Annotated in this window: 51 protein-coding genes (1 of these 51 running past the window's edge); 15 read left to right on the top strand and 36 right to left on the bottom strand. The window is 45.0% G+C overall.

The genetic code is table 11. The features are described from left to right. Positions 1 to 298 precede the first annotated feature (298 nt). Positions 299 to 697, top strand: coding sequence for a DUF3718 domain-containing protein (locus tag AC27EZ_RS13055; protein WP_487135729.1), 399 nt, complete (start codon positions 299 to 301; stop codon positions 695 to 697). 84 nt (positions 698 to 781) lie between these two features. On the opposite strand, the gene AC27EZ_RS13050 is transcribed toward AC27EZ_RS13055, so the two are convergent. From AC27EZ_RS13050 to AC27EZ_RS13035, 4 genes are all read right to left on the bottom strand, one after another. Continuing rightward, a complete protein-coding gene (locus AC27EZ_RS13050; protein WP_487135728.1) occupies positions 782 to 1,684 on the bottom strand; it encodes an alpha/beta fold hydrolase in 903 nt (300 codons plus the stop codon). An 86-nt stretch (positions 1,685 to 1,770) separates the two neighbouring features. Continuing rightward, positions 1,771 to 3,570, bottom strand: a complete 1,800-nt coding sequence (locus AC27EZ_RS13045) for an acyl-CoA dehydrogenase C-terminal domain-containing protein (RefSeq protein WP_487135727.1) — start codon at positions 3,568 to 3,570, stop codon at positions 1,771 to 1,773. A gap of 9 nt (positions 3,571 to 3,579) precedes the next feature. Beyond that, positions 3,580 to 4,761 carry an acetyl-CoA C-acyltransferase gene (locus AC27EZ_RS13040; RefSeq protein WP_487135726.1) on the bottom strand — a complete coding sequence of 394 codons (1,182 nt, stop codon included), beginning with the start codon at positions 4,759 to 4,761 and terminating at the stop codon, positions 3,580 to 3,582. Positions 4,762 to 4,784: 23 nt separating this feature from the next. Next, on the bottom strand, positions 4,785 to 6,905 hold the full coding sequence (locus AC27EZ_RS13035; RefSeq protein WP_487135725.1) for a 3-hydroxyacyl-CoA dehydrogenase NAD-binding domain-containing protein: 2,121 nt from the start codon (positions 6,903 to 6,905) through the stop codon (positions 4,785 to 4,787). Between the two features lie 244 nt (positions 6,906 to 7,149). On the opposite strand from AC27EZ_RS13035, the gene AC27EZ_RS13030 reads away from it, so the two are divergent. From AC27EZ_RS13030 to AC27EZ_RS13020, 3 genes are all read left to right on the top strand, one after another. After that, complete coding sequence (locus AC27EZ_RS13030) at positions 7,150 to 8,064, top strand: haloalkane dehalogenase (protein ID WP_487135724.1); 915 nt, start codon at positions 7,150 to 7,152, stop codon at positions 8,062 to 8,064. Positions 8,065 to 8,072: 8 nt separating this feature from the next. After that, complete coding sequence (locus AC27EZ_RS13025; protein ID WP_487135723.1) at positions 8,073 to 8,837, top strand: SDR family NAD(P)-dependent oxidoreductase; 765 nt, start codon at positions 8,073 to 8,075, stop codon at positions 8,835 to 8,837. A 179-nt stretch (positions 8,838 to 9,016) separates the two neighbouring features. Next, positions 9,017 to 9,289 carry a hypothetical protein gene (locus AC27EZ_RS13020; RefSeq protein ID WP_487135722.1) on the top strand — a complete coding sequence of 91 codons (273 nt, stop codon included), beginning with the start codon at positions 9,017 to 9,019 and terminating at the stop codon, positions 9,287 to 9,289. Positions 9,290 to 9,482: 193 nt separating this feature from the next. Here AC27EZ_RS13020 and AC27EZ_RS13015 read toward each other — a convergent pair whose 3' ends face one another. Genes AC27EZ_RS13015 through AC27EZ_RS13000 form a run of 4 tightly spaced genes read right to left on the bottom strand, consistent with a single transcriptional unit; the run spans position 9,483 to position 13,477 of the window. Next, positions 9,483 to 10,457 carry an NADPH:quinone oxidoreductase family protein gene (locus AC27EZ_RS13015; protein WP_487135721.1) on the bottom strand — a complete coding sequence of 325 codons (975 nt, stop codon included), beginning with the start codon at positions 10,455 to 10,457 and terminating at the stop codon, positions 9,483 to 9,485. Positions 10,458 to 10,508: 51 nt separating this feature from the next. After that, positions 10,509 to 11,567, bottom strand: coding sequence for a phosphotransferase family protein (locus AC27EZ_RS13010; protein ID WP_487135720.1), 1,059 nt, complete (start codon positions 11,565 to 11,567; stop codon positions 10,509 to 10,511). Positions 11,568 to 11,576: 9 nt separating this feature from the next. After that, complete coding sequence (locus tag AC27EZ_RS13005; protein ID WP_487135719.1) at positions 11,577 to 12,791, bottom strand: acyl-CoA dehydrogenase family protein; 1,215 nt, start codon at positions 12,789 to 12,791, stop codon at positions 11,577 to 11,579. 11 nt (positions 12,792 to 12,802) lie between these two features. Next, entirely contained in the window at positions 12,803 to 13,477 is a 675-nt protein-coding gene (locus tag AC27EZ_RS13000) for a histidine phosphatase family protein (RefSeq protein ID WP_487135718.1), read from the bottom strand. Positions 13,478 to 13,752: 275 nt separating this feature from the next. On the opposite strand from AC27EZ_RS13000, the gene AC27EZ_RS12995 reads away from it, so the two are divergent. Then, positions 13,753 to 16,287, top strand: a complete 2,535-nt coding sequence (locus tag AC27EZ_RS12995; protein ID WP_487135717.1) for a TonB-dependent receptor — start codon at positions 13,753 to 13,755, stop codon at positions 16,285 to 16,287. Positions 16,288 to 16,463: 176 nt separating this feature from the next. On the opposite strand, the gene AC27EZ_RS12990 is transcribed toward AC27EZ_RS12995, so the two are convergent. Beyond that, the gene (locus tag AC27EZ_RS12990; RefSeq protein ID WP_487135716.1) at positions 16,464 to 17,120 is read right to left on the bottom strand and encodes a DsbA family oxidoreductase; all 657 of its coding nucleotides are present in this window, start codon (positions 17,118 to 17,120) and stop codon (positions 16,464 to 16,466) included. Between the two features lie 83 nt (positions 17,121 to 17,203). Continuing rightward, entirely contained in the window at positions 17,204 to 17,992 is a 789-nt protein-coding gene (locus tag AC27EZ_RS12985) for an SGNH/GDSL hydrolase family protein (RefSeq protein ID WP_487135715.1), read from the bottom strand. Positions 17,993 to 18,131: 139 nt separating this feature from the next. Between AC27EZ_RS12985 and hemN the strand changes: the two genes are divergently transcribed. Beyond that, on the top strand, positions 18,132 to 19,496 hold the full coding sequence (gene hemN, locus AC27EZ_RS12980) for an oxygen-independent coproporphyrinogen III oxidase (RefSeq protein ID WP_487135714.1): 1,365 nt from the start codon (positions 18,132 to 18,134) through the stop codon (positions 19,494 to 19,496). Positions 19,497 to 19,545: 49 nt separating this feature from the next. Here the strand turns inward: hemN and AC27EZ_RS12975 are convergent, their stop codons facing one another. Genes AC27EZ_RS12975 through moaB form a run of 7 tightly spaced genes read right to left on the bottom strand, consistent with a single transcriptional unit; the run spans position 19,546 to position 23,893 of the window. Then, a complete protein-coding gene (locus AC27EZ_RS12975) occupies positions 19,546 to 20,631 on the bottom strand; it encodes an ATP-binding cassette domain-containing protein (RefSeq protein ID WP_487135713.1) in 1,086 nt (361 codons plus the stop codon). Then, a complete protein-coding gene (modB, locus tag AC27EZ_RS12970) occupies positions 20,628 to 21,302 on the bottom strand; it encodes a molybdate ABC transporter permease subunit (RefSeq protein ID WP_487135712.1) in 675 nt (224 codons plus the stop codon). Before modB ends, AC27EZ_RS12975 begins: the two co-directional genes overlap by 4 nt. After that, positions 21,299 to 22,105 (bottom strand): molybdate ABC transporter substrate-binding protein, encoded by an 807-nt coding sequence (gene modA, locus AC27EZ_RS12965; RefSeq protein ID WP_487135711.1) that lies wholly within the window; start codon positions 22,103 to 22,105, stop codon positions 21,299 to 21,301. Before modA ends, modB begins: the two co-directional genes overlap by 4 nt. 5 nt (positions 22,106 to 22,110) lie before the next feature. Then, entirely contained in the window at positions 22,111 to 22,605 is a 495-nt protein-coding gene (locus AC27EZ_RS12960) for a molybdenum cofactor biosynthesis protein MoaE (RefSeq protein ID WP_487135710.1), read from the bottom strand. 2 nt (positions 22,606 to 22,607) lie between these two features. Beyond that, positions 22,608 to 22,856 carry a MoaD/ThiS family protein gene (locus tag AC27EZ_RS12955; protein ID WP_487135709.1) on the bottom strand — a complete coding sequence of 83 codons (249 nt, stop codon included), beginning with the start codon at positions 22,854 to 22,856 and terminating at the stop codon, positions 22,608 to 22,610. 57 nt (positions 22,857 to 22,913) lie between these two features. Continuing rightward, on the bottom strand, positions 22,914 to 23,390 hold the full coding sequence (gene moaC / locus AC27EZ_RS12950) for a cyclic pyranopterin monophosphate synthase MoaC (protein ID WP_487135708.1): 477 nt from the start codon (positions 23,388 to 23,390) through the stop codon (positions 22,914 to 22,916). Then, positions 23,387 to 23,893: a molybdenum cofactor biosynthesis protein B gene (gene moaB / locus AC27EZ_RS12945; protein ID WP_487135707.1), complete on the bottom strand. Its 507-nt coding sequence runs from the start codon at positions 23,891 to 23,893 to the stop codon at positions 23,387 to 23,389. The genes moaC and moaB overlap by 4 nt, the downstream gene beginning before the upstream one ends. Before the next feature lie 123 nt (positions 23,894 to 24,016). Between moaB and AC27EZ_RS12940 the strand changes: the two genes are divergently transcribed. Both AC27EZ_RS12940 and AC27EZ_RS12935 read left to right on the top strand, forming a co-directional pair. Continuing rightward, entirely contained in the window at positions 24,017 to 24,766 is a 750-nt protein-coding gene (locus AC27EZ_RS12940) for a HesA/MoeB/ThiF family protein (RefSeq protein WP_487135706.1), read from the top strand. 24 nt (positions 24,767 to 24,790) lie between these two features. Next, positions 24,791 to 25,921: a M14 family metallopeptidase gene (locus AC27EZ_RS12935; protein WP_487135705.1), complete on the top strand. Its 1,131-nt coding sequence runs from the start codon at positions 24,791 to 24,793 to the stop codon at positions 25,919 to 25,921. A gap of 58 nt (positions 25,922 to 25,979) precedes the next feature. Here the strand turns inward: AC27EZ_RS12935 and AC27EZ_RS12930 are convergent, their stop codons facing one another. Further along, positions 25,980 to 28,418: a zinc-dependent metalloprotease gene (locus AC27EZ_RS12930; RefSeq protein WP_487135704.1), complete on the bottom strand. Its 2,439-nt coding sequence runs from the start codon at positions 28,416 to 28,418 to the stop codon at positions 25,980 to 25,982. A gap of 229 nt (positions 28,419 to 28,647) precedes the next feature. Between AC27EZ_RS12930 and AC27EZ_RS12925 the strand changes: the two genes are divergently transcribed. After that, positions 28,648 to 29,850: an aminotransferase class I/II-fold pyridoxal phosphate-dependent enzyme gene (locus AC27EZ_RS12925; protein WP_487135703.1), complete on the top strand. Its 1,203-nt coding sequence runs from the start codon at positions 28,648 to 28,650 to the stop codon at positions 29,848 to 29,850. Between the two features lie 150 nt (positions 29,851 to 30,000). Next, positions 30,001 to 31,176 carry a saccharopine dehydrogenase family protein gene (locus tag AC27EZ_RS12920; RefSeq protein WP_487135702.1) on the top strand — a complete coding sequence of 392 codons (1,176 nt, stop codon included), beginning with the start codon at positions 30,001 to 30,003 and terminating at the stop codon, positions 31,174 to 31,176. Positions 31,177 to 31,295: 119 nt separating this feature from the next. Here AC27EZ_RS12920 and AC27EZ_RS12915 read toward each other — a convergent pair whose 3' ends face one another. Beyond that, on the bottom strand, positions 31,296 to 32,036 hold the full coding sequence (locus AC27EZ_RS12915; protein ID WP_487135701.1) for a hypothetical protein: 741 nt from the start codon (positions 32,034 to 32,036) through the stop codon (positions 31,296 to 31,298). Positions 32,037 to 32,341: 305 nt separating this feature from the next. Continuing rightward, a complete protein-coding gene (locus AC27EZ_RS12910) occupies positions 32,342 to 32,506 on the bottom strand; it encodes a hypothetical protein (RefSeq protein WP_487135700.1) in 165 nt (54 codons plus the stop codon). A gap of 333 nt (positions 32,507 to 32,839) precedes the next feature. On the opposite strand from AC27EZ_RS12910, the gene AC27EZ_RS12905 reads away from it, so the two are divergent. The 3 genes from AC27EZ_RS12905 (at position 32,840) to AC27EZ_RS12895 (ending at position 36,113) form a co-directional block, all read left to right on the top strand. Continuing rightward, positions 32,840 to 34,663 (top strand): M2 family metallopeptidase, encoded by a 1,824-nt coding sequence (locus tag AC27EZ_RS12905; protein ID WP_487135699.1) that lies wholly within the window; start codon positions 32,840 to 32,842, stop codon positions 34,661 to 34,663. A 216-nt stretch (positions 34,664 to 34,879) separates the two neighbouring features. Beyond that, a complete protein-coding gene (locus AC27EZ_RS12900; protein ID WP_487135698.1) occupies positions 34,880 to 35,512 on the top strand; it encodes an SDR family oxidoreductase in 633 nt (210 codons plus the stop codon). Positions 35,513 to 35,786: 274 nt separating this feature from the next. Beyond that, the gene (locus AC27EZ_RS12895; protein ID WP_487135697.1) at positions 35,787 to 36,113 is read left to right on the top strand and encodes a hypothetical protein; all 327 of its coding nucleotides are present in this window, start codon (positions 35,787 to 35,789) and stop codon (positions 36,111 to 36,113) included. Positions 36,114 to 36,154: 41 nt separating this feature from the next. Here AC27EZ_RS12895 and AC27EZ_RS12890 read toward each other — a convergent pair whose 3' ends face one another. From AC27EZ_RS12890 to yceD, 14 genes are all read right to left on the bottom strand, one after another. Beyond that, positions 36,155 to 36,712 (bottom strand): pyridoxamine 5'-phosphate oxidase family protein, encoded by a 558-nt coding sequence (locus AC27EZ_RS12890; protein WP_487135696.1) that lies wholly within the window; start codon positions 36,710 to 36,712, stop codon positions 36,155 to 36,157. Positions 36,713 to 36,730: 18 nt separating this feature from the next. Next, positions 36,731 to 37,504, bottom strand: coding sequence for a TatD family hydrolase (locus AC27EZ_RS12885; protein ID WP_487135695.1), 774 nt, complete (start codon positions 37,502 to 37,504; stop codon positions 36,731 to 36,733). 38 nt (positions 37,505 to 37,542) lie between these two features. Beyond that, the gene (gene holB / locus AC27EZ_RS12880; RefSeq protein WP_487135694.1) at positions 37,543 to 38,424 is read right to left on the bottom strand and encodes a DNA polymerase III subunit delta'; all 882 of its coding nucleotides are present in this window, start codon (positions 38,422 to 38,424) and stop codon (positions 37,543 to 37,545) included. Further along, a complete protein-coding gene (gene tmk / locus AC27EZ_RS12875) occupies positions 38,424 to 39,041 on the bottom strand; it encodes a dTMP kinase (protein ID WP_487135693.1) in 618 nt (205 codons plus the stop codon). Before tmk ends, holB begins: the two co-directional genes overlap by 1 nt. A 29-nt stretch (positions 39,042 to 39,070) precedes the next feature. Next, complete coding sequence (gene mltG, locus AC27EZ_RS12870; protein WP_487135692.1) at positions 39,071 to 40,111, bottom strand: endolytic transglycosylase MltG; 1,041 nt, start codon at positions 40,109 to 40,111, stop codon at positions 39,071 to 39,073. A 4-nt stretch (positions 40,112 to 40,115) separates the two neighbouring features. Then, a complete protein-coding gene (pabC, locus tag AC27EZ_RS12865) occupies positions 40,116 to 40,979 on the bottom strand; it encodes an aminodeoxychorismate lyase (RefSeq protein WP_487135691.1) in 864 nt (287 codons plus the stop codon). 109 nt (positions 40,980 to 41,088) lie between these two features. After that, positions 41,089 to 42,327, bottom strand: a complete 1,239-nt coding sequence (gene fabF, locus AC27EZ_RS12860) for a beta-ketoacyl-ACP synthase II (protein ID WP_487135690.1) — start codon at positions 42,325 to 42,327, stop codon at positions 41,089 to 41,091. A 78-nt stretch (positions 42,328 to 42,405) separates the two neighbouring features. Continuing rightward, on the bottom strand, positions 42,406 to 42,645 hold the full coding sequence (gene acpP / locus AC27EZ_RS12855) for an acyl carrier protein (protein ID WP_334015192.1): 240 nt from the start codon (positions 42,643 to 42,645) through the stop codon (positions 42,406 to 42,408). 199 nt (positions 42,646 to 42,844) lie between these two features. Continuing rightward, positions 42,845 to 43,585, bottom strand: coding sequence for a 3-oxoacyl-ACP reductase FabG (gene fabG / locus AC27EZ_RS12850; protein WP_487135689.1), 741 nt, complete (start codon positions 43,583 to 43,585; stop codon positions 42,845 to 42,847). A gap of 13 nt (positions 43,586 to 43,598) precedes the next feature. After that, on the bottom strand, positions 43,599 to 44,525 hold the full coding sequence (gene fabD, locus AC27EZ_RS12845; protein WP_487135734.1) for an ACP S-malonyltransferase: 927 nt from the start codon (positions 44,523 to 44,525) through the stop codon (positions 43,599 to 43,601). A gap of 42 nt (positions 44,526 to 44,567) precedes the next feature. Beyond that, positions 44,568 to 45,533, bottom strand: coding sequence for a beta-ketoacyl-ACP synthase III (locus tag AC27EZ_RS12840; protein ID WP_421134409.1), 966 nt, complete (start codon positions 45,531 to 45,533; stop codon positions 44,568 to 44,570). Then, positions 45,530 to 46,555: a phosphate acyltransferase PlsX gene (plsX, locus tag AC27EZ_RS12835; protein ID WP_487135688.1), complete on the bottom strand. Its 1,026-nt coding sequence runs from the start codon at positions 46,553 to 46,555 to the stop codon at positions 45,530 to 45,532. Before plsX ends, AC27EZ_RS12840 begins: the two co-directional genes overlap by 4 nt. Before the next feature lie 15 nt (positions 46,556 to 46,570). After that, complete coding sequence (rpmF, locus tag AC27EZ_RS12830; RefSeq protein ID WP_032095795.1) at positions 46,571 to 46,741, bottom strand: 50S ribosomal protein L32; 171 nt, start codon at positions 46,739 to 46,741, stop codon at positions 46,571 to 46,573. Between the two features lie 3 nt (positions 46,742 to 46,744). Next, the gene (gene yceD / locus AC27EZ_RS12825; protein ID WP_487135687.1) at positions 46,745 to 47,278 is read right to left on the bottom strand and encodes a 23S rRNA accumulation protein YceD; all 534 of its coding nucleotides are present in this window, start codon (positions 47,276 to 47,278) and stop codon (positions 46,745 to 46,747) included. Between the two features lie 139 nt (positions 47,279 to 47,417). On the opposite strand from yceD, the gene AC27EZ_RS12820 reads away from it, so the two are divergent. Beyond that, positions 47,418 to 48,029 (top strand): Maf family protein, encoded by a 612-nt coding sequence (locus AC27EZ_RS12820; RefSeq protein WP_487135686.1) that lies wholly within the window; start codon positions 47,418 to 47,420, stop codon positions 48,027 to 48,029. 2 nt (positions 48,030 to 48,031) lie between these two features. Here the strand turns inward: AC27EZ_RS12820 and AC27EZ_RS12815 are convergent, their stop codons facing one another. Both AC27EZ_RS12815 and rluC read right to left on the bottom strand, forming a co-directional pair. Beyond that, positions 48,032 to 48,691: an HAD-IA family hydrolase gene (locus AC27EZ_RS12815; RefSeq protein WP_487135685.1), complete on the bottom strand. Its 660-nt coding sequence runs from the start codon at positions 48,689 to 48,691 to the stop codon at positions 48,032 to 48,034. Between the two features lie 38 nt (positions 48,692 to 48,729). Continuing rightward, complete coding sequence (rluC, locus tag AC27EZ_RS12810) at positions 48,730 to 49,674, bottom strand: 23S rRNA pseudouridine(955/2504/2580) synthase RluC (RefSeq protein ID WP_487135684.1); 945 nt, start codon at positions 49,672 to 49,674, stop codon at positions 48,730 to 48,732. Between the two features lie 689 nt (positions 49,675 to 50,363). On the opposite strand from rluC, the gene rne reads away from it, so the two are divergent. After that, on the top strand, positions 50,364 to 51,309 hold the 5' end (the start) of the coding sequence (gene rne, locus AC27EZ_RS12805; protein ID WP_487135683.1) for a ribonuclease E. 2,237 nt of this gene lie beyond the right edge of the window; only the first 946 of its 3,183 coding nucleotides appear in the window; its start codon is at positions 50,364 to 50,366; its stop codon lies beyond the right edge, outside the window.

Here is a 51,309-nt window from a genome sequence, read left to right as displayed (position 1 = left end):
ACTTCCATATTTACACTCTGGTTATTCAGCGTAATAACTGTGGGTGTCTATAGAAGTGTTGTGGGTGTCTATAGAAGTGTTCATTTTTATACTTTTGAGTGTCAATAGAAGTGGATGAAGATATCTCACAGTAGCGGAATGGATTTCACTTACATTATTTAAAACAATCACTTAACTTATCAGTGAAATAATAAAGTATTAATTATCATACTTAGTTATTACTCTATATGTTTGTCGTTTTACTTTTTCGTTGTTTAATCTGCGCGAACAAACAACCAACGATGAAGAGAGTTTAACCATGTTGAAGATCGTTAAAACATCACTTTTTATTACTGCGTCGTGCTTGGCATTTTCTAACACCACTCAAGCAGCCGACGTTAACGAAGCCCTTGCAAATATTTGTACAATTGTACAAGCTGACGATAAAGGCGAACTTAGAAAGAAAATGCGTAGTGTGCAATCAGACTATAATCTAAAGCTTCATGACTATTACGGCGGTATTAGTTGTAACGGTCTGAGCTTGATACGCACTGCCTTGTCAAACAACGCTGTAGAAGTCGGCACCTTGTTAGTAAAGAAAATGCCGAGCAAAGACCTTCAAACACCTGAAGCAGATGGTAAAACCCTTCAGGCATGGATAGCTGAACAAGGGCTCGAATCTAACCCTATCGCTGCTGAGTTAAACAGCAGGATTTAAGTGTCTTATTTCACACTCCATGTGATACCTTTTCAACATGGTTGCGGTTCATAACCGCGCTGGTGGCCCCTAACGGGGCCATTTTTATTTGGCTTCAACAAATGTTCTTATACATTTTGCCGCCCAGCTAGCTTGTTCACGGTGTACCCAGTGAGTAGCGGTATCATGATAGTGAATGCTCAAATCCTCTACATAATCAGATAAATCATCTAGTATATTTTCTTCAAACGCCACATCATTTCTTCCCCACAATACCATTGTCGGGATTTTAATGTGGATAGAAGGAACGCGAAGTGATGACAAAGCGCTTTCGCTCGCTTTTGCTTTCGGCGGTAACTGAGGCATCAGACGATAATAATTTAACATAGCCGAAAGATTACTCGTATTCTTCCAGCTGTTTAACAGCATTTCAGCATAATCACTATGGGTGTCAAACAACTCTCTACCAAGCATATCCTTTAAAAGGGCAAAGTTTGACGCTATCAAAACCTTTTCAGCATCGTCAGAAACAAGACGGTGAATATAGTCACTTTTAAATCGTTGCTGTTCACTATTGATCAAGGCCCGAGTAAACGTAGAGGGATGCGCCGCATTAATAATAATAAGGCGAGAAAAAAGCGAAGACTTAAAAGCGGCAAGTGGCCAAGCGATCGCCCCACCCCAATCGTGACCGATTAACGTCACTTTTCGCCCCATGCACACGCTATCAATAAATGACGCCATTCTTTCGATAAGCGCGTTTACCTTGTATTCGTCTATGGGTGTCAATGGTTCAGATTTATGGTATCCAGGCAAGTCGGGCGCAATAATATCATAACCTAGAGGCAGTTCGGATATTAGGGGTTCCCAAGCATGTGCATTTTCAGGGAATCCGTGAAGGAATACTATAACGGGGTTATTTTTGCCCTTCCCTTTGCGACGTAGGTAGTGGATGTCTCGTCCATCAATAGAAATTGTATTTGATGTAATAAGAGTGTGATTTTCCATTAGGGTGCCTATTAACTAGGTAGATAAATGTAAAAACTGAAGGCAAAAAAAAGCCGGGCATTAGCCCGGCTTCTATATTTTTGCTTTTACTCTACAGCGAACATACTTTCTGGCATAGACATTAAGTTGTCTGCACCTGATTGCATCGCCGATACTAACGAACGAGTACGCGTTAATAGTCGGTCGAAGTAGAAGCCCGAGGTCAAAATCTTACTCTTGTAATATTCAGTCTCAGTGCTACCTGCATCAATCTGCTCTTGTGCTTTTACCGCCATACGAAGCCAGAAATAAGCCACAGTAACATAACCTGAATACATCAAGTAATCGACAGACGCTGCACCTATCTCGTCTGGGTTAGAGGCTGCTGCTTTACCAATATCCATGGTTACTTGCTGCCACTCATCAAGATGAGAATTAAGTGCATTAGTCCACGCACTAAACTGAGCGTTATCGCGTAGTGAATTACAATAATCACGTACTTCTTTAACGAAGACGTTAAGCAACTCGCCGTTAGAGCCCATTACTTTTCGGCCTAATAAATCTACAGCTTGTATACCCGTTGTGCCTTCGTACATAGTACAAATACGTGTATCACGCGCTAACTGCTCCATGCCCCATTCTTTAATGAAACCATGACCACCGTAAACCTGCATACCGTAGCTCGTAGATTCTTGAGCAGTTTCAGTTAAGAACGCTTTAACAATTGGTGTAAGAAACGCTAATTTCGATTCCGCAACTTGCTTAGCTTGTTCATCATCACTGTACATAGTCACGTCAACCATTTGCATACAGTATGCGGCTAATGCTCTGTTGCCTTCAGAGAAGGCTTTTTGAGTAAGCAACATTCTACGCACGTCTGGATGAACGATGATTGGATCTGCCGGACCATCTGGATTCTTACGACCAGTAAGCGAACGGAATTGAACACGGTCTTTCGCGTAACGCAACGCACCTTGGAAAGACGCTTCTGACGCTGCCAAACCTTCAAGCCCTGTGCCGATACGTGCAGTATTCATGAAAGTGAACATGCAGTTTAAACCACGGTTTGGTGGCCCAATCAGATAGCCTTTAGCGCCGTCAAAGTTGATCACGCAAGTCGCACTCGCCTTGATACCCATCTTGTGTTCGATACTGCCACAAGCCACAGGGTTTCTATCAAGCTTTTCACCCGCTTCTGAAACGTTAAACTTAGGTACGACAAACAATGAAATACCTTTGGTGCCTTCTGGCGCATCAGGTAAACGTGCAAGTACAATATGCACGATGTTTTCTGACATATCGTGTTCACCCGCAGAGATGAAGATTTTTGTACCAGTTAGGCTATATGTGCCATCTTCTTGAGGCTCTGCGCGACATTTAAGCATACCTAGGTCTGAACCACAGTGTGATTCAGTTAAGCACATTGTTCCTGTCCACTCACCGCTGATAAGCTTAGGCAAGAACATATCTTGTTGTTGCTTGGTGCCATGTGCTTTTAATGTTTCCATACAACCTTGACTCAGGCCTGGATACATAGCCCAAGAGTGGTTTGCACCCGAAAACCATTCAGCGATGATAGACGCTAGTGAATACGGTAATGCTTGGCCACCGAATTCTTCTGGATGTGCCATACTTGGCCAACCGCCTTCAACATACGTTTGGTAAGCTTCTTTAAAACCTTTAGGCGTCGTTACTACGCCATCTTCCCACTTACAGCCTTCTTCATCACCCGATTGGTTGATGGGAGCCAGTGTATTTTCCGAAAATTTTGCCGCTTCAGCAAAAATCGCAGAAACCAGGTCTTCAGATGCTTCGTCAAAACCAAGTGCCTGATAATGCTTCTGATAATCTAATAGCTCATGTGTTACAAACATGGCGTCACGTTGTGGAGCTTTATAACCTTCCATACCAAATACCTATAGAACTTCGAATAAACCAGCAGCGCCCATGCCGCCGCCGATACACATGGTGCAAACTACAAATTTTGCACCGCGTCGTTTACCTTCGATGAGCGCATGGCCCACCATGCGAGCACCGCTCATGCCGTACGGATGACCAATAGAAATGGCTCCACCGTTTACGTTTAATAATTCGTCTGGGATACCTAATTTATCTCGGCAGTACAATACCTGAACCGCAAAAGCTTCATTTAGTTCCCACAGACCAATATCATCCATGGTTAACCCATGTTGTTTTAATAATTTTGGAATAGCAAAAACAGGGCCTATGCCCATTTCGTCAGGTTCACAACCTGCTACCGCAATACCGCGATAGATACCAAGAGGAGACGCATTACCTTTTGCAGCTGATGCTTCGTCCATAATAACAGTCGCACTTGCACCGTCTGATAATTGACTTGCATTACCCGCTGTAATACGTCCACCTTCTATTACTGGTTTAAGGGACTGTAAACCTTCAAGTGTCGTCTCAGGGCGATTACCCTCGTCTTTTGAAAGTGTAACTTCACGCTCAGACGTCTCACCTGTTTCTTTATTGAATAAGGTTTGCGTGGCCGTGATAGGTACAATTTCATCGTCAAACTTACCCGCCGCTTGCGCCGCTGCCGTGCGCATCTGGCTTTGATAACCATATTCATCTTGTACGTCACGATTGATATTGTAACGCTGACCGACTATTTCGGCGGTTTGCAACATCGGCATATAAATGTCTTTGTGCTTTGCAACCAGTTGAGGGTCGACAACGCGGTGCATATTCATATGTTTGTTTTGAACTAACGAGATAGAATCTAAACCGCCGGCAACCATAATATTGGTGTCGCCACTACGGATAGCGTTAGCCGCCGTAGCAATGGCGTACATACCAGAGCTACACTGTCTGTCTAGAGTCATTCCTGACACCGTAACAGGTAAACCTGCAGCAAGACCGGCTAGACGGCCGATGTTCATACTTCCACTGCCTTGTGTAAGTGCAGCGCCCATTATCACGTCATCAACACTTGAAGGGTCAATACCTGCACGTGCGACAGCGTTTTCAATAGCATGTCCGCCTAACGAAGGCGCGGGTAAATTGTTGAGTGCGCCTTTATAGGCACGACCAATTGGAGATCTCGCGGTACTTACAATTACTGCATCACGCATACAATTCTTTCCTTATGTTTGGCTTATTTTTTATAATTCTTGAAGCTGCCGCCTTCTTGCGCCAGCTTAACGAGTAGGTCACTTGGTTCTAGCCACATTTTACCGTAGTCGCCAAGCTGATCTCGATAAGCAGTTAATTTCTCGAGAATTGTGCTTAGACCGATTTCATCGGCATACTGCATCGGACCACCGCGGTACACAGGGAATCCGTATCCATAAACGTAAATTACGTCGATATCACTCGATTTTGCCGCGATACCTTCATCTAAAATGTGCGCCCCCTCGTTAATGAGGGTATACAACACACGCACCATTATTTCTTCATCGCTAATATCAGTGCGCTGAGGAACACCAAGACGCTCGGCCTCTTTTCGGGCAATGTCTAGCACTTCAGGATCTGGAATGGGAACGCGACTTCCTGCATCATAGTTATACGCACCACGGCCAGTTTTAAGACCATTTCGACCCATCTCAACAAGCCTATCCGCTACCGCACCATAAGCAGGGTCATGAGAGATAAACGCTTGGCGTGATTGGCGAACATAATAACCAATATCTAAACCGGCCATGTCACCCATTGTAAAGGGTCCCATAGGCATGCCGAAGTCAGTCAGAACTTTGTCTACTTGCTCTGGCGATGCGCCTTCTAGTAACAAGCGATTTGCTTCACGGCCGTAGGGCTCGATCATACGGTTACCTACGAAGCCAAAACATACGCCTACCAGCACAGCCACTTTCTTAATGCGCTTGGCCAGCTTCATACATGTTTTGATTACTTCAGCCGACGTCTTGTCTGCTTTCACTACTTCAAGTAAACGCATAACGTTGGCAGGTGAGAAGAAATGAAGACCTATAACATCTTCTGGGCGCGATGTTGATGTCGCAATTTCATCGATATCTAGCGTTGATGTATTTGACGCTAATATTGCGCCAGCCTTACAGACTCGGTCTAGTTCAGAAAACACCGCTTTCTTCACTTCCATTTTTTCAAAAACGGCTTCAATAACTAAGTCAACGTCAGATAAATCATCGTAGCTTGTTGTGCCCGACAATAACGCCATTCGGGTTTCAACTTGCTCTTGTGTCAGTTTGCCTTTCTTTGCAGAGTTCTCGTAGTTTTTACGTATTAACGCTAAACCTTTGTCTAGCGCTTCCTCTTTAAGCTCGAGCATAGTTACGGGAATACCAGCATTTGCAAAATTCATTGCAATGCCACCGCCCATTGTTCCTGCACCGATAATAGCCACCTTCTGTATTGTTCTCTCAGGGGTAGACTTATCAAAATCACTCACATGACCGGCTGCACGTTCAGCAAAAAAGAAGTGCTGCTGCGCTCGTGCTTGCGGTGTATTCATGCACTCCATGAATAAGCGGCCTTCATGCTTCAAGCCTTCGTCAAACGCTAACGTATAAGCACCATGAACCGCTTCAATACATTTAAGCGGTGCGAAAAAGCCTCGTGCTGCTTTCTTTGTTTGCGCCATGACTGCGTCGAATATAGCCTGAATTCCATCTGTCATTTCAAGCGCAATATCGCTAGTACGCTTAATAGCATTACTTGGCGATAGAGAAGCTAAATATTGCTTCGTATCGTCTAGAAGGTGTTCTGGTTTATCCGATATTTTATCGAATACTTTTGGTAATTTAAGGACAGAAGTTGGCTTTCCAGAAGCAATCATAGTGAGCGCTGTCTGTACGTCCGCTAGGCGAGGTAAACGCTGTGTTCCGCCAGCGCCTGGTAGAATACCCAAATTAACCTCAGGTAAGCCCACTTGGTTATCTGCAAAAGTAATACGGTGGTGACATGCCAATGCGACTTCTAAACCGCCGCCAAATGCAGGCCCAGGGAGAACCGCGATAACAGGCTTGGAGGCATTTTCAATTTTATCCAGCACTTCTGGAAGCATAGGAGAAAGGTCGCCGCCAGAAAACTCACTGATATCTGCTCCGCCGGAGAAAATGGGTAGCGAAGAGGTAACAACAATAGCCTTGACGCTGTCGTCACTTAATGCCTGTTCAACACCGTCAATAAGCCCAACTCTGAGCGCTTTTGACAACGCATTTACCGGCCCGCTTTGCATTACCAGCTTAGCAATGCCTTCTTCTACTGCATATGAAACCGCTTTATTTTCCATCTCAGTCATAACCGTATCCTGTTTATCACGTTAACGGGATGTTATTGCAGTAGGCACAATCATCCAAGTTTATTGGTGTTATAGACATTCATCAGAATATTTAATATTACCGCTCACCCCGCTTTGTGTCCTAAATTCGAGGCTACTCCACGGTTTTAGTGGCATGACTAAAGTTTGACACGTGAGAAATAGAGTGCTTTTGTTAACGAGCAATGAAAAAGTTAACAAATAATTCACAAAGGATGGTTGTGTTATGCAAGTGCTAAAAACACCAGAAAGTGCTTTTTCTTCTATTCAAGATTTCTCTTATGAACCACTTTATATACAGGTGACCGATACGATAGGCGGTGAACTGTCAATGGCCTATTATCAAGCGGGGCCTAAAGACGGTCATCCTATTGTGTTACTTCACGGCGAGCCAAGCTGGGCTTATTTATATCGAAAAATGATACCCTTACTAGCTGATGCGGGTTTTAACGTGTTAGCCCCTGACCTTATAGGGTTTGGTCGCTCAGATAAACCCAGTCTTCAATCAGACTATACCTACGCTCGGCATCTAATATGGGTCAAGGAATGGTTGCACGAGTGCGTACCGACACCTGCCACACTGTTCTGTCAAGACTGGGGCGGGCTAATAGGGCTTCGCTTAGTGGCTGAGTATCCAGAGAAGTTTTCGGGGGTAATGGCCTCTAATACTGGCCTACCGACAGGCGATCATGCGCCCAGCGAAGCGTTTACTACGTGGCGCAGGTTTTCCCAAGACATTCCGGTATTTCCTACGTCGAATATTATAGCGAGTGCAACCGTACAGGCAATGAGTGAGGCAGCACGCCACGCTTATGATGCACCCTACCCGAGTGAAGCATATAAATCTGGTGCTAGAGCCTTTCCTCTATTGGTTCCCACAAGCCCTGATAGCAGAGAATCGCAAGCCAACAGAGATGCGTGGGAAAGCCTTAAACAGTTTAACAAACCCTTTCTAACAGCATTTAGTGACAGCGACCCCGTTACAGCAGGAGGAGAAAAAATAATGCAAAAACTGATACCGGGCTGTAACGGTATGCCCCATGCCATCATCAAACAAGGCGGACATTTTGTTCAAGAAGACAAGGGTGAAGAACTCGCTGAACGCCTTATTCAATTCATTAATAACACTAACCAAGCATAAGAGGCATCATGGACTCATTATTAGATTTTACCAATCGTATTGTTTTAATTACTGGCGCGGGAAGCGGGTTTGGTCGGCTGCTGTCAAAGGGGCTCGCGGAGCGTGGCGCTAAATTGATATTAACGGATATTGACGAAACAGGATTGCAAACAATCACAGATGAACTGTTGCCCATCACCGATGTTGAGATGCTAGCAGGCGATATTTCAAGTGAGGCACTTAATAAAGAACTTGTTGATATTGCATTGGCTAAATTCGGGCGCCTCGATATTGCGGTAAATAATGCAGGAATTGCCCACACGCCCGCTCCGCTTCATCAGATGACAGAAGAAATAATCGATCAGCAGTTTGCAGTTAATGTTAAAGGCGTGATGTTTGGCATGAAGTATCAGGTACCTGCCATGCTCGGACAAAAGGAAGGACACATTTTAAATGTGAGCTCGTTAGCCGGTTTAGGTGGCGCACCTAAGGGCGGCGCTTATGCGGCAGCGAAACACGCAGTATCCGGAATAACCCGCACCGCCGCGGTGGAGTACGGTAGAAAAAATGTTCGTGTTAATGCCATATGTCCTTTCTACAGTCCTACTAATATCTTAAACGTTGATGGCTACAATACGCCTGAAGCACGTGAACAGCTGGGACTTGGTAGCCCGATGAAGCGACTGGGTGAACCGCAAGAAATCGTGAATGCGATGATGCTGATACTTTCACCGGGTAACAGTTATATGAACGGCCAAACAGTTGCTGTTGATGGTGGTGTGACAGCCTGGTAACAGGCTACAGTCCATGGCATGCATTAAAAACGTATGACTTTTAATACCTACGTATAGCACCGTGACTAGTACTGCTGCACTGATTTCGATGTAATAGCTATGAACAAACAAAAAGCCGGTGAACGGGGTGATTAATTAATTACCCCGCTCATTTTTTTACTGAACAGAGGGGTGCTAAGATGAAAAATACACGTTTAAGCGCGTCTGTTTTTGCAGCCGTGCTTGTAATTGTCAGCCCACTTGCATCGTCGAATTCAGAAAATCCAGACGTTGCCGCTGAGTCATTGTTCTCAAATACACCACATAACGTAGTTAAAAAAGCGCGAAGCGCTTCGTTAAATAGCAACAAGTTAGCTTCAATGATTTCATCTCGCGAATCAACGCAAGACCATCAAGCTACTCAGCAATTAATCCATCTCACGCTTCCAAGTGACAACAAATCTGCCCAGTAACTAGCCGCATCATCAGCTAGTCATTTACTTCTTGTCGTTATACTCGCATGATTGTGAGTGCTGCCATAATTCAAGCCTATAGCCCAATTTGGTTCATATTGTTTAAGAAGCATGGGTGCGCTACACAAATACTCTATCGCGATATAGATAAGAGCGGGTATCTATCACCCGCTCGCTAATGGACAATAATATCTTAAGGCACAATTACCATTTTGCCTTTAACTTCTCGGTTCATGACTTTGGCCATGGCTTTCGTCGCCTGTTCAAGGGGTAGTGCTTCATCAACCACTACTTTTACCTTGCCCTGCACGTACCACGTAAGTAACTCTTTCATGTTATCAGCGAACCCTTTGGGATCATGCTGAGTAAATGAGCCCCAGAATACACCAACAACTGAATAGCCTTTCACTAGTGATAGGTTTACTGGAAATTTGGGTATCTCCCCACCGGCAAAACCAACGACCAATAAGCGCCCTTCCCATGCCATACTGCGACTGCATGCGTGGAACGTATCTCCTCCAACGCATTCATACACTACGTCGGCACCCTTACCACCGGTCACTTCTTTTAACTTATCTTTTAGGTCGTGTTCTTTGTAATTAATAAGAATGTCAGCGCCATGTTCTTTGGCAAGTGCTAGCTTCTCTTCGGTTGAGCATACGGCAATAACTTTTGCCCCCATGATTTTCCCGATTTGTACCGCTGCTAGGCCCGTTCCGCCTGCCGCACCGGTAACCACTAAGGTTTCACCGGGTTGCAATTTTGCGCGCTGCTTTAACGCATGATGAGCGGTAGCGTGCGCCGTGACTAATGCCGCCCCTTCATTTACATGAATAGGATCAGGCAAAGGCATAACGTGTGTGGCGGGTATTAACGCTTTTTGTGCATAACCTCCGAGGTTAGACAGCGCAATAACTCGCTGACCGACTGAAACATGCTTAACTCCCTCGCCCACTTCATTTATAACACCTGCCACTTCGTTGCCGGGAATGAAGGGAAAATCTGGCTGCATTTGATACAGGCCTTGCACTAATAGTCCGTCGGGGAAGTTTACGCCCGCCGCCTGTACATCGACAATAACATGCCCCGGCTTTACCTGGGGATCCGCTATCTCTTTGCACTGTAAGTCTTCAATTGGCCCAAAGGCTTCACATACAATCGCTTTCATAACCTATCCTAATTGTTTTCGTTTACGCTATCTTGCCTAACTCAATGCGCGTTATGCGTCTTGATGTATCGTCTGGTTGGCTATTTGCGCCAACGGCTTCACCATGGCACCAAGCTGCATGGCTTTCTCGCTCGATGCGTTGCCGTCATGAGCGCGTTTGACCACACCTTGCACAATGGCTGCCAGTCGAAAGAAACTGAACGCTAAATAGAACGTCCAGTTATCGATGCCATCAATACCACGACGCTCGCAATAGTCTTTGATGTAGGCTTTTTCATTCGGAATACCCAATGCATCTCTATCAAGCCCACCTAAACCAGCAGCATGAGCGATATCAGACGGTAACCGTAATTGCATGCATTGATACGCTAAATCGGCGTAAGGGTGCCCAAGCGTAGACAATTCCCAGTCGAGCACAGCAATAACACGGGGATTAGACGTATCAGACATATCAAACATCATATTGTCTAAACGAAAGTCACCGTGTACCAACGATACTTGTCCATCGTCATCCGGAAGGTTTTTTTCAAGATAACCAATGAGCTGTTCAATTTCTTCAATATGCTCAATCTCAGACGCACGATACTGTTTAGTCCAACGGCTCAACTGACGTTCGAAATAGCTTCCGGGTTTGCCGTAATCACCCAAACCAACGAGCTCAACGTCTACGTTGTGAAGCGCAGCAAGAACGCGATTCATCTCACCGTACATCTTCCCTCGTGTATCTGAAGACGCAATTTCTGGCAACGCACTGTTCCAAAAGATATTCCCTTCAACGTAAGCCATTATGTAAAACATGCTTCCGATAACGTCAACATCTTCACAAAGGTGATAGGCCCTAGGCACGGGAACATCGCTATTTTGCAGTGCATTGATGACCTTATACTCTCTATCCACGGCATGTGCCGATTTCAAAAGCTTACCAGGGGGCTGTCTGCGTAGTACAAACGTCCCCTTATTCGTTACCAATTTAAAGGTGGGGTTCGATTGACCACCTGCAAACTTTTCAGCACTTTTTACCACCCCAACCTCAGCGCAATTAGCAGCCAAATAGTTATTGATTGTTGGCAAGTCTAGCGCATGTGGCGACTGTTTATTTTCAACTGTCACATAACCTCCTTATGCGTTTTTAGCCGCAATAAGATTACGTCCAAGTTGCATCATATGAACCTGGTCAGGGCCATCTGCTAGCTTGATGGTGCGCGCGTATGCATACATCGCAGACAACACGTAATCTTGGCTAGTACCCGCGGCACCGTGCATCTGAATGGCTTCATCAATGACATTGCAGGCCATAGTAGGCGCAACAATTTTGATTGCAGCAATAATTTCGCGAGACACTTTATTGCCATATTTATCCATATTGTCTGCAGCTTTGAGGGTGAGCAAACGCGCTTGTTCAATATCACAGTGCATTTTGGCTATCGTTTCTCGAATAGATTGCTGTTTACTAAGCGGCTTTCCAAATGCAACGCGCTGCTCTACACGCTCACACGCCATATCTAGTGCACGTTGTGCGCATCCAATTAATCGCATGCAGTGGTGGATTCTACCTGGCCCTAAACGCCCCTGCGCAATTTCAAAGCCTCGGCCTTCGCCAAGTAACAAGTTTTCAGCAGGCACTCGAACATTTTCGAATAACACCTCAGCATGGCCGATAGGCTCATCAAAATACCCCATTGCAGCCATAGGACGCACCACGGTTACCCCTGGCGTATTCATCGGAACTAAAACTTGCGACTGCTGCTGATGGCGTGGTGCATCAAAATCGGTTTTACCCATTACCACCATTATCTTGCAGTTTTCATTCATCGCACCGCTGGTATACCACTTACGCCCATTAATCACGTATTCATCGCCATCACGTTCTATTGATGTTTCGATGTTCGTCGCGTCGCTAGATGCAACGGCAGGCTCAGTCATCGCGAATGCAGAACGAATTTGCCCTTTAAGCAACGGCTCTAACCATGCTTTTTTGTGCGTATCGTTTCCGTATTTAGCTAGCACTTCCATATTGCCCGTATCTGGCGCACTACAGTTAAAAATTTCAGCGCTGAACAACACCCGTCCCATCTCTTCGCATAGTGGTGCGTATTCAGCATTAGTTAAACCGGCACCATATGGCTTGTATTCTTCTGGGAGAAACAAGTTCCATAAACCCGCGTCTTGCGCTTTTTGTTTCAGTGTTTGCATCATCTCAGGCGTTTTCCATCGATCCTTCGACGTTTCTACAGCGTGGATATATTCTTTTTCTATCGGATAAACTTCTTGTTGCATGAAGTCTTTCAACTTCGTCAAAAGCGTTTGTGTTCTTTCGTTATATTCAAAGTTCATATCTGCCCCAATTAGCTATAGGTAATGGCGTGTAACCTGTCAATCACATCCAGGTGAGGAACGCTGTTGAAATTATTTAAATGAACGCCTCGTTTGTTAGCGAAGCATTGTGAAAAACTCGCATTTCGTATTTGTAAGTTCATATTGATTACCATGGGAGCGCTATACCCGATGATATGCTTTAGCATCATCGATATGGCGCCTCCAGAACTAACCACTAACACTCTTTTTTTATCGCTTTGTTGCAAATGTTGAAGCATAGTAAATGCACGTTGCTCAAAGTCTGCCCATGACTCGTCTAGCAATTCATGAGGTAATGCGTCACTTGCCCATGCAAGCATCGCTTTTCTTAATAGCCTGTAAAATTCTGCCGGAGGAGCACCTTCTGGTACCGCATCGTGAGGGTTTGCGTCTAGGTAGGCTTTTGCGACCGCTTGGAAATTAAATTCGTTCAGCTCGCTGTGTATTTTTGCACCGGGTAAGTCACCGAGACCATCGGCAATGCCCTGCATAGTCTCATCATGTCTTACCATCTCGCCCATATAGACATCGTCAAACGTTACCTCTCGATGAGAAAAGTACTCGCCAAGCCATTTTGCCTGCTGAATACCCAGCTCACTTAATTTGTCATAGTTTGCCTTACCAAACGACGCTTGGCCGTGCCTAACGAGATAGATTTCAGTCATTTTACGTTCTTTTGTTATCAATATGTTAACCATGGTAAGAAAAGAACTTCCATAAGTTTAATTGATATTTTGAATAGGCATACATCATGTGAAACTATGAAGAAAATACGGTACTGTATAATTGCAACAAGTTAGCGGCCTACCAACGGTATGGTTTCAATTGGAAATACGGTAAGTTTCGCTGTCTATTCAGAGCGAATGAGGCTCTCTTGCCTGCTTTTTATACCGCATTAGCTATATCGCGGTAGTTATTTGATTTATGGAACAAAACAATAATGACAACTTTTCCACATGCCCCTCTTATTATCGTGGCATCTATCGCACTGGCACTTTCCCCCCATGTAGCAGGTCAAGAAAAAAAGCTAGAACGTATTATCGTTAGCGCGCAAAAAACGCCGCAAAACCTTCAGGACGTTCCCGTTTCCGTCACGGCTTTGTCGGGAAACGACATTATCAATACCGTTTCTCGTGACGTTTTCGACTTACAAAATTATGTTCCTGCATTCGGCGCATTTCAAAACCAAAGCGTTACTAATTCTGGGTTTTCTATTCGCGGCATTGGCACGTCATCGCAAAACTTCGGATTCGAATCGTCGGTAGGCCTGTATGTAGATGGCGTTTATCGTTCTCGTCAAAACGCGTTGATTAACGACCTCGTCGATATTGAATCACTGGAAATATTACGGGGACCACAAGGAACATTGTTCGGTAAAAACACCGCAGCAGGAGCGATGACCTTGACCTCTTTCGCCCCGTCTCACGATGGCCCCAACGGTTTTATTTCTCTGTTGGCAGGTAATCAAAATACGTTAAGAGTGAGTGGTGCTACGTCAGTATCTGTTATTGATGATGTGCTGGCCATGCGAATTTCAGGTTTCAAAAGTGACGCTGATGGTTTCATTACTAATGAAGCATCGGGAGAAAGTCTTAATAATCGCAACCGCTCTGGGGTAAAAGTTCAGTGGCTTTATACACCAACAGACGATATTAGTGTGCGAATTATTGCCGACTACGGTGAGCTTGAAGAGCGTTGCTGCGGTGCGCTTACATACCAAAATAATCTTAGCGCGAATGAAATCCCCAATAAATTCGGTACAGATAGCTTATTAGCCTCCCCGCTATTTAACGCCACTATTTATTCAAAAGAGAATTTTTATAACTTCAATACCTCGCTCTCTCAATCACCGATATCTGAAATGATAGACAAAGGAGTATCTGCGCACGTTGAGGTGAATCTAGATCAAAACTGGCGCTTTACCAGCATCTCTGCCTTTAGAGCGTTTGATAGCCTAGATAGCGTTGATACTGATTTCTCAAATGCCGAATTGCTCACTGCAACGAATGACGCTCAACAACAATCTTTTTCTCAAGAAATTCAGTTGCACTATACGTCTAAAACTATGCGTGCTATCGCAGGTGCCTATTACTTTAGTCAGAATCTCAATTTGGCATTTAATACCACCACTCAATCTCAGTTTCAGACATTTTTCGATGTCGTCGCTTCTGACCTACAACCATTGGCTGATGCTATCAATACCTTTAGTACGTTAACCAACGGTGTTATTGCTCCAGCGGCGGCGTCAGCCCCAAGCAATACTGCATTTGCTCATACTGCAAACCAGGAACAAGACAGTATTGCTGTTTTCGCACAGGCTGATTGGTTTTTGTCGAATGCGATAACACTGACTACAGGGCTTCGTTATACCAATGAAGACAAATCAATTATCGGCCAGTACAACGAAGTTGGTCCCGGTATAAACGGCCTTGATAAAGACCCAAACAGCTGGCCTAACGTTCCTGCGGCACTCGTTGGGTTAAACGACATCGGCAGCGCACTTGTTTCAAACGCCGTACCATCGCAACAGGCATTAAACGCCATTGCGCCGTTTCAACAACCCGGTTGGGGTTATTTCTTTTTAGGTTCTGCGGCAGTGCTCCCGCGCCCTGATATGAACGAAACACGCAGTGATAGTCAAATCACAGGCACCGTTAAGCTTGCTTACCAGCATGATAGCAGTACGTTAATTTACACGAGCTTTGCTACAGGGTTTAAAGCTGGCGGTACAAATACCGACCGAATATCTCCTCAATTGAGCCCTCTGTTCAATGCCGAGAAATCGAAAAGCACAGAAATAGGCATTAAAAAAGAGTGGCCGCGTAGTGGGCTTAGGTTAAATGCTAGTGCGCATTACACTACCATTAGCGACTTCCAAGCAACGACGTTTACCGGTACCGGCTTTAATCTACAAAATGCTGGAGACATTAAAATAAAAGGTCTTGAAGTCGAAGCAACATGGTTAATGACATCAAACACAATACTTAATGTGAATGCCTCCAGAACACTAGCTAATTTCGATGAATTTAAACAAGGTACCTGTTGGGTTGCCTACACGTGGCATACCGGTATTGATGATCCAGGAAGGGCCTCTCCTACTGATCCATTTTGTGCACGGGGTGGAGATAGGCTAGGTTTCGAACCGCAAAACAGCGCTGCGGTTATGTTAACCCACTACTTTAATATTGGCACAATTGACGCGAACGCCAGTATTGACTATCAATATACCGGTGACGTATTTCTCGATGATGCCAACGACCCTTACAAGTACGCGGGATCATTTGAACTCGTTAATGCAAGGCTTACAGTTACCTTGGATAATATTGAAACCGACATTGCCTTATGGGTGCGTAACGCACTTAACGAAGAGTATGTTGCCAGAAGCGGTTTCGACGTGCCCGTTCAGCAGGGAAAGATCATGGCTTATCCGGGTGCACCGCGAACTTACGGCATTCAGCTAACCAAGCGTTTTTAAGTCCAGTACTATTGCCTAGGGCACTATGCCGCCCTAGGACTCTATCTGGTAACTATAAAGCGCGACATGTTCCACACTTGCGTTACATAACGGCATAGCGTCGGTCAACGCTATCGCACCTGTTTAGTCGACTTGAAAACAATGTAGTCAGTAGCTTTGTTTGTTACTGTTCCACGCTAGCTTTCAGCCGTTGCATGTAGAGTTTCGATCGACTCGCGAATAAAGTTTGCTAACGTTTCTGGGGGCTGAGCGCCCGCTATTCCTTGATCTGCGATGACAAAGGTTGGCACACTCTGAATACCCATTTGCATCCATCTGTTTTCTTCCGCTCGCACCACATCGGCGTATTGCCCACTCACAAGGGCGTTTTTTGCTTTCTCAATATCCAACCCGACGACGCTAGCTTCTTCGATAAGCACATCAATGTCGTTTATATTTTTTCTTTCATTAAAAAATGCAGAGAATAATCGTAATTTGAGCTGCTCTTCCTTTCCTTCAGTACGAGCGTAGTGCAGAAGCTGATGCGCCTTGAACGTGTTTACCATGCGCGTATCGTCAGAATAGTTAAATTCAAACCCTACTTCTTCGCCCACTTGAACAAGTTGTGCTCTAGCTTGCTTACTCTGCGCCTCACTTATCCCGTATTTCTCCATAACATGTTCACGTAAGTTTTGCCCTTCATCAGGCATTGACGGATTTAGCTCAAACGGATGAAAGTTAATGGTTATCTCTATATCGTCAAGTAATGCTGCCGCTTGTTGCAGACGCTTGTAACCGACAATGCACCACGGGCATACTATATCTGACACCATATCAATGGTTACTTTTTTCATCGTTATTCCTTTCGTTGTCTGGCGTTCGTTTTCGCGCAATATTTTACCCTTCTTGCTTCTTAGTAAGGGCAAGTGCGATATTCTCAAGTCCACTTGTCCTTGTGACTGTCATTATGAGATAAACGCGCAAATAGCAGCGATGAGACCTCCTTTGCCCATAAAGTGTAACCTTTTTCACCGGGATGAAAGCCATCAGTAGCCATAAAGGTCGCGGTATGATCCATACACGCTTTAACACCCTGTAGTTGGGTAACATCGATTATTGCTTCATGGGGAATGGAAATCGTCACGACATGCATTTTATCGTGTGCTTGAGCGATATTTTCTAACTCATGATTTAATCGCGTAGCGCGCTGTCCCAATACGCTGCGAAGAGGTTGCGGCAATGCAGGAAACTGATGCATGGGCGGCAATGCGGTAAACACTATATGTTGACACTGACAGTGTTCGACCAAATGAAAATATATTGCTTCAACGTTTTTACGCCACGACGCAACTGAAACCAGCTTCGTCACGTCGTTCACGCCTATTGAAACCAGCGCTGCGTTAAAACGCTGTGATACTTGCGTCACCTCTGACAGTAACATTTCACTGGTATTGCCTGTCTTAGCAACAAGTGTTCCCTTAACATTAGTTTTTAGCGAAAGTTGGCTAATTAACTGCCCGAACAATGCGTGTTCTTGCTTTTTTACACCCACGCCTGCGGCCGCTGAGTCGCCTAGCACGAGAAGCGTTATAGGGTCATCGTTAACTGAGGCATTAAGCACTACAGACTCCCTCTCACCTTCTGGTTCGGGTAACCTGATAACACGCATTTTCACCCATATAGCTTGTACTAAAAGCAAGGGTACAGCGGCAATTATCGCAATCATTTTCATACTTTGTGTGATTAGTTTGAACGAGATCAATAAAAACACCCTTTAGACACGTTACTATCCCAATACGAAATAATGATGCGAGACGCTCTTACAACGTCACTGTGCGCATACTCTACCTATAATGAACCACATCATGATTGTTTTACCTACTGCAGATGCATCAGTAAAAAAATATACTCAACAAGCGCCACGCTATACTTCTTACCCTACTGCACTGAAATTTTCAGCGGTAGACGATATGGTGTTAGCTCGCGCGGCTACTGCATCTTTGGCAGACGAGATCAGTCTATATGTGCATATTCCATTTTGTGAAACCCTTTGTTACTACTGCGGTTGCAACAAAATTGTCACACGTCATAATGAAAAAGCAGACCGATACCTAGATTACCTTGAACGTGAGATCCTTACAAAAAAAGCCTTGTTTAAGGATAAAAAGGTCATTGCGTTGCATTTGGGCGGAGGCTCACCGAGTTTTTTGAATAATGTACAACACGCCTTCTTAATGCATATCCTGAGAAAGCATTTTCACTTTAACGATGAAACCGAGTGCTCTATCGAGCTAGATCCTCGAAACGTCGATACCCAATATTTAGACAACCTTGCTAATTTAGGTTATTCCAGATTAAGCTTCGGTGTGCAAGATACTAATTATGACGTACAGTACGCAATCAACCGTGTGCAAAGTACGGCCAGTATTGCTAACCTGGTATTTCACGCTCGAACCGTTGGTTTTACCTCTATTAATCTCGACCTAATTTATGGCCTTCCTCATCAAACCCTAGAGTCTTTTCAGACGACGCTGGTTGCAGCAAAAGCAATGTCTCCGGACCGGATTTCTCTATTTAGCTACGCCCATTTACCTGAACGCTTTGCCGCACAGCGAAAAATTGATAATGACGCTCTACCCTCTGCTGAGTTAAAAGCGAAGCTTCATGCATTAGCCGTCGATAGCTTAACATTGACCGGCTTTGAAATGATTGGAATGGACCACTTTGCACGAAGTGGCGATCCGCTCAGCGTAGCGAAACAACAAGGTAAATTGCACAGAAATTTCCAAGGCTACACCACACGAGGGGATGCAGACTTAGTTGGGCTAGGCGTATCGTCAATAAGCACCGTAGGGAATGCCTACACACAGAATGCGAAAAAATTGAGTGATTATTATACCAGCGTTGACGACAACCAATCAGCACCTGAAAAAGGCTTAACGTTAACCCAAGACGATTTAATAAGACGAGACGTTATCATGGCACTTATGTGCAATATGGCGGTAGAAAAATGTGCGGTGGAACGTAAGTTTAATGTGAACTTTGATGAATATTTTGCCGAGCCGTTAGAAGCGCTCTCTAGTTTAGAAAACGATGGCATGGTTGATACGAAACGTGAGTGGATACGCGTACCGGCGCATGCGCGAATTTTCATCCGCGCCATTTGCGCTCGTTTTGATGCATATTTAACTACCGAGCACAGCGTAAACCGCTATTCTAGTTCAATATGAAGCGGTCTAATTAAAAGGCACACAGGCGATATGTAATTAGCGACAGCAACTATTGGCATTTAAAACGGGCGAACACTTTCATTCCACAGGTAAGGCCCAATACGTCCAAAGAGAACGTACTAATACTTGCGGTAATGCGCTGTCCATCAGCATCAAGGGTCACCCAGGCAACGCCAGCCTGCTCATGGCCTTCGGGAATGGTTATATCAACAATTATTCCCTCTATTGCGTTTAACATAGATGATGTGGTGCACGCCTGATTATGTGCAACCTCTATCGATATGTGAGCAGCGTCGAGTATGACAGTCACATTAGGCTGGCAGTGTTCTGATGGCTCGTCCACATACATTACGTTTGGCGAATCCGGTGAAGCGTAAATTATCGTACTACCCACTGCTATTCTATTTAGTGGATACAAAAATGCAGTGGTGCTTTTCAGTAATGAACCGTTAAGTAACGAAATTGGCGCATACGTAGATATCGATTGAGCGTGTAAATGCCCTTTTGTCATGCGCCAAGATAGAAACTCAGTTACCGAACCTGTAAACACAACTCGCCCATTTTCTACATGCAGAATTGACGTACATGAGAGCGCTAATTCTTCGGTATCGTGAGATACAATGACGCTCATTAACCCTGTTTTTACACTTAGTGTTTTAAGGTATTTAAGTAACATTCTACGCAATGTTATGTCCAACGCAGTTAATGCCTCATCAAGCAAGAGAACGTCTGGCCCATTTAATAACGCACGGGCTATCGCGACACGCTGCGCTTCACCGCCCGACAAGGTTGCAACTGATTTTTCAAGAAGGTGTGCACATTGGCAAGATGAAATAATGCTCTCGAATGAATCCAATGCCGTTGTCGCTTTTTTCTGAGCAAATACAAGGTTTTGTTTTACTGTTAAATGTGGAAACAGCATAGGCTGTTGAAACACCACACCAACGCGAGGCGATACAGCAACGCTGTGTTCCCAATCTAGTGACATGACGGCGTCGGGCTCAAACCCTGACAATGCCCTAATTAAGCTGCTTTTACCCGCACCTGATGGGCCGGATACGCCAATCATGTTTGCGGAAGCGGGTATGCTGCCTTGGCCCACAACGCGATGTTTGAAATCAAGCGAAAACCTCAAACAGCTCCCCTTTTATTATTCAGCCAGTACAATCCGAATAAGGTAACAAACGAAAACGCTAGCAGAATCAACGACACTTTATGTGCAATCGTATACTCAAGCGCTTCGACATGCTCGTAGAGCGCGATAGATAAGACTTGTGTTTCACCGGGAATATTTCCCCCTATCATTAGCACTACACCAAATTCGCCGATGGTATGGGCAAAGCTTAGACCAAACGCCACCGCAAACGATGAACGACACAAGGGAAGCACAACATTAAAAAAGGCTTCAAAACGACGGTACCCCATTGAGCGAGCGACATCTAAATAGCGTGCGTCAAATGACATGAAACCGCTGTAAAGCGGTTGTAATGCAAAGGGAAAGGAATATATGACCGAACCGATGACCAACGCCTCAAAAGAAAAGGCCAACGTTTGCCCAGTAACCGCAGCGTACCCTTCACCGACAATAGATTGAGGCGAGAACGCGATAAGTAGGTAAAAGCCTAGTACAGTAGGCGGCAGCACGAGAGGAAGCGATAAAAACGAGAGCACTGCGGGTTTTGCGCTATGATGCCAGCGAGACAACCACCAGGCCAATGGCGTGGTGATAACAACCAATAAAACACTCGTGATAGTAGCCAATTTGACCGTAAGTAGTATGGCATCAACCACGTTTTGATCAATCATTGCTTTACCATCATACTGGTCGTGCTGCCACAATGCTTATCGCAAACTACGGGCTTATACCCCATGAAAGACAACTGACTTTGGATGGCATCAGATAAAACATAATCGACAAAACGCGCTGCGCTTTTATATTGTCTATCGGTTGCGGTTATCGCTACTCCTTGCTTGATTGCAGCATGAACATGCTCAGGGATCGGCGCATAGAACATGCTGGCCTTGTCCGCACTCATTTCATAAAGAAGTGACTGTGCAACAATCGCCGCTGTGGCATTTCCCGTCGTAAAAAACTGAAAAGCCTGTAGAACGTTTTTTCCCGTTACGATTCGAGAAGAGACATTGTCCCACTGCTTTACGCCCGTTAAGGCTTCTTTTGCTGCCACGCCATAGGGAGCAAGTTTAGGGTTAGCAATCGCCAGCTTATTACCGTTGGTAAGCGTGTCACTTATCGTATATAGCGTTGTAGACGGATTACTGGACACCAACGCCAGTTTACCTAATGCATAAACGTACACATCATCACGAGTTATAATGCCTTGTTCAACAAGTGCATTAGGGCGTGCCATATCGGCAGAGAAAAAAATATCAAACCCTGCCCCATGAAGTATCTGCGCATACAAAGTGCCGCTTGACGATACCGTGATACTGATGACCTGCCCGGTGTCTTTGGTGTATTGTGCAGCGATCTGTTTAAGCGCTGACGAAAAGTTAGCAGCCACGGCAATGCGTAACGTTGGTTGTGCGCTCGCAACGAACGAAATAAGACTAAAAACGATAACGGCTAACAAGCCAAGTGAGCGTTTCACTGATTTTACCCGTTATCCGGCGCGCAGCTTGATGGCTGCATCCATTTCATCGCCGCATACTCGTCACTGACTTTAGTTTCAACCCATGTGGACTTATCACCGACAAATTCCTTTTTCCAGAGTGGAACAGACTGCTTCAACATATCCATAATAAAGCATGCTCCATCAAACGCAGCGCGACGATGCGGCGCAGCGCAGCCGACCCATACAATCTGGTCATTATTGTATAAACGGCCAACCCGATGCACCGCACCGGCGCTGTTTAGTGAAAAACGCTGCGTTGCATCTTGAATAAGCAGTTTCAGTGCCTTTTCAGTCATACCTGGATAGTGCTCTAGCTCTATTCCCTCAATTTTCCCTGATGGATTCCCGTCTCTCACCAGCCCCGTGAATGTTACTATCGCCCCTGTGTTACCTGCGTTTTTTTGGCTCGCCAACGAATAAAGTTGCTGATGTAAATCATGAGGGGAAAAATCACCTTCTTGGATTGATACAAACATATTTATCCCCCAGTAACAGGGGGGAAAAAGGCAATTTCATCATTTTCTGAAACCACGGTATCCAGCGAACATAGTGTTTGATTGCGAGCGGTTAACACATTACTTTCTAATGCGTTGGCCCAGTTTTGGCTGCGCTGTTTTAAATGCATGATGACATCGGCAACCGTGCTTTTATTGTCAACGTCTAACGCTAACGAAGAGCAACCGCTCACCTCTCGCGTTTGGGCAAATGTTTTAATCGTAATCTGCATGGAATTGCTTAATCTTTTATCGCAGCAAGTTATACATTGTCACTTGCCTTAACTAAATTAGGCCTGTTGCCAGTGCCCCGTTTTACCACCTTTCTTTTCGACCACACGAACATTTTCAATACGCATGGCAGGATCGATGGCTTTGCACATATCGAACAAGGTCAATAGCGCAATGTTCACTCCGGTAAGAGCTTCCATTTCTACGCCGGTTTTTCCGCTTAGTTTACAGTAACATTCCGCTTTAATCCGGCTGTTTTCCTTATCAATATCAAATCGTATATCTACTTTTGACAAGGCAAGAGGATGACAAAGTGGGATCAGATCGCTACAACGTTTTGCCCCTTGGATACCTGCTATTCTTGCCACGGCAAATACATCACCTTTGGCGATTTTTTCTTCGCTAATTTGTGAGATAACGGCGCTATCCACATACAAATAGCCTTGCGCTGTCGCTTCACGCACGGTCACGTCTTTGTTACTGACATCAACCATGTTGGCCTCTCCGCCAACATTAAGGTGACTAAACGTACTCATGCTTCCACCAAATGTTTTACAAAGTTGCATGGCTTAAAGTCGGCATCTAATTGGCTGGAAATAATTTTTTGCCACGCAGTGCGACATGCGCCTGTTGAACCTGGTAAGCAAAAAATAACGGAATTATTTGCAAAGCCAGCAAGCGCACGAGATTGAATCGTTGATGTGCCGATTTCTTCATAACTCACATGGCGAAATAGCTCGCCAAAGCCATCGACTTCTTTGTCAAATAAGACACTTATGGCTTCGGGGGTCGAATCTCGATGCGTAAAGCCTGTTCCTCCAGTGATCAGGATGGCGTGAATACTTGCATCTGCAATCCATTTAGAAACGATAGCACGCTGCGCGTAGATGTCGTCTTTGACAAGACTGCGTTCAGCCAGCATATGACCTGCGGTTGTCAACGCATCCGATAGATAGTCACCAGACTTGTCGGTATCCAACGTACGAGTATCAGAGATGGTGAGAACAGCAATGTTTAAAGGCTGGCTAACTACAGACATATAAAATCCTAATTTGAACTGCGACATTCGCGCTGACTTTGCTAAAGTACACGCATAATTTTTATTGGATACCACTTTATAAGGGTGTATGCCATGAATTCAATAACTAACTTGTCATAACCTATGACCAAAACCTTATCTTATCACGATGCAATACGCTATAACCGTCATATAGTGCTTCCTCGCGTAGACCTTAACGGTCAGGAAGCCTTGCTAAATGCAACGGTGGTTATTATTGGCATGGGTGGGCTTGGTACCGCTGCGGCAACCAGCTTGTGCGCCAGCGGTGTCGGAAACCTAGTAATAATCGATTTTGATGCTGTCGACAATACCAATTTGCCGAGACAAACGCTGTTTAGCGAACAGGATGTCGGTACGAATAAAGCGGCGGCGGCACAAAAACGTTTGCGCACGCTTAACAGTGCCTGTCACATCAAAACCATCGAGAAACCTTTTAGCGATGAGGATGCAGACCTAATCGAAAGCGCACATGTGGTGCTTGACTGCACTGATAATATTGAGGCAAAAGATACGATTAACGCATTATGTTTTAAGCATAAAACGGCGTTGGTGACAGGGTCGGCTATTCGCTTCGAGGGGCAAATTTTTGTAGGGTTGCCAGGAAAAAGTAAATGTTACGGTTGCCTGCGCCAGCTATTTCAATCTCCCGAGCTGAGCTGCATCGAGGCGGGGATATTTTCACCCGTCGTAAATATTATTGGTACATATCAAGCCATGTTAGCCATGCAGGTTATTATGAATATTGGTGATGTTCCGTTAAATACCTTACTCACGTTCGATGGCCTGACACATGAATGGCATCGCTGGGCGTTGCCCAATACCCCCGGTTGTCGGCATTGTGAGAATAATTAAGTACAAAGAAAGAGGTTTTCTTTTATGACAACTGAGGTTGTTAAAACGCATATCAAAGTGGCGCAAAATGCTTCAGGTAGAAACATGAACGTGCCTATTTACCGTATGAAAGGCTCACGTCCTGGCCCAACGGTCTATATCCAGAGCTCTATTCATGGTGCTGAAGTACAAGGTAATGTGGTTATCTACCACTTGATCCAGCGATTAAAAGACATGGATATATGCGGTGAAATTATATTAGTACCAAATTGTAACCCGATTGGTACCAACATAAAGGCCGGAGAGTATACGCTTGGGCGCTTCGACCCTGTCAATGGGACCAATTGGAATAGAGGTTACTTTTTTGACAAAGGCGCTGTTGAACAGTTTGCTAAAACGGTGACGCCAGAGGAATCCATTGACGGTATAAAACGTCGATTCAGGCAGTACTTATCAACCGCTATCGATAGAAAACTAAAAGAGCCGTGGGGCCTAGGGTTAGCCCAGCAACTCAATCTAAAACTTCAACAAATGGCGGTGAATGCAGATTTTGTTTTAGATTTACATAACGGTCCTGTGTCTACTCGTCACATCTACATTCCCGAATATGCAAAAGAAAGCGCCCTGTTATTTAATATTCCGCACTGCATTTTTATTCCCAATGTATTCGCCGGCGCGCTTGATGAAGCAACGTTTTGTCCGTGGTGGACGCTTCAAGAGTGTATTGCCAATGACTTGGAAAGAACGGTGCAGTTTAATGTCGAAGCATTCACTTTGGAGATGGGTAGCCAAGAAGTCATTGACTTCGCTGAAGGTGATATTGATGCGACCAGTATTTTAAGCTACTTAAATGCAAAAGGCCTTTTGCACAACTGTTCAATTTACCCCGCTCCTATGGAGCGCCTTGGTGTCATGTTAAGTGAGTATAAAACCTTATTTACCGATTGGGGGGGAATGGTTGAATACATTGCAAAACCAGGGCAACGTGTTAGTCAGGGTGCCCCCCTTGCACAAGTACTCAATATTGACGAGTTAGACAATGAAAACGGAAGTCGGATACTGTACGCACCGTGTGACTTGATCCCCATTCTGCATTTCCCATCTGCATCTGTATTAAGCGGGACACAACTCTACAAAGCGTTTACTAATTATGTTGAGCTATCATCTGCACAGTGATAACTCCCGTCACCAAAAAAGGCGCATAATGCGCCTTTTTTGGGGTATAAAATATAGATTAAATGGGTGAGCCTGGTGGTAACGGTTTTACCTCAAAATGGCCTAACCATTCTCCAGTTTTCCAATACGTCGCGAAGTAGGTATTTAACACCTCATAGTCGTTATCATCAGCTTCATCGTCTAACCACTCATTAAACGTCAACAGTGCAGTTTGCATCGCTAACTTTACTTCAGGTGCCGTATCGTTATGCATTACCGTGCGCATAATAGCGTTAAGTGCCACCATTTTAAGACGCTTTGCTAACGGACTGTTTTCACCCTTATACCAATGCACGCTTAGAATTTGCTCGACCAACATTTCAACGTTCACTTTACGACGTCTATCTTTACTGCTTGTGACTTGCCACTCTAAGCGATTTAAGCGCTCTGGGTGTAACAACAAACTTAGTGCGTAGTCAGCCGCAGAAGCTGCCGCCGATACAGGGTCTAGCATTAAACCCATCTTTCCGTTGAAGTGCTCTCGAGTAATGTCATCGCCATAGGCAGGGGGTGGAATGAGCGCTAGTACTGATTCTGGCATACTCAGATAATCTGCTGTGCTGGCTTTTATCAGTTGTTGCATGGCACGCTGCTGTACTTGAGGTGCCACAAACTGCTGGCCTTTAGGCGTGGTATAATCGCCCTTTCTCTCATATTCATAAACTAGCCCGCCGACTTGCTTTGCGACCGCTTCCAGTTGAAAACGGTGAAGCAAATACACTGGCACTAGTGCATTTTCAAGTGAAGACAACGACGCATTCGCCGGTAAGGTATTAAGACCTATGTGTTGCAATGCGGTTTCGCGAATGGCCGATAGCTGGTCAAATGCGTCGAGCGGATCAGTACCGTTCTCCCACATATGACCATTTGCCGAGGCATGACGAGAACTGCGCGTATCAGGGTCTGATTTGAAATCTAACCCCGCATTACGGCCAGATATTATAATCTTATTCAGCTCTTCAGCTTCATCAGCGTTTTGTGAAAAATCTTGATACCCGTAAGTAACGGCATGCTTATCCCATGCGCCAATGCCCTTATCATAAGCATTTTTTACACTTACTTTACCATCGACAAGGGAGATAATCGGGTGCGGATAATCCATTACAGACGCCATATTATTTTCACTTGCAGCAAAATTATGAGCAATACCCAGCGTGTGCCCTACTTCATGCGCTGATAGTTGTTTGATTCTATCCAACGCCATGGTTTGCTGAACCGTCGTGTCGGTATTCCCTGTTGTAAAAGGGCTGGTTAGTCCCAAAGCAATTAAATAGTCTTGCCTTACACGAAGAGAGCCAAGGGTAACGTGCCCTTTTAAGATTTCTCCGGTTCGTGGGTCGACCACAGAAGATCCATAAGACCATCCACGTGTTGCCCGATGTACCCATTGTATAACATTATAATTAACATCCATCGGATCGGCATCGTCAGGCAATACTTTTACCTGAAAGGCATTTTTGTACCCAGCCGCTTCAAATGCTTGATTCCACCAACTTGCGCCTTCTTTAAGTGATGACATGACTGGCTCGGGAATGCCCGGATCTAAATAGTAAATAATAGGTTCAACGGGCTCACTTATTGTACTATGCGGTGTTTTTTTCGCTAGGCGATGGCGTGTGATGAAGCGCTGTTCCGTCGGTGCAGTAATGGGCGTTGAATAATCATAATAACTAAACTTCCAGAACCCCGAATACGGATGATAAACACGAGGTTGGAAACCGTCTTCGGGTAACGCGACAAATGAATGGTGTAAATGTACAGATAAGCTTTCACCATCTGGGGTTACCTGCGACAAGTAATTCCCCGGCTTACTGCCTTTAAACGTAACGAGCGCTTCTAGCTCAGTATTTCTTTCAAAACTTTTAGTGCGTGGCAAATACACACCGCTGCGAGATGCGTCAGGGCTAAACGTCCCCTGCTTAGTATTTAACAACCTACTGCTTATACCGTGGATATCACTGAGTAAATAAGGTGTGTAATCAATCAATACTGCGTTGTCATCGTTCGCAACAACAGTAAAGCCTGCCAACACACTATCAGCAAACGCTTCATCAATGCTTTTCTGTTCAGCAGCACTTCCGCTTTCAGCTCGGTAGCGGGTATTAAGCTGCTTCAACATCAGCTTATTGCCATAGCGCTCAAACGTTACCAATCGCGTATCGCCCAATTGCCCTCTGTCCAGCCCAATGTCATTCGATCCTACGCCATGAGGCAAGCTGCTTTGGAATAAATACTCTGGGTTGTCGCGAGGGATCGCTAAGTAAACAGTGTCTTTCGTTTCGTCAAAATACACCGGTATCATGCCGTCTTTTTTTAGCATTGCAGCAGTAAACTCGTCGATGGTTGGCAATACCGATTGCGCATTTGATGCAAATGTCAACGTAAGAGCAATTAACGCTAGCCACGCAAACTTAACATTTTTTGGTCGATAACTTATTCGATGGTTCCAATGAAACATGTACTATTCCTTCGTTGATATATCGCGCTTGCGCTTGTAATTTTAATTGGCCGCTACCGTTTTACTCGCTACTTTACATGTACGAATAACAAGCAAGCCCTACGCTAGCCTATCGTAAGTCTGGGCACTTGCCTATTCCCATTAGACATATTTGTACAACCGTAATCTTAGCAAACCAAAACGTAATTGATATAGTGCCAGTAGATACCTAGAAAACAGGAATGTACCATTGAAATTTGCGTCAAGAGCTACTTCCATTTCGCCCTTTCTTGCCATGGCATACGGCGAAAAAGCGACGGAATTATCTGAGCAAGGACATCAGGTAATTAGACTAAATTTGGGCGAGCCCGACTTTGGTGCCCCTCAGCCCGTGTTAGATGCTATGAGAGCCACGCTTGATGATGCAAGCTACCCGTATACGGGAGCATTAGGACTGTCGGCACTTCGCGATGCAATAAGCACATTCTATAAAACCAAGCACAATGTAACGGTACCAGCGTCTCGCATCGTCGTCACAGCAGGTGCGTCGGGCGCATTGCTTCTTGCTAGCGCAGCCCTTGTGGAAAATGGTGATAATGTTTTATTAGGCGATCCTTCCTACCCGTGTAATCGTCGCTTTCTTAACGCGTTTGGTGCAGATGTTTCACTTATTCCCACAACAAGCGAAAGCAAATTTCAACTGACTAACCGTCTTGTTATGCAACATTGGAAACCAAATACAAAAGGCGTACTTATTGCCACACCGGCTAATCCAACGGGCACGGCTATCGACGACCAGACGTTGCGAGATATCGGAGAAACATGCAAGCGCAATGACGCTTTTTTAATCGTAGACGAAATATATCTCGACCTCGCGTTAGCGAAAACAGACAACGCATGCGCGCGCAACGACCTGCATACCGTGCTTTCTCATGAAGCCCTGCATGACAACACCATTGTAATAAATAGTTTTTCGAAATACTTCGGAATGACCGGATGGCGTTTGGGCTGGTGTGTTGTGCCTGATAACATGGTTGCGGTAATGGAGCGACTCGCACAAAACCTCTTTATTTGCCCATCAACGTTAGCGCAACGCGCAGCACTGGCCTGCTTTTCGAACGATGCATTAATACAATGTGAGCAAAATAGAACAACATTATCTGCCCGTGCCACCCACGTTTTCAAAAGCCTTAGCAACATGGGGCTTCCCGTAGAAGCATACCCCGACGGCGCATTTTATGCTTACGTCAACATTAAAAATACGGGGCTTTCTGCTATTGAATTTTGTGATCAATTATTAGAAACGCATCACGTTGCACTCACTCCCGGCAACGATTTTGGAGAGGCCAATGCCAGCCATTATGTGCGATTGTCTTTTGCCACCAGCGATGCGGAATTGTTCGAAGGACTTGAACGGATTGAGGCGTTTGTTCGCCGCTTACTTCAATCATAAGGGCAAAACGTGTAATCAGTATTAACGATGCTCAGCGGTATCGGTGCCTTAAAAAGATTTCGTGAATAGACGAACATTATGCAAAAAAATAAAAGTCGGCGACACGAATGCGTATATTAGTGAACAAGCGAAATAGAACAGGACAAGGTAATGAGTAAACAACGCGAATTTGATGTAGTTATTTTTGGTGCAACTGGCTTCACCGGTAAGCTTGTAGCTGAGTATTTCCAAGCAGAATATGGCAGTGATGACAGCGTGTCTTGGGCGATAGCGGGTAGAAACGAAAGTAAACTTCAGCAGGTTAAAGAAGAACTCGGTATCAGTGATAGTGTTACTTCTATTGTTGCAGACGGTGACGACGACACTGCACTCGATGCGCTAACAAAACGAACCCAGGTTGTACTTACCACAGTTGGTCCTTATCAAATATACGGTGAAAAGTTATTGTCAGCATGCGTGGAAAACGGCACCGGCTATACAGACTTGTGTGGCGAACCTGCGTGGATGCATCAAATGATCAATAAGTATGAAGATAAAGCGAAAGAGACGGGTGCAAACATTGTATTCTCGTGCGGCTTTGATTCTGTTCCCTTTGACTTAGGCGTACATTATTTGCAGCAACACGCAAAGACACAAACCGGCGACGTAATAGACTATGTGAAGGGCCGCGTGCGCAAGATGCAAGGTACGTTCTCAGGCGGCACCGCAGCGAGTTTGAAAGCAACAATGGTAGCGGCACACAAAGATAAGTCGATTATGGCAGCGCTGATCAATCCTTATTCGCTTGCTGACATGGAAAACAGCCAAAAACAACCTGACGGTAATAAGCCATACTATGACGAAGCGTTAGGTACATGGGTTGCCCCGTTCATTATGGCGGCAATTAATACTAAAAACGTGCACCGCACAAACTATCTTGCCAACTATGCTTACGGAAAAACGTTTCAGTATGATGAAATGTTGATGACAGGTCCGGGCGAAAAAGGCGAAGCGATGGCGAACCATGTGGCTAAAGACAAGTCTCTTGCTAGCGACGATGGTCCAAAGCCTGGTGAAGGTCCGAGTAAAGAAGAACGTGAAAACGGCTTCTACGACGTTATATTTGTAGGCACAGCGACGAACGGTGAGACGCTTTCGGTATCGGTTAAAGGCGATAAAGATCCAGGCTATGGTTCTACGAGCAAAATGATTGCGGAGTCGGCCCTTTGCCTTTGCAAAGATGTCAGCCTTAACGGTGGCTTCTTTACCCCAGCGGCGGCACTTGGCAATGAATTAATTAAGCGTTTAGAAACAAAAGCAGGGTTAACCTTTGCCATAGAGAAATAACAACATGTAACATAACGATTCTCAGTGCATGTACTGAGAATCGTTATAAACTTACTCCTTATCAAAAAGTGCGGCAATGTCCGCACTTTTTTTGTCTACTCTATGTTAAGGCCGCAGCATTAAAACGTTGATGCTGCTATCCCCTCTTTCGGCTGCACATTTAATTGCTCATTTATTGCCTGCTCGAGGTCAGGAAGTAGGTGGCTATAACGTTTGTGGAGAATATGATGGAGAGGAAACGAGACGATTGGAATAACGGTAAAGTCAGCGTCAATGCGTGATTTATCGCTCATCGTTCCTCCGAACAAAAGATAGCTTGCTCGGTTCAGTTTTAGATACTCGATATTTTTATTAAACGTTCCGTAACTGCCGGTCATCACCTTGATATTATTTTCGCGAAATATAGCGTCAAACGGCATATTGGTCAGCATAAGAATATCATCGCGTTCGACTAATTCACGATGGCACTCAACGCCTTTACTGCACACTAAAAATAACTGACCATCCATTATCGAAGGTTCAACCACGATCAAATCATCGAAGAGTTGGCCAAAAGCTGACGGTCTTGCGACATCTCCATCAATCATCTCTTTTTTGAGTAATGTTAGCGAGTCTCGACCATCTGGCGTGGCAGAAAACGTCGTATCCACACCGATTGATGCGTAAGCTCGTTTTAATACATCTGTGACTTTTTCAGCGTCAGGGTGGTCTAGGTAAGTAAAGAGTAATATGGGTCTGCTATGGACAGAATTAATAAGGTTTTCAGCACATACCGATGTACTAAAATTGATAGCGAATGCTAAAGTAACGAATGCGCAAATACGCGCGCCGGCCACTTGAATAACCCTTTTTAATAACACTGTAACTACTTAATTAATGCCCTAACATAACCGCGGGCAACGTTACTACAGTGTGGAGCGATTACACACTCGACTTTAGGTGCATGGAAGTATAATTATCAATACCTATTAGCGGGGGGAATGCGCAAATTTAAAGCCGGTTAAGCTATAAGAAACATCCAAAGCCTTCGTTATCACTGCAAAAACAAAGACCTGCCACTTGTATACCTTTCAATACCAATTACAGGTCGGATGTGTAGCCCACCGGGGCGTAAAAAAATATTGAAATGAGCAACAAGCGTTAAGCGCTAGCTCAAATGCTGGCACTAATGTTTTCTTTTGAGTGGAAACAAACCAAACCAAAAAGCACCTTCCAACAAAAACCCTACAAGCACAAATATAAACATACCCGTACGATTTCCCGCACTATAAGAGGCAATAGCGCCCATTAAAAAGGCAACAACAAGCAAACAACGTAGTAATGTTTTCATATCGACCGTTCTCCGTAACAATACCTAGGGTTATAACTGACACGTGAGCTCACTCACAGGCGCAATAAGGCTGACGCAGTGTGCGTCATTAACGTGTCACCACATTCAAGATATCACAACCATAAAATACATACATGGCTTATCCTTTTGGTTTGTAGGTTAATTGTAACAATGCATTTATTGGCTAGTTTCAAAGCCACAAGCTGTACTGCCCTATTGAATTATAGATACAAAAAAATTTTCGTTTTACAAACGCTAATCCTCGTTGGAAAATAGAAACGCACTGTCTCTGCCACTTATGGGCAGAATAACGACAAGAATAAGGACACGATAATGATAAAAACCAAACGTACCGTACTAGCCGCAATAGTCAGCCTATCGCTATTGGGTTGTAACGAGTCGACAACAAATGCTCCACAAAGCGCCAGCGTACCCACCGCACAAGACGCGAAAACTTTTCTTAAGAATGCACAAAATGACATTGCCAAAATGCAAACCCCAGCCGCACACGCCGAGTGGAGTTATGCAACAAATATTAACTATGATACTGCAGCGGTAAGTGCCTACTTTAACGAAGTACTATCTACCAAGGTTGCTACATTAGCAAAAGAAGCCGCACAGTTTAACGACGTAGACGTTGATGCTGACACTCGTCGCCAACTCAACTTATTAAAAAATGGCCTTACTATGCCTCCTCCATCTAACCCTGAGGAGGCAGAGAGGCTGGCAAAAATAGGGTCTGAACTTAGTGCTATGTATGGTTCTGGTCAATATTGCCGAGAAGACGGTACATGTAAAAGCCTCGTAGAAATGAGCGGTGAAATGGCTACATTGCGTGATGCCGATACGCTCCTTGAATACTGGGAAGGCTGGCGTGAAGTATCTAAACCTATGGCACCGCTTTATGCCGAGCAAGTGACGCTGGCCAACAAAGGGGCGAGCGAGCTTGGTTTTGCAAATGTTAGTGAGCTGTGGCGCGGAAAATATGACATGTCTGCAGATGCATTTCCAAAAGAACTCGATCGCTTATGGTCTCAAGTTGAACCGTTCTACGAATCATTACATTGTCATGTTCGAGCAAAGCTCGGTGAGCACTACGGCGAAGACGTAGTTCCGCAGGATCAGCCAATCCCTGCGCACCTTCTCGGGAATATGTGGGCGCAAACATGGGGTAACGTTTACGATATTGTAAAACCAGAACAAGAAATGCAAGTTCCGGATGTCACTGCCTCGCTCAATGCACAAGGGTATGATGAAATAAAGATGGTCAAACAAGCGGAGTCATTCTTTTCTTCTCTAGGATTTGAAAAGCTTCCTGAATCATTCTGGGAACGTTCGATGTTTCAGAAGCCAGAAGGCCGCGATGTGCAATGCCATGCCTCAGCTTGGGACTTAGATGATAAAGATGATTTGCGTATAAAAATGTGCATTCAAAAGACTGGTGAAGAGTTCAATGTTATTCATCACGAACTTGGGCACAACTACTATCAGCGCGCTTACAAAGACCAGCCACTATTATACCGCGGTTCTGCTAACGACGGTTTTCATGAGGCGATTGGCGATACCATCGCATTATCAATTACACCAAAATACTTGAAACAAATTGGATTGATTGATGAAATTCCAGATGCGTCTAATGACATTGGCATGTTAATGCAGGTTGCGTTAGACAAAATTGCATTTATCCCCTTCGGATTGATGGTCGACCAATGGCGCTGGAAAGTCATGGCCGGTGAAGTATTACCAGAACAGTATAATCAACTATGGTGGGAACTTCGTGAAAAGTACCAAGGTGTTATGGCGCCAGTTTCACGAGAAGGCGATGCGTTTGACCCAGGTGCAAAATATCATGTGCCCGCTAACGTACCCTATACTCGTTATTTCTTAGCCCATATTCTTCAGTTCCAATTTCACAAAGCGTTGTGTGACATTGCAGGTGATGAGGGTCCATTAAACCGCTGCTCTATTTACAACAGCAAAGAAGCAGGTGAAGCGCTTAATACTATGTTGGAAATGGGTATGAGCCAACCTTGGCAAAACGCATTAGAGACATTAACAGGCTCACCACAAATGGATGCCAGCACCATTGCCGATTACTTCGCTCCACTTAAGACATGGCTAGACGAACAAAATGCCAATAGACAATGCGGTTGGTAGCGTCCTCGCACTGACACGGCCTGTCGGTAAGTCGCTATTGTCAATATAAGGTATCTGCCTAACGGCTTTAGAAAGCGCCCATTTTTATGAGGCGCTTTTTTTATGCCTAGGCTACGTTAATGTTATCTCACTATAATGCCGTTCATCGTCAAAAGTGATCGATATGCCCTGTGAGTACATATGCACTCGTAACCATTAACCAAGGAGGTACATTAAATGGCTACTATTTTAGTAATTGGCGCTTCAGGCCAAATCGGTAAACAAGCAACCGTAAAACTGCTGGACGCAGGGCATCACGTTGTTGCACCAGTCAGAAGTCCAGAGAAATTGTCTGACATTTCTCATGCGAATCTAAGCGTCAAAGAACAAGATCTAGAGAAAGATTTTTCTTCACATTTTGAAGGCGTCGACCAAGTAGTGTTCACCGCAGGCTCAGGGGGAGGCACCGGAGCGGATAAAACAATGCTTATCGATTTGTGGGCGGCGCGCAACGCAATCGAGTACGCGAAAGAAGCGAAAACAGCATCGTTTATAATGGTAAGTTCGATAGGCGCAGGAGATCCTAATCAGGTCGATTCAGACATGAAGCCCTATCTCGTTGCAAAACATATGGCTGACGAGCACCTTATTAACAGCGGTATGCAATACGTTATCCTTCGTCCGGGCTCACTATTAAACGAACCAGGCACGCACTTAATAAGAACTGACATGCCTGACAATCAAGATGAAGCCGTAATCCCTCGAGAGGACGTCGCCACCGCCATCGTCGAGGCGGTCGGTCGCGCGGACAGAGACAACACTATTACCTACCTGTTTAAAGGTGATATGCCAATCTCTCAGGCATTCTAGTGCAAGCTAAACATAATACGTAAAAGCCCTCCAGTGCTAGAACTGGGGGGCTTTATGTTTGTTGGTCGTACGCGATAGCTTGATAGTTTACGTCTGCCCTCTTTCCTTACCGCCGTTGTTTTTCTTATGTTTTCGTTCATTACCTGCATCTATTGTGGCCGTCGCAGCGTTAAGTGTACACTGAATGCTATTATTCTATGGATGATGCTCTATGATAAGTCGACTATTCACAATAAACGCTGCTCTGTGTAAAGCGCTGTATTGGTAACGCGCAATGTTGGATAGGAGTAAGGTAAAAAAGTATTCGTTTGTTTCGATATTCATCGTAACGTTGCTTGCGTCATTTAACACTGTTGCAGTGGGCCATGGTTGCTATGGCGAATGCCAAGCGCTTTTCAAATCGGCCTCATTGGGCAGCCCGCTCATTGGGCTTTTCTACCTCATAGCCCCTGTTTTTGGGGTAGTTATGCTGTTAGGAAAAAAAGCAAAAAAGACAGAGGCGTCACGCCCTATGCAGTCGCAACGCACAGGACGTATTTTCTATCTTTTAGCGGGTATCAGCGCGCTTATCATCGTCTTGATTGAACTTACACGAAATTAGCCACTTTGTAACGGTGGGTTTATCGCCCCTCTATTTACTTATCAGGGAACAACAGGCTGACAACGCCAATTGCCATTAGCATCTTTTACATGCCATTCTCTGTTCTGCGGGTTACCTCGTAAATTAAGGTAGTCAACGCTTTCAACAGAAAGAAGCAATACACAGAAATGCTCTGGTACGTGAGAAAAGTCGCCTTCTGCATGGAGCGGACTAGCATCATTTCTTGGTGTCCCGGGCTCTCCCCACAAAAACTGTTTTTTTCCTGCATCAGACAACTTTCCCCACTGCTCTCGCACGAGTGACTCGCGAGCAGATAAGGTTAATATTGAGACCGACGTAGTGAGGCGGTATTGTTCTCGTGTTTTAGTGAAATACCAACAACACTGGGCATGAGGCGTCTCATTCAACTCCCCATATTTATGTGTGCGCGTGTCAGATATTACGATTAGCTCGTTATCGTCTGAAATCCCTCTATATACAACCGTTCTGCACTGCGGCATACCCTGGCTGTCACACGTTGCCAACTGAAAAAAACGACTTTCAGGCATGCTTCGCGTTTTGTGTAGACTTTTTATCAGCGCTTGTCGCCATTGCGGCATTACAAATATCCCAACGTGTTAATTTCGCTTAGCCAAAGAAAAGAGTGAATAAAAGTTTTGTGTGGTAATTTCCGCGAGCGCTTTGACGCTAATGCCCTTAAGATCGGCAATAAATTCAGCAACTTCCACGACATAGCCTGGCTGATTTTGTTTGCCCCTATGCGGCACAGGCGCCAACCAAGGAGAATCGGTCTCGATTAGCAGCCTGTCAAGCGGAATTGCTTTCACCACCTCTCTTAACTCACTGGCAGAATGAAACGTTACAATACCGGAAATAGAAATATAAAAGCCCATTTCAATCGCCGCTTGCGCCATTTCAAGGCTTTCAGTGAAGCAGTGTAACACCCCTTTTGTGTTCGCTGCTTTATGTGTTTTAAGCAGGTTTATTGTATCCTCTCTCGCATCTCGTGTATGAATAATAAGCGGCTTTCCCGTTTCATTGGCAACCTTTATGTGATCGACAAATGACGTAAGCTGCACCGCTTTACTGTCTGGGCTATAAAAGTAGTCTAAACCGGTTTCCCCAATAGCCACAACTTCATCGCCACTGGCTTTAGCGAGTAACTCTTCGTAGCTACATGCTTCATCTTGATGCAGCGGGTGAACACCACATGACACTGACACATCGCTAAATGCTTTTACTGTCTCGCGCATAGCATCGTAGTCGTTGACCGACACGCAAACACAAAGAAAATGCTCTACACCGCGTGTTCGAGCAAATTGTAACGTTTCCGCCAGTTGTTCTGGCGATTGTTTTAACCTGTCTAAATGACAATGAGAATCTACAAACAAACTACACCTATTCTATCATGCTAGCGTACTTGCGCACGCTAGCGTTGAAACTGTTTAAGTACATTAAAAAGTACCATTGATTTATTAACACCTGGATGCTGCAACACCTTAGACGCCTCAACACACGAACAATAACGTTCGTAGTCCCTGGTTTGGTCGTGTTGCTTGTAGGCCTGAAGTGCGCGTTGCTGGCACCACTTCGAAACATCAATGGCATGATCCTGCCACTTATTTGCAAGCATAAAAGGCTGCACATCTGGATCACCGCCCAGCAATGCCTCCATGCCGTCCGTAAAGCTGCGATAATTAAAGTCGTTTTCACCTTGTAGCGCTCTTACAATGCGAAGCGGCGCATAGCCATACGCTTGCAATAACGCTTCGCTAGCATCTTCTACGCCGTGGTTGTACAAGTAGTTCAAACCATCATCTACCGATGGCAATGGCAGCGCATGTTTTTCACAGCGACTACGTATGGTGGGCATTAATTTATTCAAGCTTTCGGTAATAAGTAACAAATACGTATTATTAGTGGGCTCTTCTAAGGTTTTTAACAACGCATTCGCAGCGGCTTCGGTCATTGAATCAGCTTTTGGGATGACAAGTACCTTGTTCCCGCTCATTTGAGACGTTCCACTTAATTTAGCGATACCCTCACGTATTTTATCTACACCCAATTGCTTTTCGCTTTCTAATATATGAAAGTCAGGGTGACTCCCCGCCTTGCGCAGTGCGCAACTTTGGCACGCGTCACAGGGTCCAGAGGCCGTGGGGCTCTTACACAATAGCGTAAAAGCCACGCCATCAACCAATTCTCGTTTTCCGATACCTGGCGCACCATTAAACAATAACGCATGATGTAGCTTCTTAGCAGTAGCGCGTGAAATTAATGATGAATACAGCGACGTGAACCAGGGTAGCATTAGGCTAAATACTCTTTAATCACAGAAAGTACGTCGCGATGCACAGCGTCAATATCTTGCATTGCGTTTATTACTTTGATGTTGTCGTCGGCATTGGCTAACGCTAAATAGCGGGCACGAGTGCGCTCAAAGAACGCTAATCCAGATTGCTCGATTCGGTCTAATTCCCCCCTTCCCCTGGCGCGCGCAAGCCCGGTTTCTGGCTCAACGTCGAGATAAAGGGTAAGGTCAGGCGTAAACCCCCTTAGTGCAATATTACTAATTTCTGCCATCATTGCTGCATCTACGCCTCTACCACCGCCTTGATACGCCTGTGATGATAGGTCATGGCGATCTCCCACAACCCACGTTCCTGCGTTTAACGCAGGCCGTATACGATTATCAAGTAACTGAACGCGCGCCGCATACATTAAAAGCAACTCGGTTTCCTCACTGACTCGCTCGTCCCAGTTGTGTTTTACACAATCGCGAATGGCCTCGGCCATTGGCGTACCGCCGGGCTCTCTTGTTTGTTCAACAATCTTGCCCGCGGCTTTTAGCGTATCAACAATAAGCCCAATAACCGAACTTTTACCGGCGCCTTCAAGGCCTTCTACAACTATAAATTTACCTTTCATTTTCTAACTGGGGCTCTCTTATTATGAGGTTAGCGCTGAAGTTGGTATTTTCGCACAGCGGCGTTATGTTCTTCCAGCGTTGCGGAGAATTTGTGAGTCCCATCGCCTTTGGAAACAAAGTAGAGGGCATCGGTATCATCGGGATGAAGGGCTGCATTTATAGCGGCCTTACCTGCCATTGCGATAGGCGTAGGCGGTAAGCCTTTTATAACATACGTGTTATAAGCTGTCGCCGTACGAAGGTGCTTACGGGTAATATTACCGTCAAAGCTGGGGCCAATCCCATAGATTACCGTTGGATCAGTTTGCAAACGCATATTCTTATTTAGCCTGTTAGCAAACACGCCCGATATTAACGCGCGCTCACTCGCGACTGCGGTTTCTTTTTCAATGATACTGGCAAGAATAAGCGCGTCATATGGTGAACTAAAGGGTAATTCAAGCTGACGCGTTTCCCATTGTTCATCGAGGAAAGTAAGCAACGCTTCATGCGCGCGGGATAAAATCTTACTGGCGCTCGTACCGTGAGTAAAAAGATACGTGTCGGCTAAAAACAATCCCTCATAATTTGACGCATCATCAGATGTATTGCTCATCCCGATGTTTTTAAGGGTGGTCGATGTCGAGCCTTTAACAATGCTGTCAATACTCGTCACATCCACATCATAATCAACGCCATCAGTGTTTTTTAGTACCTCTACCCATTGGGACAATGTTAACCCTTCAATTAGGCTAATAGAAAATAAGTGCTCTTCACCTTTTGTAAACTTGGTAAACACGTCAACTAATGAATCGGTGGGTAGCAGCATAAACGTACCCGATTTAATCTGTGTGTTACCCGCAAATAGTTTAAGCCAGATTTTTGCGACAAGGGGCGACACAGTAATAATATCGTCACTACGCATAGTCTTAATCAATGTGTAACCGTTGCTTCCTTTGGTAACTGTGTATAGCCGCGGCTCATCAATATTAAGCGGCGTCGTCACCGCACTCTCTACATAAAAAATCGCGGCAGCTATTACAATGACAACAATAAAAATAAGAATTAAGAACGCTTTTAAAACCCGCATGGTATTACTGCTTCCCACTATCAATATATTGTTCAAATACAGTACGAAGCGTATTGCATAAATGCTGTCCATTCGAAAATGTCGCGAGTGATGCGTCGTTTGATGGGACAATGAGGTTTGAAACCCACATCACCCCCACAACCGCATTAGTTATCGCAATGGCATGTGCTGATTCAATATCATTACGTGAATAGTTCCCCTCAACAACTGGCGTATTACTTGCTCTCATATGCTCAATAAGACATTGGCGCACAACGCCATTAACACCGGCCTTATCTATAACCGGCGTATGCCAAGTGCCATTTTGATAAAAGAACACGTTACCAGCACTACTTTCTACAACATTGCCCTCTGTATCAAAAACAAGCGCATCTTGAGCATTGGGCGTACGAGCAATTTCTTGCTTGATAAACACTTGCTCTAACCTATTCATATGCTTAACGCCGGCGAAAAGAGGCTGAACTGCCATCCGTGTCTCAGCACACATCGCTGTTATACCTGAAGACCACAATGTTTCATAAGAAGCTGGATACGGGTGGGCGGTTAAACGAACGATTGCCTTTGCGTGTGGGTCACGCGCATAACCTCGACCACCTGTGCCGGCCGAAACGTGCACTTTTAATACGAATCGATTCGCGTTGGCCCCGCTTGTTGCTTCAACAGCAACGGCATGGTCAATAGCATCTGAAAGCGAAGGGATGTCAATAGCGATACCGAGTACATTGGTATCATGAGTCAGGCGGCGTAGATGGTAGGGCAAAAGTTCAACGTGGCCATTACTCACGCACATAGTGGTAAATACACCATCGCCGTAATTGAATGTTCTATCATCAGAGGTGATAGGATGGCTGTTTGAAACAATATCCACGGTTTACTCGGTTCTAAACTGATTAGGCAGAGTATACCAAGTTGTTGTGGTCAAACAAGAAAGGCTGCAATATAACTATATTGCTGCCTTTCAATACACACTGAGGCGCTTAAGGGCGTTTAAAAATCAATGAGCCGTTAGTGCCACCAAAACCAAAAGAATTACACAGCGCATAGTCTGCACTAAACGCTTTGGCTTTATGCGCTACGAAGTCTAAATCACACCCTTCACCAGGCTCATCTAAATTGATAGTTGGCGGTGCCATCCGATCACGTAAAGCCAGTATGGTAAAAATTGCTTCAACAGAACCTGCAGCGCCAAGTAGATGCCCTGTCATTGATTTTGTCGAGCTAACGAGAATGTCAGCAGCATGGTCCTTAAACACACGTTTAACGGCCGCCACCTCCGCTACATCCCCCGCGGGCGTGGACGTGCCATGCGCGTTAACATAGCCAATCAAATCGCTTGAAATATTTGCATCGCGGATCGCGTTCTCCATTGACGCAGCCGCACCTTCACCGTCAGCTGGAGGCGAAGTCATGTGATACGCATCACCACTCATACCAAAGCCAACGAGCTCAGCATAAATCGTTGCGCCACGGGCTTTCGCAGACTCATATTCTTCGAGCATTACAACCCCTGCACCCTCACCCATTACAAAGCCATCTCTGTCTTTATCCCACGGGCGACTTGCTGCTTGCGGGTCGTCATTACGAGACGATAATGCTCTTGCAGCAGCAAAACCAGCAATACCCAAAGGCGTAATTGACGCCTCAGAGCCGCCTGCTAACATGGCGTCAGCATCGCCATAAGCAATGGTTCGTGCTGCAATGCCAATGTTGTGAACTCCTGTTGTACAGGCCGTCACCACATTTAAATTCGGTCCTTTCAACCCCTCCATGATCGACAAAAAGCCTGAAATCATATTGGTAATGGTTGAAGGTACAAAGAAAGGCGACACCCGTTTAGGGCCGCTATTAAGCAGTTTGTTATGATTTTGCTCTATCTGCTCTAAACCACCAATTCCTGAGCCAATCGCTACGCCGACACGGTGTGCGTTGTCTTCAGTTATTTTTAAGCCAGAGTCGGCCATGGCCTGTTTACCTGCTGCAATACCCAGCTGGATAAACCTGTCCATCTTTTTGGTTTCTTTCTTTTCTATATAATCTTGCGGATCAAAGTCATCAACTTGACCAGCAAAACGGGTTAAATAATTACTGCAATCAAAAAGAGTGATTTCACCGATACCGCTCTCGCCCGCTAGAAGGCGACGCCAAGTCTTATCAACTGTAAGACCTAATGGTGAAAGCATTCCAAGACCAGTAACCACTACGCGACGTTTTGTCACAAAAAGCCCTCGCTTTGGAACTAAGGTGGGGAAACAAAAACGGCTCTAAAGAAGAGCCGTTTGTCGCTTACTTAAGACTTAAGCGTCTTTGTTAGCGTTGATATAGTCGATTGCAGATTGAACCGTTGTGATTTTCTCTGCTTCTTCATCAGGAATTTCTGTATCGAATTCCTCTTCTAAAGCCATAACTAGTTCAACTGTATCAAGTGAATCAGCGCCTAAATCGTCAACGAATGAAGCTTCAGCTTTTACTTCTTCTTCTTTTACGCCAAGTTGCTCGATAATGATTTTCTTAACGCGATCTTCAATGTTACTCATAATTCTAGATTTCCCTTAAACGTCACTAGATAATAAAACTGCCGCTAGTTTATTTTGCAAGGTCCGCCCTTGCAAGCACCAGATTGAACTTATTTTCTGGTCAAACCAGCAACATTCCGAATTCTATAGTTACTATTTTTACATCCAAGTTCGGGGAAATACCACCCCAAACTACGTTAAATTCACAATTTTTGTGAATTTAACCCATATACATCCCACCATTAACATGGATGGTTTCGCCTGTAATATAGGCTGCACCGTTGCTTACTAAAAACGCAACAGTGGCCGCAATTTCATCAGGTTCACCCAAACGGTTCGCTGGAATGTCTTTAAAAATCGCTTCGCGCTGATCATCAGACAACGACTTCGTCATATCGGTATCGATAAAACCTGGCGATACTACGTTAATAGTAATACCACGAGACGCCACTTCCCTTGCCATCGACTTCGAAAAGCCGATTACACCCGCTTTTGCCGCCGCATAATTGGCCTGCCCCGCATTGCCTGAGCTGCCGACTACCGAGCCAATATTGACAATACGACCGTACCTTTTCTTCATCATACCGCGAAGTACCGCTTTTGACAGCGTAAATATTGCTGAAAGGTTCGTATCGATAATATCTTGCCATTCTGCATCTTTCATACGCATTAACAGATTATCACGTGTGATACCGGCATTATTAACTAAAATATCAACACTGCCGTATTCATCAGCGATGGACTTTACCGTCGCATCGACACTGTCTTGGTCGGTAACGTTTAGCGCAACACCTTTACCGCCAAACGCCGCGAGGTATTCGCTGATTGCATTTGCACCGTTTTCACTGGTCGCAGTACCGATAACGGTTGCGCCTTGAGAAGCGAGTTGCGTAGCAATGGCTTTACCAATTCCTCGACTGGCTCCCGTTACTAACGCTATTTGGCCGTCTAACTGACTCATAGCATGTCCTTATTTATATTAATGCTTCCACACCCTCAGGTGTGCTTACCGCAAGAGACGTCAGCCCCTTATTAATTCGTTTATTGAGCCCGGTTAGTACTTTGCCAGGCCCTACTTCAATCACTCGCTCTACGCCTGCGGCCGCAAGATATTCGATGGTACGTGTCCATTGCACTGGGCAATACAGCTGGCGAACCAACGCATTTTTTATCGCTTCTGCTTGCGTTTCAATAGTCACATCAACGTTATTAACAATATTTATCGCAGGGATAGACACTGAGAGTTGCGCTAACGCCTCCTCTAGTTTGTCGGCCGCTGGACGCATAAGTTCACAATGCGATGGTACACTTACCGCAAGGGGAAGTGCGCGTTTCGCCCCCGCCTCTTTACACGCGGTAGCCGCTTGTTCAGCTGCGTGTTTTTCACCTGCGATAACCACTTGCCCAGGAGAATTAAAATTAACTGGCGCTACAACATCACCCGTGGCAATCGCCGTTTGGTGACAAACATCGGCGATTTTCGCATCATCTAGCCCGATAATAGCGTACATTGCACCCGCGCCGGCAGGAACGGCTTCTTGCATATATTTGCCGCGAGCCTCTACAAGTTTAACGGCATCGGCAAACGTCATCGCGCCACCACATACCATCGCTGAATACTCACCTAAGCTATGTCCGGCAAGATAATCCGCTTCAATGCCTTGCTCACGCAACACCCGCCAAACGGCAACACTTGCCGTTAGAAGTGCAGGTTGGGTGATATGCGTCTCGTTTAGCTTACCCTCTGCGTCATGTTGAACGACGTCCCACAAGTCGTAGCCTAAAACATGCGATGCATCGGTAAAGGTTTCTAGCACCACCGGATAGGCATCCGCGAGCTCTTTAAGCATGCCCACACTTTGAGACCCTTGCCCAGGAAATACGCAAGCTGTTTTCATTATCATTTCCTTTTTATTCTTACTAAACCACAAGAAGTGTGAAGATTAATAGCGGACGAGAGCAGATGCCCATGCAAAGCCGCCACCAAACGCTTCAAGTAGTAGATGTTGTCCACGCTGAATGCGGCCATCGCGAATAGCAGTATCAAGGGCCGTTGGCACAGTTGCAGCAGACGTATTGCCATATTTTTCTAATGTCATTACCACTTGGTCAAGAGACATATCAAGTTTCTTTGCCGTCGCTTTGATAATTCTGAAATTGGCTTGGTGTGGTACTAACCAGTCTAAGTCAGACTTTTGCATACCATTTGCTGCTAGCGTTTGTTCTACTACTTGCGACAGTTTGTTCACCGCCACTTTGAATACTTCATTGCCGCGCATTACACCCCAATTGTCATGAACTGACTGCTCATCACCACGCGTAGGGTTACCGACATAGAGTAAATCGCCATACGACCCTGCGGCATGAATATGCGTAGACAAGATCCCAGGTTCATCGCTGGCTTCAATAATAGTGGCGCCCGCAGCATCACCAAATAATATCACCATGGTTCTATCAGCAGGGTTAATGAGACGGCTTAAGCAGTCGGTTCCAATTACAAGAACACGCTTCGCCATGCCTGACTTTACGTACTGGTCTGCTACGCTTAACGCGTAGCAATAACCCGCACATGCTGCGGCCACATCAAATGCTGGAATACCATCTAAATCAAGCATACGTTGAATTTCACACGCTGTGCTTGGAAGTGCATAGCGGCCGCTTGTGGTGGCGCACACAATCATATCAATAGATTTAGGATCAATCCCTGCCATTTCAATGGCTTTCTTACTCGCTTCGAACCCCATGGTAGCGGCGGTTTCTTCCGCTCCAATTATACGGCGTTCTTTAATACCTGTCCGGTCAGTGATCCATTCGTCACTGGTATCGACCATTACTTCTAGATCTGCGTTAGTACGCACGTCACTGGGGTAATAGCTACCTGTACCTATAAACCGTGAATATTTGCTCAAAGCTGCTCCAACAATACCGTTTCTATCTTTGTTTTTATTTTGTCGGGAACCTGCATCTTCGCTTCATTCATCGCCTGAACAATGGCGTAATAAAAGGCGTCTTTTGATGCGTTTCCATGACTCTTTATAACAATGCCGCGCAATCCTATCAGACTCGCACCGTTATACTGGTCGGGGTTCACACTGTTGTAGATAGATTTCAGTAAGGGGAAAGCAATTTTGGCTAGAATACGTGTATACAAATTTCGCTGTGACTGTCGTTTTACTTCATTAATCACAAGCTTTGCAAGGCCTTCACTCGACTTTAGCGCCACGTTACCAGTGAAACCATCGGTAACAACGACATCGGCATGATCGGTGAAGATATCGTCGCCCTCGACATAACCGATATAGTTAATTCCAGGGGCGTCTTTAAACAGTTGGTCAGCAGATTTAACTTGCGCATTACCTTTGATATCTTCTTCGCCCACATTAAGTAATGCGACACGAGGCGATGCGATACCAGACACTTCTTGCGCCAGTACTGACCCCATTACACCATATTGGAAGAGGATTTCTGGCGTACAGTTAACGTTTGCACCAAGATCGAGTAGAAATACATTATGATGGCTAGTGGTAGGCATCATGTTAATCAACGCCGGTCTATCAATGCCTGATAATGTTTTTAATAAGTAGAAAGATAATGTGAGCAATGCGCCAGTATTGCCTGCGCTTACACATGCATTCGCATCACCCTGCTTCACAAGTTCAACGACTTTTCGCATTGAAGAACGCTTTTTGTTTCGCAATGCCGATGTAGGCACTTCGCCCATTTCAACCACTTGGTCGCAATGATATACGCAAACACGTGTGCGTTCTTGTGAAGATAAAGAAGAGAGTCCGTTTTCAATAACGGTTTCATCCCCGCATAACGCAAAGTTCACGTCGGGATGAAGTTGAATAGCCTTTACGGCCGCAGAAAGGATAACAGGGGGACCATGATCGCCCCCCATGATATCTAACGCGATGGTTAGCTTAGACAAAATGTAGTCGCCGTATTACGCGCCGATTACTTTCTTGCCTTTGTAGTACCCATCAGCAGTCACGTGGTGACGAAGGTGAGTTTCGCCTGACGTTGAATCGACGGACAAAGTTGCACCGGTCAACGCATCGTGTGAACGACGCATACCGCGCTTAGAACGCGTTTTACGATTTTTTTGTACTGCCATAACTTACTCCTGGTCTCGCTTAAGTTCTTTCAAAACCGCGAAAGGGTTTTTTCGCTCATTTTCAGGTTCAATCTTTCCGAACGACATGTCATCACGCTTCACTGAACACTCCTCCTCTGCATGAAGGGGAACAATCGGCATTGCTAACAGTAGCTCGTCTTCAAAAATTTGAAGCAGACTAACTTCTCCGTGGTCGTCGACCTCTACCTGCTCATAAGCTTCGGGAATGATGTCTTCATTATTCTGATTTTCTCCCTGCACTGGAGTAAAACAGAAATCCACTTCAAGTGGATAATCGATTTCACCATTACACCGCTGACAGATAAGTGTAACCTGCGTGGCTAAGTGGCCGTGAAAGACAGTAAGACCCTGCGCGTCTTTTTCAAACTGTACCTCTGCGTCCACATCGTCACTGCATCGGACAACTGCCTCACATAATCGTTCCATATCCTTAGATACAATAATACCCCGATAATCGGAGCGAATTATTGCGCTTTTGGTCGGTTCAACCGAATGAGGGAGTTTCACTTTCTGCATAGGGCGCGCATGATATAGCGTTGCCCCTTATCTGTCAAAACTTATATCTGATTTTACCTCAACTTTATCTATATTTTTTGGCGCTTACCATTACAATGTGTACAACCCCTTAATTTGTTAATTTATTAAAGACGTATGCATGACGCAATTAATACTCGCTTCCTCTTCTCCTTATAGAAAAGCGCTGTTAGAAAATATCGGTATTCATGTTGACACTGTTTCGCCAGATATCGACGAGTCACCAAGGCTACGTGAGTCTCCTACTGTGTTAAGCAAGAGGCTTGCTGAACAAAAAGCAGCTAAAGTCTCTGCTGCTCATCCAGATGCCATTGTTATTGGCAGTGACCAAGTGGCAATGCTCAATATTGACAACACAATGCAATTGCTTGGAAAACCTGGTTCTGCTGAAAATGCACTGAAGCAACTTATGCTTTGCCAAGGACAAACCGTGCATTTTTACACTGCATTATCTTTGCGCTGTGATAGTAAAAACCTCAGCTGCACTGAAATTGAAGAAACTATTGTAACGTTTAAAACGCTGAGAAAAGAAAAGCTCATCGCCTATATTGAAAAAGAACAGCCATTGGATTGTGCGGGTAGTTTTAAATGTGAAGGTTTAGGGGTTTTGCTTTTTGACAGCATAAGCAGCAGAGACCCAAACGCACTTATCGGGCTGCCGCTTATACTACTAAACACAATGCTCTATGAGATTTTCGGCGTTGACCTACTAACGGTCGCAACCCAACCTTAATACTATGCAGACAAGAACATCGCTAACTCATCGATTGAATGCACGATGCTTTTAGGGGAATGTCGTTCAAGATGAATCTGAGCATGCACACCATAAGACACTCCTACTCGGTCCATACCAATTGCTTCCGCCATTTGCATATCGTACGTTGTGTCACCAATCATCACCGCATCGCTTGCAGCAATATCGAGTTCGTCTAAAAGCTGTAATAACATGTCTGGTGAAGGCTTCGACTGCGCGTCATCTGCGCAGCGCGATGCACTAAAGAAACGCCCAGTATCGGTTTGCGCCCAAGCCCTGTCTAAACCGCGCCTGGCTTTTCCAGTCGCAACCGCAAGTACACACCCTTGTTGCTTCAGAGCCTCAAGCATTGACTCAACGCCATCAAAAAGCGGGCTAGGCGTTGCATCTTGGTCAACAAAAGCCTCTTTGTAGGCAGACACTATTCGTTCAGCCAGGTGGTCATCATCAATATTAAAAAGTTGTTTAATGGCGGGCTTCAAACTGATACCAATAATATGCCCAACTTCATCGGCACTGGGGATAGGCACATCACAGGCGTTGGCGGCCAACTGCATACAATTTATGATCTTGGCAGCCGAGTCCATTAACGTGCCATCCCAATCAAAAATAACTAACTTATACTTCGGGGCTAATGACATTATTTACTTCTTCGCGTTAATTATTTTCAACACACCATTTATAACAGTGCGTTTAACGTGGCTGACAGAGCCTCATCCAATGGCGCTTCAAAACTCATACGTTCTTCGGTTCCCGGATGAATGAAGGCTATACTGCGTGCGTGCAAAAATAATCGATTCAAACCCAATTTACGCATTTTATCGTCAAAACTTGTGTCACCATACTTAGGATCGCACGCGATGGGATGCCCAGCATGCAAACAATGCACACGAATTTGATGTGTACGCCCGGTAATCGGAGATGCCTCTACAAGCGTTGCGCCCTCAAAGGTTTGTAAAATACGATATCGGGTTTCTGATGGTTTACCGTCGTCGCCGACACTAACCATACGCTCACCAGATTGAAGTACATTTTTGCGAAGCGGCGCTTTCACTTTAAACCGAGTCTCTGGCCATTCACCTGCAACCAGCGCATTGTAACGCTTATCCATTTTGCCGGTTCTAAGCTGCTCGTGCATATGGCGCAGCGCTGAGCGCTTTTTGGCGATAATAATACAACCAGACGTGTCACGATCTAAGCGGTGTACCAACTCCATGAACTTAGCATCGGGGCGCAATGCTCTTAACCCTTCAATTAAACCAAAGCTCAAACCACTGCCGCCATGAACCGCAGTGCCCGATGGTTTATTGATCACCATCAACCGGTCGTCTTCGTATAGAATACAAGAAGACAATGCAGCAATTTTGGCTAATTTCGGAGAGGGTGCGGGTGCGCCCTCAGAGACGCGGACAGGCGGAATGCGAATAACGTCATTTTCACTGAGTTTATATTCAGGCTTTACCCTGCCTTTATTTACTCGTACCTCACCTTTACGCAAAATACGATAAATCATACTTTTCGGCACGCCTTTCAATTGCGTACGTAAAAAGTTATCAATTCTTTGACCGGCAAGGTCTTGTTCTACCGTAACGAAACGGACTTGTTGTTGAGTTTGTTCTTTCATGTATTAAGTATACCGCATTGCAAAAGGGCATCGATACAGAAACTTCGCATAATTGATATTTTATCGCCATTCGAACGCATTTTACCCACCAATGCCGATAACCCACTTTTATCTCACCGCATTTAGGCTTTATTACATGACTGTTCTTGCTTAACCTTAGCTTTTGGTGCGATAATCATGGGCGATTTACAACGCGCAATAAGTATTGCCGATAAATCACACGATATAAACAAGTGCGGTGCATTACAGTAGTGGCTAAGAAACGCCCATGATAATCCGCTTTGTTTCACGTTTTAGTAAGGTTAACGCCCGGTTGCATTAGCAATAAATTAATAATTTAAACCGGAAATGGGCTTTAGAGGCAACGACTACACTGCCGTTAGAAAGCACAAAATCTTACTTGCGAACATAAAATAAGTTCGCCATTTAGCAAACAGAATTAAATGACAAACAAGCGCCAGAGGGTCTCTCGCGCTTGTTAAGTAAAATACGAAACAAGGGCATGTCGCTCCCGACATCTTGCAATTAAATCCGATCAACTCACACGTTGTGAGTAATAAAAGGGGTTGAGCGAGATAATGCGGCTTTACAACAAGGTCCCCGTCCAGCCGTGAGGTTGCGCGGTGAGGGTTTGCACACGTCACTTTAATTTTGTGTCTAAATGGCTGTAAAAAACAGAGTTAGATACAATGAAAAGAATGTTAATAAATGCAACTCAACAAGAAGAGTTGCGCGTTGCCCTTGTTGATGGACAACGCCTTTATGATTTGGATATTGAAAGTCCTGGTCACGAACAAAAGAAAGCAAATATATACAAAGGCACAATAACCCGCGTAGAGCCTAGCCTCGAAGCCGCATTTGTAGATTATGGTGCAGACCGCCACGGTTTCCTTCCTCTTAAAGAAATTGCCCGTACTTATTTCCCAAAAGGATATAAATTTGAAGGTCGTCCTAACATCAAAGATGTTATCAAGGAAGGTCAAGAGGTAATCATTCAAATCGATAAAGAAGAACGTGGCCAAAAAGGCGCTGCGCTTACTACTTTCTTATCGCTCGCGGGTAGTTACCTAGTACTTATGCCAAACAACCCTCGCGCTGGCGGCATATCAAGACGTATAGAAGGTGATGAACGCACCGAATTAAAAGAATCACTAAGCAAACTAGAACTTCCTGACGGTATGGGACTGATTGTTCGTACTGCGGGCGTTGGCAAATCTTATGAAGAGTTAGAATGGGATTTAAAAGTACTACTTACCCATTGGGAAGCAGTCTCTAAAGTAGCTGAAGAGCGCCCTGCCCCGTTCCTCATTCATCAGGAAAGTAATGTCATTGTCCGTGCAATTCGTGATTATCTTCGTCGCGATATTGGTGAAATACTGATTGATAAAACCAGCATATACGAACAAGCACTTCATCATATCGAATTAGTTCGTCCTGATTTTGCTAGCAGAGTAAAACTGTATCGCGGCGAAGTTCCGCTGTTTAGCCACTACCAAATCGAAAGCCAGATTGAATCTGCATTCCAACGTGAAGTGCGCTTGCCATCTGGTGGTTCAATTGTTATTGACCCTACCGAGGCGCTTACGTCAATTGATATCAACTCTGCACGCGCTACCAAAGGCGGCGATATCGAGG

It is taken from the genome of Alteromonas sp. 4NH20-0056 (assembly GCF_057539655.1).
Note: the sequence above shows the minus strand (reverse complement) of the source record. Positions and strands in the feature narration are given on the sequence as shown.

Coding starts and splice junctions, on each gene's coding strand:
- AC27EZ_RS13055 (WP_487135729.1), top strand. CDS start 299: ATGTTGAAGATCGTTAAAACATCACTTTTTATTACTGCGTCGTGCTTG.
- AC27EZ_RS13050 (WP_487135728.1), bottom strand. CDS start 1,684: ATGGAAAATCACACTCTTATTACATCAAATACAATTTCTATTGATGGA.
- AC27EZ_RS13045 (WP_487135727.1), bottom strand. CDS start 3,570: ATGGAAGGTTATAAAGCTCCACAACGTGACGCCATGTTTGTAACACAT.
- AC27EZ_RS13040 (WP_487135726.1), bottom strand. CDS start 4,761: ATGCGTGATGCAGTAATTGTAAGTACCGCGAGATCTCCAATTGGTCGT.
- AC27EZ_RS13035 (WP_487135725.1), bottom strand. CDS start 6,905: ATGACTGAGATGGAAAATAAAGCGGTTTCATATGCAGTAGAAGAAGGC.
- AC27EZ_RS13030 (WP_487135724.1), top strand. CDS start 7,150: ATGCAAGTGCTAAAAACACCAGAAAGTGCTTTTTCTTCTATTCAAGAT.
- AC27EZ_RS13025 (WP_487135723.1), top strand. CDS start 8,073: ATGGACTCATTATTAGATTTTACCAATCGTATTGTTTTAATTACTGGC.
- AC27EZ_RS13020 (WP_487135722.1), top strand. CDS start 9,017: ATGAAAAATACACGTTTAAGCGCGTCTGTTTTTGCAGCCGTGCTTGTA.
- AC27EZ_RS13015 (WP_487135721.1), bottom strand. CDS start 10,457: ATGAAAGCGATTGTATGTGAAGCCTTTGGGCCAATTGAAGACTTACAG.
- AC27EZ_RS13005 (WP_487135719.1), bottom strand. CDS start 12,791: ATGAACTTTGAATATAACGAAAGAACACAAACGCTTTTGACGAAGTTG.
- AC27EZ_RS13000 (WP_487135718.1), bottom strand. CDS start 13,477: ATGACTGAAATCTATCTCGTTAGGCACGGCCAAGCGTCGTTTGGTAAG.
- AC27EZ_RS12995 (WP_487135717.1), top strand. CDS start 13,753: ATGACAACTTTTCCACATGCCCCTCTTATTATCGTGGCATCTATCGCA.
- AC27EZ_RS12990 (WP_487135716.1), bottom strand. CDS start 17,120: ATGAAAAAAGTAACCATTGATATGGTGTCAGATATAGTATGCCCGTGG.
- AC27EZ_RS12985 (WP_487135715.1), bottom strand. CDS start 17,992: ATGATTGCGATAATTGCCGCTGTACCCTTGCTTTTAGTACAAGCTATA.
- hemN (WP_487135714.1), top strand. CDS start 18,132: ATGATTGTTTTACCTACTGCAGATGCATCAGTAAAAAAATATACTCAA.
- modB (WP_487135712.1), bottom strand. CDS start 21,302: ATGATTGATCAAAACGTGGTTGATGCCATACTACTTACGGTCAAATTG.
- AC27EZ_RS12960 (WP_487135710.1), bottom strand. CDS start 22,605: ATGTTTGTATCAATCCAAGAAGGTGATTTTTCCCCTCATGATTTACAT.
- AC27EZ_RS12955 (WP_487135709.1), bottom strand. CDS start 22,856: ATGCAGATTACGATTAAAACATTTGCCCAAACGCGAGAGGTGAGCGGT.
- moaC (WP_487135708.1), bottom strand. CDS start 23,390: ATGAGTACGTTTAGTCACCTTAATGTTGGCGGAGAGGCCAACATGGTT.
- moaB (WP_487135707.1), bottom strand. CDS start 23,893: ATGTCTGTAGTTAGCCAGCCTTTAAACATTGCTGTTCTCACCATCTCT.
- AC27EZ_RS12940 (WP_487135706.1), top strand. CDS start 24,017: ATGACCAAAACCTTATCTTATCACGATGCAATACGCTATAACCGTCAT.
- AC27EZ_RS12935 (WP_487135705.1), top strand. CDS start 24,791: ATGACAACTGAGGTTGTTAAAACGCATATCAAAGTGGCGCAAAATGCT.
- AC27EZ_RS12930 (WP_487135704.1), bottom strand. CDS start 28,418: ATGTTTCATTGGAACCATCGAATAAGTTATCGACCAAAAAATGTTAAG.
- AC27EZ_RS12920 (WP_487135702.1), top strand. CDS start 30,001: ATGAGTAAACAACGCGAATTTGATGTAGTTATTTTTGGTGCAACTGGC.
- AC27EZ_RS12910 (WP_487135700.1), bottom strand. CDS start 32,506: ATGAAAACATTACTACGTTGTTTGCTTGTTGTTGCCTTTTTAATGGGC.
- AC27EZ_RS12905 (WP_487135699.1), top strand. CDS start 32,840: ATGATAAAAACCAAACGTACCGTACTAGCCGCAATAGTCAGCCTATCG.
- AC27EZ_RS12900 (WP_487135698.1), top strand. CDS start 34,880: ATGGCTACTATTTTAGTAATTGGCGCTTCAGGCCAAATCGGTAAACAA.
- AC27EZ_RS12895 (WP_487135697.1), top strand. CDS start 35,787: ATGTTGGATAGGAGTAAGGTAAAAAAGTATTCGTTTGTTTCGATATTC.
- AC27EZ_RS12890 (WP_487135696.1), bottom strand. CDS start 36,712: ATGCCGCAATGGCGACAAGCGCTGATAAAAAGTCTACACAAAACGCGA.
- holB (WP_487135694.1), bottom strand. CDS start 38,424: ATGCTACCCTGGTTCACGTCGCTGTATTCATCATTAATTTCACGCGCT.
- tmk (WP_487135693.1), bottom strand. CDS start 39,041: ATGAAAGGTAAATTTATAGTTGTAGAAGGCCTTGAAGGCGCCGGTAAA.
- mltG (WP_487135692.1), bottom strand. CDS start 40,111: ATGCGGGTTTTAAAAGCGTTCTTAATTCTTATTTTTATTGTTGTCATT.
- acpP (WP_334015192.1), bottom strand. CDS start 42,645: ATGAGTAACATTGAAGATCGCGTTAAGAAAATCATTATCGAGCAACTT.
- fabG (WP_487135689.1), bottom strand. CDS start 43,585: ATGAGTCAGTTAGACGGCCAAATAGCGTTAGTAACGGGAGCCAGTCGA.
- rpmF (WP_032095795.1), bottom strand. CDS start 46,741: ATGGCAGTACAAAAAAATCGTAAAACGCGTTCTAAGCGCGGTATGCGT.
- yceD (WP_487135687.1), bottom strand. CDS start 47,278: ATGCAGAAAGTGAAACTCCCTCATTCGGTTGAACCGACCAAAAGCGCA.
- AC27EZ_RS12820 (WP_487135686.1), top strand. CDS start 47,418: ATGACGCAATTAATACTCGCTTCCTCTTCTCCTTATAGAAAAGCGCTG.
- AC27EZ_RS12815 (WP_487135685.1), bottom strand. CDS start 48,691: ATGTCATTAGCCCCGAAGTATAAGTTAGTTATTTTTGATTGGGATGGC.
- rluC (WP_487135684.1), bottom strand. CDS start 49,674: ATGAAAGAACAAACTCAACAACAAGTCCGTTTCGTTACGGTAGAACAA.